Origin of the sequence: Paraburkholderia sp. CHISQ3 (assembly GCF_030464945.1) — a bacterium.
Lineage (GTDB): Bacteria > Pseudomonadota > Gammaproteobacteria > Burkholderiales > Burkholderiaceae > Paraburkholderia > Paraburkholderia megapolitana.
In genome coordinates this window covers 57,013-113,935 of sequence record NZ_JALPRG010000018.1, presented here as the reverse complement: position 1 = coordinate 113,935, position 56,923 = coordinate 57,013, and the positions used below count along the sequence as shown (strand labels likewise).

Sequence of the window (56,923 nt, the reverse complement as noted above, 5' to 3'; positions counted from 1 at the left end):
ATGGCGACGCCGATGTGATTCCGGCCGGGCTCGACGGCGAGTGGACCGATGAAGCCGATTGCACGATTCTGCGGATATGGATCGGCAGCGAGTTCGCGCGCACGACGTTCGAACAACTCGGTGTGTCCGCGTCGAGCGCACAGATCGAGCCGCGTTTCCAGATGCGCGATCCGCGCTTCCAGCATCTCGCGTGGGCGCTGCGCGCCGAGCTCGAAGCCGACGACAGATCCGACCCGCTGTACGCGGAAAGCCTTTGCACTGCGATGCTCGTGCGTTTGACGCACGGGGCACCGGCACTCGTCGAACGGCGTCGCACGTTGGCGCCACGCACGGCGGCGCGGCTGATCGACTACATCGAAAGCCATCTCGATCAGCGCCTTACGTTGACCGAACTGGCTGCGCTCGCCGAACTCAGCGTGCCGCATTTCAAGGTGCTGTTTCGCGAGACGCTCGGCATGCCGGTGCATCGCTATGTCGTGCAACGACGTGTCGAACGGGCCCGCATGCTGCTGTTGCAAGGCAAGCTGTCTGCAAGCCAGGTCGCGCTCGACACCGGCTTCGCGCATCAGAGCCACATGGCGCACTGGATGATGCGCCTGCTCAACGTGACACCGCGTGAGCTCGTCAAATCGACGAAACATGCGATGCGCATTGCAGAATCGTCGAACAACGGTGAGCGCGTCGCAACGACGTCTTTGCTGCAGTCGCGTTAAGCAGTTTGCGTGCGGGGCAGCGCGAACTGGCGTGGAGTTCGCACACTATTGCTCATGTGATCGCTTCGAGTGCTAAATACGCCGACTTCGCACCGGAGACCGTCATATGCCGAAATCAAAAGGTTCTCGTGTTGCCGCCTGGGCGCTTGCTGCCGCGCTGGGCAATGCGTCGCTCGCTGCGTTACTCACGCTCGGTGTCCCTGCGAGCATCGCTCCGGCCGTTGCCGCAACCTCGGCCGCAACCGACAGCTACGCTACCACCCGCTATCCGATCGTGCTCGTGCATGGTCTCGCCGGTACCGACAAATTCGCCGATGTGGTCGACTACTGGTACGGCATGCAGGCCGATCTCGAACAGCACGGCGCGACCGTGTATGTCGCGAATCTATCGGGCTTTCAAAGCGACGTCGGACCCAATGGCCGTGGCGAGCAGTTGCTGGCGTACGTGAAGCAGGTGCTGGCGGCTACCGGAGCAACCAAGGTCAATCTGATCGGCCATAGCCAGGGCGGTCTCACGTCACGCTACGTCGCAGCCGTCGCGCCCGAACTCGTTGCGTCGGTCACGACGATCGGCACGCCGCATCGCGGCTCCGAGTTCGCGGACTTCGTACAGCAGGCATTGCAGAGCGATCCAACCGGACTGTCTACGCCGATCATCGCAACCTTTGCGAACATTTTCGGCGCGCTCACGAGTAGCACGCACAACACGAACCAGGACGCGATCGCTGCGCTGAATGCGCTAACGACGACAAGCACCGCGAACTACAACACGCTTTATCCGAGCGCGGGACTTGGTGCACCGGGCTCGTGCCAGACAGGCGCTCCCAGCGAAACCGTGAACGGCAACACACACCTGTTGTACTCGTGGGCGGGCAGCGCGATCCAGCCCGTGACGGTACTCGGTGTGACCGGTGCGGTCGACACGAGCGTCGGGGTTGCCGACAGCGCGGAGGTGCTCGATATCTCGACGCCCGTGCTGTATGCGACCGGTACCGTGATGATCGGTCGTCAGTCCGGTCCGAACGACGGGGTCGTGTCGGTATGCAGCGCGCTTTACGGCCAGGTGATCAGCACGACCTACAAGTGGAACCATCTCGACGAGATCAATCAGTTGCTCGGGGTACTCGGTGCCAATGCTGCCGATCCGGTCGCTGTGCTGCGCACTCACGCCAATCGGCTGATGCAGCAAGGTGTCTGACCGATGGCGCTCGCGCATGAGCGACGCGTCCGCACGCGCAGGACATGGTTCGTTGTCGCCGCGCTCGCGGCGTCAGCGGCTGCGGCGTTCTGGCTCGATTCGACAACACATCGCGGGCATCGCGCGCGTGACGCGGCGCTTGCGGACCAGTCTCGTACGACGCAATTCGCCGCTGTCGATCCGGCTGTTGCGGCGGCGCAGTCGACGCTGAATGCGTTGCCGGATTCGCTGCAAGGATCGTCGCCGCCGCGTTTGCCGCTCGAAGCCGGTGGCCATCTGGCGCATAGCCGTGCGGTCCGCGACTTCTTCGATTACTTTCTGAGCGCGACCAGCGAGCGTTCGGCCCAGGCGCTCGATGCACTCGTACGCCGCTACATCAAGATCCAGCTGGAAGGCACACCCGCTGCCGACGAAGCCGTGGACGCGTGGCAGCGCTACTCGGCATACCGCACCGCACTCGATCAACTGCCACAACCGGCCGCAACGCCCGGCGGCAAGCTGGATCTCGACGCGATGCATCTCGTACTCGACGAACGTTCGTTGCTTGCCTCACGTGTAATGGGCGAATGGAGCGCGCCGTTCTTCGGTACCGAGTTACAGCAGCAGCGCAACGATCTTGCGCGGCTGCGGATCGCATCGGACCCGTCGCTGAGCGCTGCCGATAAAGCCGCGCGGCTTGCCGCGCTCGACGCCGTGCTTGATGCCGCGTTACCGCCGGCCGAACGCGCGATACGCGAGCGCGTGCAGCAACAACAGGCATCGATCGACGCGATCGCGCAGATGCAGAAGCAGGGCACCTCGCTCGATGCGATGCGCGCACAGGTCACGCAGACGCTCGGTCCGCAGGCGGCCGCACGCGTCGTGCAGATGGAGCAGGACGAGCAGGCATGGCAGGCGCGCTACGCCGACTATGCGGCGCAGCGGGCGCAGATCGATCAGCGGGGGCTTGCGCCGCAGGATCGCGATGCGCAGATCGCTCAACTACGGCAGCGGTTTTTCACACGGCCTAGCGATGCATTGCGCGCGGCGTCGCTGGATCGGGGCGCAGGCGGCTGAGCGCTAGCGGCTCGACTCTTCACTCAATTTCCCGCATTGACCATCGATTTTCGAGCCGTGTACTAGCCCGCTCGAGAGCCACCCATGGCTTAACACCTCAATCCATGCCCCACAACGGGCCATTCCCGGCGTTTTAACTTTGCTTAACATTTTAAAAGCCGAAATTTAACAATCCATGACAGTAGTTTTTCCGAGATATCTCGAAAATACATTCACACGCTGCGGTACTGAATGACGTGTGTGGTAATCGCCAGATTTAGCACACGGGCCAGGTTCGATTTAGCGGTACCAGCAACGGACAATCGCTACGGGGCGAAAGCTGACGCTCGCAAGAGAAGTCGGCGCTCGGGGAGAACAAGAGCGGATCGGAGTTCGCCAGGCTTTTGGGGAGGCGGGACGGCTGTGCAAAAGATCCCGATTGCGGCGACGGCGACAACGGCAGGTGCGTAGTCGGCGGGCATGAGCAACGTCCGGGCGGACGTCATAGTCGATGGGGTGCGCGTGATCTACGAGGGGAGATCATGCAGCGTCACCGTCCAGCTCAGCCACGATGGCAGCGCGCAGGCACGCGTTGGGTGCGACACCGGAAATCCGGATGCGACGCCCGATGCAGCGAAAGTGCCTGACAGGTTGTCGCCGTCGCATTTTTGCGAGGTTGCAGGAAGACGTCGGCAGGACACAAGAACATAGCAGTTGCGAGCAGCACCAGAATACTCGGACGAGGCGGCGGGGCCATCCGGCGAACAGACCGGCATGAAGCAAGGGAAGGGGCGCCCGCGCAACAGCGGGCGCACGATCAAAGCGGCGCGCTCCATCGCGCGCCCCGCGGCGGGACCGCGCGAAGAGACCAACCAGACGGTACCGGCACGACAGGAATCCGACGTAGCGACATCGAACGCGATGCCGCTACGTCGATACCTGCGCGCAGGTTTAATCCGTCATCTGACAATCCTTAAACGATTTAATCCAGGGCCCTTCTTATACTCGTCGATTGTTAAAAGTTTTCACGATTGCGCGCATATCGCTGTGACGACGGCACGTGAAACCTGCAAGCGAAGCAGGCAACGACAGGAAGAAGGGATGTTGTCCTTACGCAGGGAAAGGGATGCTTTTTAGACCTGGCACGACCCGTCTTCCGCTCAGGGCAAGCGAGCGGTCGCGCAAGACCGAACGCCGCCTGCAGCGCGTCGAACTGGATCCGTCGACCGATGCTCACGCGCGTGCCGCAATCGAGGCATACGCGGATTCGTGCGCGAACGACATGCCGTGGCTTGCGGAGCTGCTGCGTGCATCGGCGGTGCCTGAAGCGGGCGCGCTGACACACTGCGCCGCGACCACGCAGCGCGTTTTCGCGCTCGCGCAGCAATGGGCGGCGCAGCAACCCGACTACGCGCACGCCGCCTGGGAGCACGTACGCATCCACCTGGACGCGGCACTGCAGGTCAGGACGCCCGCCAGCGATGTATCGAATTCGACGGCCGCGTCGGGCGTCTCCGACCCGGCCCCGCGTCTGCAGCTTGAAAGAGAGAGCCCGGCTACGCCCGGGCCGGAACCTGAGAGAGAGTAGGCGGCTCGCCCGCGAGCCGGAAAGCCACAAAGCCGGATGCGAATACAGCGCATCCGTAAGGGGATGGCTGTTTTTCGATTATGATGAAAGCCCCGATCGCAAACGCAGGGCGACATGGCCGACATGTCGCCCTGCGTGCACGATGGACTGGATACCTCGCTGTACGGAATCATCTTGAGGTGTCCGGCGCTTTGTCGATGATCGATCAATAGCGTTGCTTCTGGTGCATATCGCATCGGCCGGCAACGAAGCTATCCAGATCCGACGAACATTGTTGCGCTGCGGGGTTTTATGAGAATTGCAGTTCTGGATGATGATCCGGCTCAGGCCGATTTTGTGTGTGCGACGTTGTCGGCGGCGGGGCACATTTGCCACGCGTTTGCCGAAGGGCGAGCGCTCGTGAAACAGTTGCGCCGCCAGACCTTCGACTTGCTGGTGCTCGACTGGAACGTGCCCGACATGTCCGGCGACGAAGTCCTGCGCTGGGTCCGGCAAAGTCTGTCGGAGCGCTTGCCGGTGCTGTTCATGACGAGTCGCAGCCGCGAAACCGACATTACGTCGATGCTCAACACGGGTGCCGACGACTACGTCGTGAAGCCGGTGCCGGCAGGTGTGCTGCTAGCGCGTGTCGGCTCGCTGCTGCGGCGCGCGTATCACCTGAACTCGGTGGCGGCCAAAGAGGTATTCGGCGAGTACGAATTCGATGCGAGCGCGAAACAGGTGCAGGTGAAAGGCACATCGGTCGCGCTGACGGCGAAGGAGTTCGATCTGGCGCTGCTGTTGTTCCAGCATCTGAGCCGGCCGCTGTCGCGTGCACATATTCTCGACGTGATCTGGAAGCAGGCTACCGAGATTCCGTCGCGCACGATGGACACGCACGTGTCGATGCTGCGCGCGAAGCTCGGGTTGCGTCCGGAGAATGGCTATCGGCTCACACCGATTTACGGTTATGGTTACCGCCTGGAGCGGATAGAGAAGGGGGATGCGTGACTAGTGCGTCAGCCGTGACTTCAATCACACCGGTAGTGCCGCCGTTGCGGCTGCGCCGGCGGGCGTTGCCGTTTGCGCTCGCGTGTTTGGTTGCCACGTCCGGGTTGCTGTCGGAACCCGCCGCCGCACAAAAGCCGAAGCCTTCCACGGCCCAGGCCACGACCCCTTACGTCACGAAAGCCGGCGATACGCTCTATGAAATCGCCGCGCGCTATCTACGCGATCCAGGCGACTGGAAAGCATTGACCCGCCTGAACCATGTACCCGCGCCGCGTCGTTTGCCGGCCGGGATGCAGTTGCGTCTGCCGGTTGCGTTGCTCAAGCAGGAGCGCATGTCGGCCCGCGTGATTGCGACGAGCGGTCCCGCCGAGCATGCGTCCGGCAACAGTCCCTACACGCCGCTTGCCACCGACATGACGCTCGGCGAGGGCGATCACCTGCGCACCGGCCCAAACGGCTTCGCCACGCTCGAACTGGCCGACGGCTCGCATCTGTCGGTGCCGCAGAACAGCCAGATCGATATCGGCTCGCTGCGTCAGACCGTGCTGACCGGCGTCAACGATCGCGTCATCGATCTGCGGCATGGCGAAGTCGACAGCGAGGTGACACACGCGGTCAAGAAAGACGATCGCTTCCAGATCCGCTCGCCTTCGGTGGTGGCCGGTGTGCGCGGGACGGTGTTTCGCGTGAGTTACGATCGCGCCGATCAATCGACGGCGGTCGAAGTGCTCGACGGCGCGGTTGGCGTCGATTCCGCGGCAACAGCACCGCGCGCGCCGGGCGTTCCACTCAACGCCTCCTCGCAACTCGTGCCCGCGCACTTCGGTAGCGTCACGCATGCGAGCGGTGCCGTAGGCGGTCCGGTCGAGTTGCTGCCACCGCCGGCTGTTGCCGATCCCGGCAAGATCCAGGATGCCAAAGACGTCGTGTTCGACGTCGTGCCGTCGGCCAGCGCCCGCGGCTACCGGGTACAGATCGCGCGCGATGCCGATCTGCTCGACATGATCCGCGACCAGCGCGTAGGCGAACCGAAGGCATCGTTTGGCGACGTGCCGGATGGCACGTACTTCGTACGCGTATCGAGTATCGACGTCAACGGTCTGCAGGGCCTGCCGCAGGTCTACGCGTTCGAGCGTCGTCAGCTCGGGCTGACCGCATCCGCCGCGCAACGCGCCGGCACACACGATTACGAATTCCGCTGGTTCGTCGGCCGCCAGGGTGTGCCGACCCGGTTCCGCTTCGTGCTCGCCGGTTCCGCCGATCTGCACGATCCGATCATCGACCGCCCCGACCTGACGAACGGCCAGATCGTGATCAGCGACCTGCCGAAGGGCGTCTACTACTGGACCGTGATCGCCGAGCAGTTCGAGAACGGCAAGTTCTATGCAAAGGGCAGCTCGGTCCGCTCGTTCACACTCGCCCGCTGATGCCGGCACGGGAGGCTCGCGCATGAGTCTCGATCCGCGGGCGCGCCTCGGGCGTCCAGTCGGGCGCCGGTTCCTTTTTGAGTGGGCGGGCATCGGCTGCTTCGGCCTCATCGTGATTCTGCTCGGCGCGTTGGGGCGCCTCACCACCGGCGTCGACCATCTGGTCTACGACCGCCTGCTGGCCTTTCATCCGGTACCGGTACTCGACAAGCTGGTCGTGGTCGAGATCGACAATGCGAGCATCGCGCAAATTGGCCGCTGGCCGTGGTCGCGTAACGTTCACGCGCAACTGCTGGCGCGGCTCGCGCAGGCGCAGCCGGCCGCGGTCATCTACGACGTGCTCTTCACCGAAACATCGTCTGACGATAGTTCGTTTGCCCGCGCAATCGCTGCTAACCGGACCTACCTGCCGGTGCTGCTGAGCCCGGAAGGCGCCGATGGCAACCGCGATATCGTCAAGCCGGTCGACCCGCTCGCGCAGGCTGCGGCGGGCCTCGGTCACATCAATCTCGAAGTGGACGGCGATGGAATCGTGCGTAGTGTCGCGCTGTTCGAAGGCGACGCGCGCTCGCACTGGCCGCAACTCACCGTGCCGTTGTGGCGCGCGATTGGCGCCGGCAAGGTGCCGCTCGCGTCGCCTTCGGGTGCCGCGTGGCATGTGCCCGGTCCGCAGTTCGACGGCAATAGCGAGTCGCGCTTCCTCATCCCGTTCAGTCCGCTAGCCGAAAGCTATCGCAAGGTGTCGTTTGCCAGCGTGCTGAACGGCGAGGTGCCGCCCGACGTCCTGCGCGGGCACATCGTGCTGATCGGTGCGACCGCGTCGGGCCTCTACGACCGGTTTGCCACGCCGGTGTCGGGCGAGCTCGGTCTGCTGCCGGGTGTCTACATTCACGCGAACGTGCTCGACGCGCTGCTTACCGGCCGCACGATCGAGCCGACTCAGGGCTGGCAGGTCTTCATCGTCTCGCTGCTACCGCTCGCAGTGTTGCTGGCCGGTTTCCTCGTGTTGTCGCCGTGGCGCTCGCTGCTGCTTACGGCGGGTTTGTGCGCGGCGATGGCCGCGGGCAGCGCTGCGCTGCTATACGGTGCGCGGATCTGGATGTCGCCGATGCCGGCGATCGTCGGATTGATCGCGGTCTATCCGATCTGGAACTGGCGCCGCCTCGAAATGACGATGTCGTATCTGCGCAAGGAACTGCAGCGTCTTGCCGACGAACCGTACCTGTTGCCAGGCGCGCCGCGCCAGCGTGCCGACTTCGGCGGCGATGCGCTCGAAAAACACATGGCGCTGATGGCGCAGGCGGCGCAGCGCGTGCAGGACATGAAGCGCTTCGTGTGGGACAGCCTCGACAGCGTACCTGAACCGATTCTCGTGAGCGATGTTCAGGGTGTGGTGCTGATTGCGAACCAGGCGGCGAAGGCGCACTTCGCGCGGCTCGGTGCGCCGACGCCGGAAGGCAAGCCGATCCGCGAGGTGTTCGGTGACCTGACGTACGTGAAGTCGATCGATGAGAACGCGGATGGCGACGGTTTTGCACGCACGCACTGGCCCGCGCTGCTCGACCCGGCGCGCTCCGAGTTCGCGGCGTTGATGGAGCGCGGCATCGAAGTGCAGGATCGCGACGCGCGCGATCATCTGCTGCGCTATGCAAAGTGCGCGAATGCACAGGGCGAGGCGACCGGGTGGATCGCGGGTCTCGTCGATGTGACCGCGTTGCATGAGGCCGAGCGGCATCGCGAAGATGCTTTGCGGCTGTTGTCGCACGACATGCGCTCGCCGCAGGCGTCGATTCTCGCGCTGGTCGAGATCGAGCGCTCGCGTATCGAATCGGGCCGCATGCAGGAACTGCTCGAACGGATCGAGCGTTATGCGCAGCGTGCGCTGACGCTGGCCGACGATTTCGTGCAACTGGCCCGCGCGGAATCGCAGACCTATGTGCTGGAGCCGGTTAATTTCGCCGAACTGCTGATCGATGCGAGCGACGAGGTCTGGCCGCAGGCCCATGCGAAGCAGATTCGCCTCGAAACACCGCTGCCTGACGCAGAAACAGACGCAAGCGATGCCGGCGACGCCGAAGCAACTGCCGTAGACGACACCTACTGGATCTGCGCGGACCGCTCGCTGATCACGCGTGCGCTCGTCAACATCCTGAACAACGCGGTCAAATATAGCCCGCCCGATACGCGCATCGTCTGTACGATTGAGCGCGTCGAGGGCACGCCGGCCCATGTGCAATGTACGATTCGGGACGAGGGCTACGGCATTCCAACCGAGCAGCAGGCGAAGCTGTTCGAACGTTTCCGGCGTTTTCACGAGTCGGAGCGGCCCGAAGTGGGCGGCGCCGGGCTCGGCATGGCGTTCGTCAAGACCGTGGTGACGCGGCATGGCGGCGACGTCCACGTCGACAGCGAGCCCGGTAAGGGCACGGCGTTCACCGTGTCGCTGCCGGCACTCGACGAGACCGACGCGCAGCCATTCGAGGTGGACTGATGAACACGGACACGGATACGGACACACACGCGGACCGCACTCTTATCGGAGCACGAACATGATGAAACTGAGGTCGATCCGCACCACGCTCGCTGCGGCAAGCTTCGCGGTGGCGCTCGCGGGATGCGCCGGCGTGAAGACCGACGTGCATGCGTCGGCGCCGGCTGCTCCGCTGCAAGGCAAGACCTATGCGGTGACGCGTCTGCCGTCGCAGGATTCGAATCCGGCCTATGCGCAGTACGAGGCACTCGTGCAGAGCGAGCTCGCAAAGTATGGCTTCAGCGCCGCAAACGATGCCCATACGCGCTATCTGCTTTCGCTGGCCTATGAGACGCGACCCGCAACGGTCGGTTTCGCAGCAGGCGACTGCGCGGCGGTGGCGAGCGCCGCCACCGCAAACTGCCGCAGCCCCGGCGAAACCTCCGTGTCCTTTTTCGGCCGTCGCGCGTATCGCCATACGCTGACGCTGCGCTTCCTTGAGCGTGCTTCCGGCGAGGAGGCTTACAAGGTCAGCGCGACGAGCCGCGATCACGACGCGGACCCGCTGCACGCAATTCCTTACCTGGTGAAGAGCGCACTCGCGCAGTTTCCGTACTCGGGGCATACGGACTGGCAGGTGAAGCTGCAAGCGAAGGACGAGGCTAGCGTACCGGACGTCGTCTCGGTTAAACCGGTCGAGCCCTGAAGCCTATTCGTGCGAGTGGTTTTCGTCGGGTGAGGACCACGCGCCGTCGCACCGTCGCGTCGCGATCGGCGCAAACCCATTATTGACGTGAGCGCGCCCTAGCTCGACGACGGTTCGCTTTCAGGCCAGCCGTTCTCGAACACACAGCCCGTGAGCGGCATGCGCGTCGCCCAGCCTTCTTTTTCGAGCATCGGTTCGTCGTAGAACTGCGCGACATGGCCGACGCACAGGATCGCCACCGGCCGCGCGCCGGCGGGCATATGCAGCAGCGCGGCGACTTCGTCGACGTCGAAGATCGACACCCAGCCCAGCCCCAGTCCTTCCGCGCGTGCGGCGAGCCACATGTTCTGGATCGCACATGCCACCGATGCGAGATCCATCTCCGGTAGCGTGCGTCGTCCGAACACATGCTTCTCGCGACCGTCCATCAAACCGACGACCAGCAGCTCGGCGCAATCGAGCATGCCCTCGACTTTCAGCTTCATGAACTCGTCGCGCCGCTTGCCGAGCGCATCGGCGGTTTTCAGGCGTTCGCGCTCGACGGTCGCATGCAGCGCGTGACGTAGTGCGCCATCGGTAATGCGCGTGATGCGCCAGGGCTGCATGTAGCCGACGCTCGGCGCGTGGTGTGCGGCGTCGAGCAGACGTTGCAGGGTGGGCGGATCGATCGGATCGCGCACGAAATGACGCATGTCGCGCCGTTCGTAGATCGCGCGATAGACCGCCGCGCGCTCGCTGTCGTCAAAGGGTTTCGCCATGGAACAGGGCGGCCGTGAAAGCCGGATTGGACGGCCAGTAGCCGTGCATATAGGTCGCGACGATCGAACCCCAGCGGTATACGGACTCGCCGCCCGCGGCCGGCCCCATGGCGTGCGGCCGGGTGGCGGTCAGTACGGGGTCGAGCGGGGTGGTCATCTGCGTGTAGTGAAACGTATGGCCTCTCAGTGTGCCGTGTCGCCCGTCCAGTTGTTGCATGCCGAGCGCCGCGAGCCGCGCCTGCATCGTTGCGCGGCCGGGTAGCAGTCCGAGCATCGGTGTCTGCGTGCCGTCGCTGTCCGTCAGGCTGTCGAGCAGGTACAGCATACCGCCACATTCCGCGACGATGGTTTTTTTCGCTGCTGCATGTGCGTGAAGCGAGGCTGCCGTGCGCGTGCTGCGCGCGAGCGTGGCGGCGTGTAGCTCCGGGTAACCACCTGGCAGATAGAGCGCGTGAGCATCGGTTGGCACGGCTTCGTCGGCGAGCGGCGAGAAGAACGCGAGCGTTGCGCCGAGCGTTTCGAGCAGCGCGAGATTCGCCGGATAGATGAAGGAGAACGCGGCATCGCGTGCGACGGCAATCCGCATTCCGTCGAGCAGGCGCGGCAGCGCAGTGCTTCCATGCGCAGCGGATGCGGGGGCGAACTCGACGGTGGGCGGCAGGGTGGCGAGCGCGGTTGCGGCGAGTGCATCTGCTACGCGGTCGAGTCGAGCATCGAGATCGTCGATTTCGTCGGCGTGCCGTAGGCCCAGGTGCCGGTCGGGGAGTTCGATGGCGGCTTCGCTTGCCATGTGACCGGTCCACGCGATGTCCCGCGGCAAGGCTTCCTGCAGCAACTGCGCATGGCGCGCCGAGCCCACGCGATTGGCGAACACGCCATGAAACGGGACTTGTGGCCGGAATTTCGCAAGCCCAAAGGCGATCGCGCCAAATGTCTGCGCCATCGCTTTCGCCGAAATGACCGCGACGACCGGCACGCCGAACGTTGCGGCGAGATCGGCGCTGCTCGGTGTGCCGTCGAAGAGACCCATCACCCCTTCGATCAGGATCAGATCCGCCTGCGCCGCAGCCTCGGCGAGCAGGCGGCGACATGCGTCCTCACCGACCATCCACAGGTCGAGCGATTCGACCGGTGCGCCGCTTGCACGCTCGAGGATGGTCGGGTCGAGAAAGTCGGGGCCGGTCTTGAAGACCCGCACGCGCCGTCCAAGCCGCCGATGGTAACGAGCGAGCCCTGCCGTGACCGTCGTCTTGCCCTGACCCGATGCAGGCGCACTGATGAACAACGCGGGACACGCCGGCATCGCTCAGAACTCCACGCCGCGTTGTGCCTTCACGTGCTGCTCGCGATACGGATGTTTGACGAGGCGCATTTCGGTGACGAGATCGGCGGCTTCGATCAGCGCATCGGGTGCGTGGCGGCCGGTCACGACGACGTGCAGCGCGGCGGGCCGGGCGTTTAACACCGCAAGTACTTCGTCGAGTGGCAGGTATTCGTATTTCAGCACCGTGTTGAGTTCGTCGAGGATCACCATCTGGTAGTCGCCACTGTCGATCATGCGGCGCGCCTCGTCCCAGCCTTTGCGCGCGGTGGCGATGTCGGCGTCGCGGTCCTGCGTGTTCCATGTATAACCGTCGCCCATCGTGACGAAATCGCAGTGCGCCTGGGCGCCGAGAAAATCGCGCTCCGACGTATGTAGTGCACCTTTGATGAACTGCACGACGCCAAGCCGCATGCCATGACCGAGTATGCGCACGGCCATGCCGAACGCTGCCGTACTCTTGCCCTTGCCGTTGCCTGTGTTGACGATCAGCAGGCCTTTTTCGACGGTGGCCGTAGCCTGCTTCTTTTCGTGTCCTTCGCGACGCCGTTGCGTCATGCGTTGATGCGATTCGGGATCGGTTTTCATCGGTCGAGGTCCTGTTCAGTGGAAGCGGAGAGAGTGGAGTGAACGAGTGGATCGGCAACGAGTGCGACGGTGACGCCGTCGTGCACCGTCTTGCCGACGATCAGATAACCGTGAGGTGCCGCGAGTCGCGCGCACGGTTCGCACACACCATCAATGCCCAGATGCACTCGCGCGGCCGCCGAACGTGCAGGCGGCGCGAGCAGTACAGCCGCGATCTGCGTGGATGTGAAAAGACGCAGTGGCAACGCATGACGGGCGCAGAACTCGAGCAGGCCGGGTTCGTTCGCTTTGGTATCGACAGTAGCGATTTCCCGGATCTCGGCGAGCGAGCGCGTACCGAGCGCGGCACGCAGCGCGGCATCGATCTGATCGGCCGACACATTGCGTCGACAGCCGATGCCGGCGATCAGGGTCTTCGTCATGGGTGGATTTCGGATGTGGCGATGCGTGTCGGCAGACCGACGTCGCAGTAGCGATCGCTTATTACCTGGGCGCCGTGTGTCTGTCCCCCGCAGACCCGGCGTTCGGCGTCGTCATCGTCGAGTTCGACGATGACGTTCGCCCCCTCGTCTGGCCGGTATCCGGGCTGGCGGCCTCATGTCGTTGCCTTCCCATCCGCACGCGGCGGACAGTGGCTTCGAACGACATGTGCGGCTCGAAGGCCGCGGGCCGTTTACCGTTGCGGGGACAGCACAGGTTGAGCGCAATGCGCGCTTTCTGTTTCCCGTTTAACTGCACACGCGAGCGCGCGTGCGGGCACCAAACGAGCGCATACGATATCACAGCGCAACACGGTGCCTTCCTTGACGCAGCAAGGCCGGCGGCCTACACTCGCACGCACTCTGGTGCTCGCGTGCGCGCCTCCCGCGCACGCAGTTAAACGGGAAACAGGGCGTCCTCCCACCGCGGAACGGACCAACCTGTGCTGCCCCCGCAACGGTAAGCGAAAGCAGCGCGCAAGCGCTGCAAGACCGGCTTCGCTGCATGCACATCAACCCCGCATGCAATCGACCACTGCGCGACATGAGCGTCGCGTGGGAAGGTGAAGCGGTTCATTCGTTAGCCCGGATACCGGCCAGACAAAATGGGTTCGCGCCGCGGGGATGCGGCGTGTCGTCCACGATTTCCTTGTGTTTCCATTCGCGCCGTACTCCGCGTCATCGTCCCCGCGTTTCGTCTTCTACTGGCCTGTCACGGCGGCGTTCTGTCGTATGGACGAGCAGTTGAACGACGTATCGCGAAGCACGTGGCGGAGCCCTCCGGTGGCGTGGACACACGCGGGTTGTCGGCGAATCCCTCACCGCCACCACGGAGCAGCGATGCAGACACAGATGCGCAAGATTCCCGCCACGATCGTCACGGGCTTTCTCGGCAGCGGCAAGACGACCTTGCTGCGACATATTCTTCAACATGCCGGCGGCCTGCGCATCGCGGTGATCGTCAACGAGTTCGGCGAACTCGGCATCGACGGCGAGATTCTCAAGGGCTGCGGTATCGGCTGCGATGAGGACGGCCGCGAAACGGCGGGACAGGTCTACGAACTCGCGAACGGATGTCTGTGCTGTACCGTGCAGGAAGAATTTTTCCCGGTCATGGAGCAGCTTCTCGAACGGCGCGAGCAGATCGATCATGTGCTGATCGAAACCTCGGGACTCGCGTTGCCGAAGCCACTCGTGCAGGCGTTCAACTGGCCGACGATCAAGAACAGCTTCACGGTAGACGCCGTCGTCACGGTGGTTGATGGACCCGCTGCCGCGAGCGGCCAGTTCGCAGACAATCCGGTCGCCGTCGATGCGCAGCGCAAGGCCGATCCGAATCTCGATCATGAATCGCCGCTGCACGAACTGTTCGAAGACCAGCTCGCTTCCGCCGATCTCGTGATCCTCAACAAGACCGACCTGCTCGACGACGCGCAGCAGGCCGCTGTCGAAGCGCTGGTCCGTGAGGAGATTCCGCCGCAGGTGAAGATCGTCCGCGCGCAGAACGGTCAGCTCGACCTGCACGCATTGCTCGGGCTCGAGGCGGCGTCGGAAACCACGATTCATTTACGGCACGATCACCACGGTTCTGCCGACGATCCCGATCATCATCACGACGACTTCGATTCGGTGGTGGTGGAATGTACAGCGCTATCGCGCGAGGCGACGATCGCCGCGTTGCAGCAGCTCGTCGAGACGCACACGATCTATCGTGTGAAGGGTTTCGCGGCATTGCCGGGCGCGCCGATGCGGCTCGTCGTGCAGGGTGTGGGACGGCGCTTCGACAGTTACTTCGATCGGCGCTGGAGAGCGGACGAACAAGCGGACGAGCCGCAGAAGAGCCGCTTCGTGCTGATCGGCGAAGATCTCGACCAGGCCGCGCTGCAACGCGCATTCGATGCCGCATTGAACCCCGCGGTACACGCCGAAGCACAGCGGGCCTGACGCGCTATGCATCTGCTGCGTACCACGCCGGGTGGCTTCGTCGACGACACGGCCGGTGTCGTCCGGATCGATCAGCAGCCTGCGGACATCGTGGTACTCAGCTCGGCCGATACCACGCTGTCGCTGCTCGCGAGCGTCGTCACGCGGCTCGGTCCAGACTTCCCGAGCGTGCGGCTCGCCAACGTGACTTATCTGCGCCAACCCGCGTCGGTCGACTTCTATGTCGACGACGTGCTGCAACATGCGCGCGTCATCGTGGTCGACCATCTGGGCGGTGAAGCCTACTGGCCGTACGGCATCGAACAGGTGGTCGCGCTTGCTGGGCGACGTGGGCAGTTGCTGGCGATGTTTTCAGGCGATCTCCAGGAAGACCCGAACCTCGTCGCCAAAAGTACCGCCGATGCCGCGCTGTGCGAGCGGCTATGGCGCTATCTGCGCGAAGGCGGTCCGCAGAATGCCGAGGCATTTCTGCGCTGCATAGCGTGGCAGGCGTTCGGTTGGGGAAGTGAGCCCGCGTTGCCGCGACCGCTACCCGCTGCCGCCCTGTATCACCCGCAGCACGACCAGCCGACTATCGAAGCGTGGCAAACGCGCTGGCAAACTCACGCTGTAGCAGATAAAGCGCCGGTCGTCGCGATCCTGTTCTATCGCGCGCATCTGCAGGCGGCCAACACGGCGGTTTTCGACGCATTGATCGAAGAGCTCGAAGCACGTCAAATGAATCCACTACCCATCGCGCTCACTTCGCTGAAAGATGCAGTGAGCCGCGACGTGGTCCAACAACTGTGCGAGCGCCACAACGTTGCGCTGGTGCTGAACACAACCGCGTTCGCCGCTAGCGCAATCGACGATCCCGAACCGCTCGCGCTAGCCGGCGACGCGCCGGTAATGCAGGTAATCCTGAGCGGCGGCAACCGCGACGACTGGGTGAAGGACAACCAGGGACTCAATTCGCGCGACATCGCAATGCACGTTGCGCTGCCTGAAGTGGATGGGCGGATCATTACGCGCGCGATCAGTTTCAAGGGGCTCGCGTATCGCTGTGCGCATACCGAAGTGGATGTGGTGCGTTATCAGCCGGATGCGGAGCGCGTTGCGTTCGTCGCCGAATTGAGTCGACGCTGGTGCCGGCTGCGTCAGTTGCGTAACGACGAGAAACGACTCGCGCTGATTCTCGCCAATTACCCGCAGAGCGAAGGACGCATCGGCAACGGTGTCGGTCTCGACACGCCGGCGTCGGTGGTCGGCATTCTCGCGATGCTTCGCGACGAAGGCTATCGCGTGAGCGACCTGCCAGTCGATGGCGCCGGGTTGATGCAACGGCTCACGCAGGGCGTTACCAACGATCCGGCCGTGCGCGATCTGCGACCCGCGTTGCAAAGTCTCGCGCTCGCCGACTATCTCGCCTATTTCACGCAATTGCCCGAGGAAGTGCGCCATGCGTTGAACGCTCGCTGGGGACCGCCGGAAAGCGACCCGACGTTACGTCGTGGGCGCTTCATGATCGCCGGCTGGCGCTGCGGGAATGTGTTCGTCGGTATCCAGCCGTCGCGCTCGCGCGGCGAAGGCGACTACGCGAGCTATCACGATGCGGACCTCGTACCGCCGCATGCGTATCTCGCGTTCTATGTCTGGCTGCGCGCACATTTCGGCATCGATGCGGTCGTGCACGTCGGCAAGCACGGCAACCTCGAATGGTTGCCGGGCAAGAGCGTCGCGCTGAGCGATACGTGCTGGCCCGACCTCGTGCTTGGGCCGTTGCCGCATCTGTATCCGTTCATCGTCAACGATCCGGGCGAGGGTAGCCAGGCGAAGCGGCGTGCGCAGGCGGTCATCATCGATCATCTGATGCCGCCGCTCACGCGCGCGGAAAACTATGGACCGCTGCAGGATCTCGAACGGCAGGTCGACGAGTACTACGATGCGCTGATGGTCGATGCGCGGCGCGCAAAGCTGCTGCGACGCACGATACTTGCGACCATCGTCGAGCATCGGTTGCACGGGGAACTGAGCCTCGCCGAGCCGGTCGGGCAGGATGCCGAAGACGCAGTGCTGACGCGCGTCGATGCGTGGCTGTGCGAGTTGAAGGAAGCGCAGATTCGCGATGGTCTGCATACGTTCGGGCAATCGCCGGAAGGTGTGCAACGCCGCGATACGCTGCTCGCGCTTGGGCGCTTTCCGGTCGGCGATGGGCAGGGTGCGAATGCTGGTTTGATCGATGCGCTTGCGCGCGACCTGCAGATCGATCATCTGTTCGATCCGCTGTCGGCGGACTGGTCCGCACCGTGGAGCGGGCCGCGTCCCGCGCTGCTTGAGCGGGTCAGCGATGCGCCGTGGCGGCATAACGGCGATGCGCGTGAGCGGCTTGAGGGGCTGGCGGCTGCGTTGTTAGCGGTGTTGTGCGACGGCGCGGGTGTTGGTGTAGACGCACACGCAGCCGTACCACCGTGGCTACCGGCACCGGCCGAATTACCCCATGCCGAGCGCGTCCTCACGCGCTTGCGCAACAGCGTGCTACCGAACCTCGACGCATGCGGCGAACAGGAAATGCGTCACCTGCGGCGCGGCCTTGAAGGCCGCTTCGTGCCACCCGGCCCGAGCGGTTCGCCGTCGCGCGGCCGCCCCGATGTGCTACCCACCGGCCGCAACTTCTACTCGGTCGACACGCGCGCAGTGCCGACCCAGGCCGCGTGGTCGCTCGGGCTCAAGTCCGCGCAGCAACTGATCGAACGACATCTGCAGGAACACGGCGACTATCCACGCGCAATCGGTCTCTCCGTATGGGGCACAGCGACGATGCGCACCGGCGGCGACGACATCGCCCAGGCCATGGCGCTGATCGGCGTGCGGCCGAAATGGGCAGCGGGCAGCCATCGCGTGACCGATTTCGAAATCATGCCGATCGAAGCGTTCGACCGGCCGCGCATCGACGTGACGCTGCGCGTGTCGGGATTTTTCCGCGATGCGTTCGCGAACGTGATGCATCTGTTCGACGCCGCGGTGCAGGCCGTGGCGGAACTGGACGAACCACCCGAACTGAACCCGATCCGCGCACGCGTGATGGCCGAGCGCGACGCATGGATTGCGCGCGGGCTCGATCCAGCAACGGCGCGTCAGCGCGCCGGCTGGCGTGTGTTCAGCTCGCGTCCTGGCGCATATGGTGCGGGCTTGCAGCAGATGATCGACTCGCGTCAATGGCAGACCGACGCGGATCTCGCGAACACATACCAGGCGTGGGGTGGCTACGCGTATGCGCAGAAGAGTGCCGGCGACGCAGCGCACGACGCCTTCGGCACGCGGCTCGCCACGCTCGACGTCGTGCTGCAGAACCAGGACAACCGCGAACACGACGTGCTCGATTCGAACGACTACTACCAGTTCCAGGGCGGCATGGCCGCGGCCGTGCGGCATCTGGCCGGCGCGCAGCCACATATCTACCACGCGGATCACAGCAATCCGGCGGCGCCGCGCGTGCGCACGCTGCATGAGGAAATTGCGCGTGTGATCCGCTCGCGCGTCGTGAACCCGAAGTGGCTGGACGGTGTAAAGCGGCACGGCTACAAGGGCGCGGCAGAAATCGCCGCGACCGTCGACTATCTGTACGGCTACGATGCGACTGCGCGCGTCGTCGCTGATCATCAGTACGCGCTCGTCGCCGATGCATACCTGAACGACGCCAACACGCGCGCGTTTCTTGAAAAGCACAATCCGCACGCACTGCATGCGATCTGCGAGCGGTTGCTCGAAGCGATGCAGCGCGGACTGTGGCAACAGCCCGGTGCGTATCGCGCGCAGCTTGAAGATCATCTGCTGGCGAGCGAGCAACATATCGAAGGAATACGGTCATGAATGGGTCACTGCCTGCCTTTCCGTTCACCGCGTTGATCGATCAACAGCCGCTGCAACAGGCGCTGCTGATCGCAGCCGTCGACCCCGGCATCGGCGGCGTGCTGGTCAGCGGGCCGCGCGGCACGGCGAAGTCGACCGCTGCGCGCGCGCTTGCCGAACTGCTGCCCGAAGGCCAGTTCGTGACACTGCCGCTCGGCGCGAGCGAAGAGCGTTTGATCGGCACACTCGATCTCGACGCGGTGTTGCGCGATGGTGCCGTGAAATTTTCACCGGGGTTGCTCGGCCAGGCGCATCGAGGCGTGCTGTATGTCGACGAAATCAACCTGTTGCCCGATACGCTCGTCGACGCGCTACTCGATGCCGCTGCGAGCGGTGTGAACACCGTCGAACGCGATGGCGTATCGCACAGCCACGATGCGCGTTTCGTGCTGGTGGGCACGATGAATCCGGAAGAGGGCGAGTTGCGACCACAACTGCTCGATCGTTTCGGCCTGATGGTGGAGCTGGAGAACTGTTTCGATCCGGCCGTGCGGCAGCGCATCGTCAAGGCGAGACTCGCCTTCGATCTCGATCCGCAGGGTTTTCGCCGTGCTTACGCAACGCAGCAGTTAGATGTCGTGCAACGGATTCGCGCGGCGCGTGCCGCGTTATCCGCACTGTCCTTCGACGATGCCGTACATGCGCTGGTAAGCCGACTCTGTATCGAGGCGGCCGTCGATGGTTTGCGCGCCGATCTCGTGATGCTGCGCGCTGCGCGCGCGCTGGCAGCGCTCGACGGTGCCGATGCGGTGACCGTGGCGCATGTCGAGCGGGTCGCAGCCTCGGTGTTGTTGCATCGACGGCATGCGGACGATGCGTCGGCAGAGGCCGGCACGTCAGAGCAAGAAGCGCAAGAAACAACGAACGCAAGCGCTGATCAGCAGACGGAAAGCGATCAACGCAATCGATCGCAGGCAAAACCCGATGGATCGGCTAGCGACTGGGGCTATCTGCCGCCGCAGCCGGCCGGCATTGCGAACGTCAAAACCGTCGTTCCGCTCGCCGCAAAAAAACGCTAAGCCACCGGAACGGTGCCGCCGCTGATCAGCCCAGCGGTTTCCGGTGGTTGCAAGGCACCCGCAGCCGCACGCGTACCCGTACTGTCGACGGCGCACCCGGCACACGCATCGCATGGCCCGCCACGCTCGCGGCGAAACGTCACGCGCCGCTGCGCGCCGACCATCTGCGCTTCGTGCGCGAAGCATCGCGAAGCGGCGAACTGCATTGCTTCGCGCTCGATTGCTCCGCTTCGATGCTTGCCGGTGCGCAACTTGCGCTTGCGAAGGGTCTACTGGTCGCGCTATTCAACCGCGCCGCACGCGAACGTGCGGAAGCGGCGCTGATCTGTTTCGGTGGCACACGTGCAGATTTACGGTTCGGGCCCGCGGTGCCGCGCTGGTGGAACGAGCGCTGGCTGATGCCGATCGGCGGCGCGGGAGGCACACCGCTCGCACTCGGTGTGCGGCGCGCGGCGCATCTGCTCGAACGCGCGGCGCGCCGCAAGCCTGCGCAGCAGCGCTGGCTGTGGGTGTTGTCCGATGGCCGCAGTCGCGACTGGCCGGTGCGGCCCGCCGCCGCAGACCGGATCGTGTTCGTCGATTTCGAACACGCGGGAGTGAAGCTCGGGCGATGCGCGCAGCTCGCGCATGCCTGGGGTGCGCTACATTGCGTGCCCGAAGATTTGATAGAGCGCTGAGGTTTCGGCCCGGCTTATTCAGGGCTCGAGTCCCAGGGCGGTTCATCGCCGAACGCTTCGGTAAGGTAATCGACGAACCGGCGCACTTTAAGCGGTATGCGTCGCGCGCCCGGATAAACCGCCTGGATCACTAACTCGGTGGCGCGGTACGCCGGCAGTAGCGCCACAAGCTCGCCGCGCCGAAGATGCTCGCCAAAGACGAAGGTCGGACCGTACACGATGCCGGTGCCGGCTAGCGCGACGGACAGAAGCATCTGCGTGTTGTTAGCGGCGATCCGGGCAGGTCCGTCGACGACATGCGCGCGGTTCTTCGAATCGAACAACGTCCAGTCTCCGGCGGACACGGCCTCGCTGAAGGCGAGCCGTGGCGCATCGCGCAGGTCACGCGGTGTGCGCGGCGTTCCATGTCGCTCGAGATAGGCAGGTGCCGCACATACGACCATTCGACACGGCGCAATCCGGCGTGTAACGAGTGCTGGATCGCGTAGCCGCCCAATCCGGATCGCCACGTCGATACCGGCATCGAGCAGGTCGACATAGCGGTCGCCGAGCACCACCTCCATGTTCACCTGCGGATGGTCCTCGAGATAGCGCGCCGTCACTTTGCCTAAATGCATCGAGCCGAACGTGACCGGTGCGGCGACGCGCAGAACGCCGCGCGCCGTACTTTGCGAATCGCTCGCTTCCCGGTTGGCGTCGTCGAACGCTTCGAGAATCTGCTTGCTGCGTTCGTAGTACGTCTGGCCCGCATCGGTCAGACTCAGGCGCCGCGTGGTTCGTTGGAGCAGCCGCGCATTCAGTTGAGCTTCGATTGCGTCCACATGTTTGCCGGCCATCGCCGGCGATAGCCCGAAACGCCGCGCGGCCGCAGCAAGGCTGCCTTCCTCCACCGCGGCGACGAACACGCCAAGACTGGTCAGTCGGTCCATTGCCCCTCCTATTCGATAACTGGATTGTCGACTGTCGCTATCAAGCTGGCAATTATCAAACACGAGACTCGAATCTACGATAGCGGCACTTAACCGGGATGGAGGACTCAAGTGGACATCGAAACGAACGGCACACGGATTCATGTGGCGCAGCAAGGCAGCGAGGTGGCGGGGGAGGTAGCGCTGGTGTTTCTGCATTATTACGGCGGCTCATCGCGCACGTGGGATGCAGTAGCCGGTGAGTTGTCGGACCGATATCGGATCGTTGCCACCGATCATCGGGGCTGGGGCGATTCCGGCGCACCCGCCGACGGTTACCGTATCGCCGATCTCGCCGCCGACACCGAAGGCGTCATTGAGACGTTGGGCTTACAGCGCTATGTACTCGTCGGTCATTCGATGGGTGGCAAGGTCGCGCAGCTCATCGCATCCCGCCGGCCAGGTGGGCTCGAAGGCCTCGTGCTGGTTGCACCGTCGCCACCATCACCGATGCTTCTCTCCGAAGAGCAACGCGCGACGTTAGCCGGCGCGTATGGATCACGCGAGTCGATCGAATTCGTCATCGATCACGTTCTCACCGCAAAGAAACTTGATGCCGCGTATCGCGAGCAGATCATCGAGGACAGTCTCAAAGGCGCGCCGCAGGCGAAGGCGGCGTGGCCGAACGTGGCCATGCGCGAAGACATTACCGCAGCGGTGGCGTCAATCGATATACCGACCATTGTCGTTTCCGGCGAACTCGATCAGGTGGATCGCATCGCTACGCTGGAGACAGAACTGCTGCCCCGCATTCCGCAAGCGGTCATGCATATCGTGCCGGGGGCCGGACACCTGTTGCCACTCGAGGCACCGGCGGAGCTTGCGCAGATCGTCGGGCGATTCGTCGCGGCGCTTGAGGCACGGTGATTACTGGCTGATGCGATCGAGCCGCTACGGTTGGCCGTACCAGCGCGGCGTGTAGACCCACTCGCGTTCGCCATCGCGAGCAAAACCACGTGTCGTCGACGATCCGACAATCACCATCGTGCGCATATCCACGTCCGATGCACGCAATTTCCCGAGCGTGGTGGTAGTGAGCGCACCGCCCGGTCTGCCGATATCGCGCCCAAGCACCACACGTGTAGTGGGCGCGCGATAGGCACGCACGATATCGAGCGCGCGGTCGAGTTGCCAGGGGCGCGCATGCGAGATCGGGTTATAGAACGCCATCACGAGGTCGGCCTCGGCCGCGTGCCGCAGACGTGCCTCGATGATCGACCACGGCTTCAGGTTGTCCGATAGCGACAGCATGCAGAAGTCGTGACCGAGCGGCGCACCCGCCTGCGCGGCGGTCGCCATCGCTGCCGATACGCCGGGCACGATGTCGAGTTCGACCGCTGCCCAGCGTGGGTTACCGGAAGTTTCGAGCGCTTCGAGGACCGCGGCGGCCATTGCAAACACGCCCGGGTCGCCGGACGAAACGACGACGGCTGCGCGGCCCGCGCTCGCCAGTTCGAACGCGTGGCGTGCGCGCTGCAGTTCCTCGCGATTGTCGCTGCGATGCACCTGCTGATCGTCGCGGAACGGGCCGGCCATTTTCACGTAGGTTGCGTAACCGAGGATGTCGGTCGCTTCGGCGAGTGCATCGCGGGCCGCGGGCACCATCAGTTCGGCACAACCTGGACCAATGCCGATGACAGTGAGCCGGCCGCGTGCCTGACCGATGCGGGCGGTGTCGACCGGTGCGGCGGCGACCGCCAGCGCGATCGGCGAACCGGAGCGGTGCAGCACGTCGTGCGGAACCGGCAGCGCTGTGGCGAGCAGGCGATGATGTATTTCTTCGCTTTCGTCAGTTGATCCGCTAGTACCGGGTTCAGCGAATCGCAGCGGCACATCGAGCGTGCGCGCAGCATCGGCAAACGCAGCATCGCCGATTCGATCGAGCGGTGCGAGCAGCATGGCGAGCGACGAGCGGGCAAGCTTGTGTGCCTCAAGCGCACTAACGATGTGTTCCGCAATCGTGGCGCCGGCTGCAACATCGCTCGCTGTACCGACTGCGGCAACGACGCTGCGCGGATGAATCAACAGATCGTCAGGCCCGCCGACAGTGATAAAAGGTGTCACGCGGATCGCAAGACGCGCCGACTGCGCGAGCGGCAACGACGCATCGTCGAGCCACGAAGCATCGCCTTCGATACGCGTCGACTCGCCCGCCAGCAGGTCCGAGATGAAGCGCTTGCCCTGAGCAAGATCTGCAAGCGCGTAGCCAGGCGGCGGATTCAACACGCAGGTGCCGAAGCGCAATTCGCCGCTGGTCGTGATCGCCGGGGCGATGTCGAGCATCGTCGCTATTTCGCGCGCCACTGCATTGACGCCAGCGAGACCGCCGAGCAACGGCACGACGGCACTCCCGTCTTCCGCCAACGCGAGCACCGGCGGTTCGACGCCCTTGTTCGCGAGCAGCGGCGCCACACAGCGGATCACGATACCGGCTGCGCACAGCGCAACGATCGGCGTACCGCGTGCATACAGTTCGCGCAGATGCACACCGAGCTCGGTGTAGCGGACGTCGGCGTCAACACGCTCCGCGAGGCCATGCACCTGCGAGCCTGGATAACGAGCCTGCACGCGCCGCGCAAGCGCAAGGGCGCTCGCACCGAGTATCACGATAGCCGGCGATGTCATGCTTGCCATTTCTTCCCCGGCACGACGAGCAGCGAGAAATACGGCGATGCCATCGGGTCGACCTCGGCGAGCGGCACGATCCGCTGATTCGCCATCGTCGCGCGTTCGACGTACAGCGCGCGCTGCGCGAGCCCGAGTTCGTCGAGAATGCGCCGCACCTTGTCGAAATTACGACCGAGCTTCATGACGACAGCCGCGTCCGCATCCGCGAGTCGTCGCCGCAACTCGTGTTCGGGCAACACACCGGACAGCACTGCCAGCGACTGGTTGCGATAGACGAGCGGCGCGCCGAGCACCGCCGCGCCGCCGAGCATCGAGCAGACGCCGGGCACGACTTCGGTATCGAAGCGCGCGGCGAGCCGGTCGTGCAGATACATATACGAGCCATAAAAGAACGGATCGCCTTCGCAGATCACCGCCACGTCGCGCCCCGACTGCAGATGCGCGGCGATCACACCGGCCGCCGTGTCGTAGAAGTCCGCAATGATCGCTTCGTACGACAGTGGCGGCTCGAGCGCTTCGGTCGTGACCGGATAGACGAGCGGCAGATGCAGTTGCGTGTCGTCGAGATGCGCTTCGACGATTCCGTATGCGTTGCCTTTCTTGCCCTTGGCAACGAAGTACGCGACCACCGGTGCGGCCTTCAGCAGACGCAGTGCTTTCAGCGTCAATAGTTCGGGGTCGCCGGGACCGACGCCGATGCCGAAGAGACGTCCTGACTGCGCCATTTATTCGTCCTCCGAGGCGAGCGCGTTGACCGCGGCAGCGGCCATCGCGCTGCCGCCACGGCGACCCGCGACGATCACCCATGGCACATCGTTGCCGCGCGCGGCGAGTGCCGCCTTCGATTCGGCGGCGCCGACAAAGCCGACTGGAAAGCCGAGAATCAGCGCGGGCCGCGGAGCACCAGCGTCGAGCATATCGAGCAGGTGAAACAGCGCGGTCGGCGCGTTGCCGATCACGACGATGCTGCCTGCCAGATGCGGTCGCCACAATTCGAGTGCGGCCGCCGAACGGGTATTGCCGAGTTGTCGCGCCAGTTCAGGCACCGCAGGTTCGCCCAACGTGCAAAGCACGGGGTTACGCGCGGGCAACCGTGCGCGCGTAATGCCTTCTGCAACCATGCGTGCATCGCAGAGTATCGGGGCGCCGGCGGCGAGCGCCGTACGTCCGGCGTGACCCGCGCTCGCCGAGAAACGCAGGTCGTCGACGATGTCGGTCATCCCGCATGCGTGGATCACACGCACGGTGAGTTTTTCGAGGTCCGCGGGGATGTGCGACAGGTTGGCTTCCGCACGGATCGTCGCGAACGACTGACGGTAGATCTGTTGACCGTCGCGAAGGTAGTCATGCATCGGGTGGGTTCCGGGCTGGGCGGTTCAGTTGCGCGGCGGCTTGTTCGATAGTCAGGTGGCGCGCGATGCGCACACCGAAGCGGCCTTCACTGAACGTGTCCGTGAGCTGGTAAAGGTCGTAGCGACCGGCTGCGACTGCGAGCAGCGTATGCGGCGCGCAGTGGGCGGCCGCGCAGGAGCGCGTGCAACCGGTGAAATGAACGGCAGTATCGTGGGTTAGTAGGGCAGCGAGTCGTTGAGCATCCGCTTTGGTATCGGCGGCGCTCTTCGCACAACCGGTCGAACCGGCGCACGCGACGATTGCCGCATACGGATGCGCTGGATCGCACGCGAAGCCAAGCGCATGCAGGCCCGATAACGCGGCTTCGACAGAGTTCGCAGTGAGATTCGGTAGCAGTACGCTTTGCCACGGCGTCACGCGCAGCGAGCCGTCGCCATGTCGCGCGGACAGTGCGCCGAGTTCGCGCAGTGTCGCGGCATCGATCCGTCCGGCGAGCGGCTGACCGCCCGCGTACCATCGTTGTGGATCGAGTTGCGGGTGTGCGCCGAGCCGCAGCATTGGATCGACAGGCGCGCGGTGCCACGCGTCGATCTGCGCGCCGCGTTGCAGGGCGATGCCGGCACGATCGGCGGAACGTTGCAGCAACACGTGTGCATCGTGGGCGACGAGCAGGTCGCGCATGCGCGTGTCGTCGGCGCCGGCGAGATCGATAAAGGTGTGCAGCAACGCATCGAGCAACGCCGGCACGTCCGCTTGCGCAACCGCAGCGAGCGCGCTGCCTGCTTCGAGCGACGGGCATCCTGCGAAACCGATCGCGAAGCGCGGCTCGTCGTAATCGGCTGGCATCACAGCGAGCCAGATGTCGTGCGGATGATCGATCGCCATCAGCTGTTCGCCGCCGTCGAGCAGCAGCGCGAATTTCGGCGACAGCGCCGCGAAACGCGGCTCGCTTTGCAGCAGCGCGAGAATCTGCGCGGCCAGCGTGCGGGTGTCGCAAAGCGCCTGCGGATCGTGGCCGGCGAGCGGGCTGATCATCAGATTGCGGATGCCGTCGATTGCCTCGATGGTGTGCGGGGTGTCGGCCGGCATCTGCGGCCCGAGGCCCGCTTGCAGAAGCCGTGCGGTCAGTGTGGCTTCGTGTCCCGCTCGCACGCCGCGAAGCTGCAGATTCGCGCGATTGGTCAACTCGATCACACCCGACGCATGCAGCGTTGCGGCCTCGGCGATGGCCGCTGCTTCGTGCGCGTGCAGCACGCCGCCGGGCAATCTGATCCGGCACAGCCCGCCATCGCGCGCGGCGACGATGCGCGTGAGCGCCGGACACGCCGACGCGCGGCGGTGTGCCGACGACGCAGGCGACGCGCCAGACGAAGCGATAGATAAAGCAGCGGACGGAACGTGGTTCAAGCGATTACCGGGTTGGCGTCGCGCGACGGCCCGGTTTGTACCTCAAGGAGGCAAACGCGGCATCGGTACACCCCGCCCGATGATGGCTGGCGCGAACAGTCTGGCCGGCAGGTCTCCTGGCTAGCAGGTCGTCGTCCGCACCGGCCTTCCCGGTTAAACCAGTGGCGTGTGGAGCGCGGACTCGCTGCATACAGTTGCGGGGGCAGCCACAGTGTCGCTGTGTTCCCTGTTCGGCCCCGAAGGGCACCGGCGAGGCTGTATTATGCCTTCTTTCCATAGCGCCACGATGGGCAGTCCTTATGCGGCGTGCCATGGCGAGCAAGCGAGAGAACGACGATGAGGATGGCGGGATGCCTGCGTGGTTGACGGTGGTGGGCATCGGTGAAGAGGGTTTCGCCGGTCTGGGGCGCGCGGCGCGGCGCGCGCTGCTCGATGCTTCGGTGGTGGTGGGCGGCGAGCGCCATCTCGCGATGTTGCCCGCGCGTTTGCGCGCACGTCGCGAGTCCTGGCCGCGACCCTTCGATCTCGCGCCGTTGCTTGCACATCGCCATACGCCGGTATGCGTGCTGGCAAGCGGCGATCCGATGCTGTTCGGTGTCGGCGCGACGCTCGCACGCGAGCTTCCCGCCGACGAACTGCGTGTGCTGCCCGCACCGTCTTCGCTGTCGCTGGCCGCGGCGCGGGTCGGCTGGCCGTTGCAGGATGTGACGGTGCTGTCGCTGGTCGGCCGGCCGCTTGCCGCGGTGCATGCGCATCTGCACGACGGCGCGCGTCTGCTGGTGCTGAGCAGCGACGGCGCATCCCCGGCGGCGCTTGCGGCGCTACTCGACGCACGCGGTTTCGGTGCCACGCGGATGATCGTGCTCGAACGGCTGGGCGGTCCGCTCGAGCGCCGTATCGATGCACGAGCCGATGCCTGGCAGGCCGGCGAGGTCGCGGCGCTGAATCTCGTCGCACTCGAATGCCGCGCAAGCGTCGGTGCAACCACATGGCCGCTCACGCCAGGTCTGCCCGACGACGCCTATCTCAACGACGGTCAACTGACAAAGCGCGACATCCGTGCGCTGGCGCTTGCGCATCTTGCGCCCGTGCCTGGCGAACTGCTGTGGGATGTCGGTGCGGGCGCGGGTTCGATCGGGATCGAATGGATGCGCGCGCATCCATCGTGCCGCGCGATCGCCATCGAGGCCGATTCGCAGCGGCAAAATTTCATCGCGCACAATCGCAATGCGCTCGGCGTGCCTGGCCTTCAACTCGTCGCGGGTAGCGCGCCAGCCGCACTAGAGGGGCTGCCTGCGCCGGACGCGATTTTTATCGGCGGCGGGGTGACGACGGCGGGTGTGCTCGATGCGTGCTGGGCTCGCCTGCGGCCCGGTGGCCGGCTGGTCGCGAATGCAGTGACGGTGCAGGGCGAGGCGAGGCTCGTCGAGTGGCGCGACACGCATGGCGGCACGCTGACGCGTATCGCGCTCGCGCATGTGCAGCCGCTTGGCGGTTTCGATGCGTGGCGGCCGGCGTTGCCGGTCACGCTGCTCGATAGCCGCAAGCCGCTCGATGAACCACCCGCGTCGACTATCGCGGCGGTTGTCGGCACCGCGCCGCCTCGATGACACGCCTCCTGCTACTCGGCGGTACCGGCGACGCGCTGCGTATTGCGCGTGCGTTGCCTTCGACCGGCACATCCGATGGCCCGCACGTCTACAGCCTCGCCGGCCTCGGCAAGGTACCCGACGATCTCGCGTGTGCGGTGCGCACCGGCGGCTTCGGCGGCGCGGTCGGGCTTACGCGCTATCTGCTGGACGAACGGATCGGGCTGGTGGTCGATGCAACCCATCCGTACGCCTCGCAGATCAGCGCCAATGCAGCGGCAGCGAGCCGTTCGGCGAACCTGCCTTACTGGGCCCTGCGACGCGCGGCCTGGCAGCTGCGGGCCGGCGACGACTGGCGTTGGTGTGACGACTGGGACGGCATCGTGAGCCTGCTGGCGCCGTTTGCGCGCCCGCTCTTCACGCTGGGACGCGAACCGCTTGCCCATCTCGACGCGATCCCCGCGCATCAGCAGTGGACCATCCGCTGTCTCGACGCGCATCCGGGCAATGCCCGCGCCCGTGTGCTCGATGCGCGCGGACCGTTTTCGCACGAAGGCGAGCGCACATTGTTCGACAGACATGCATTCGACGTCGTAATCAGCAAGAATAGCGGGGGCAGTGCGACCTCGGCAAAACTCGACGTTGCACGCGAACGGAGCGTGCCGGTGATCATCCTGCGGCGCCCCACGTTGCCCGCGGCCGATCGCGAGTTCGACGATCCGGCCGACCTGCTGCACGCGCTGCGGAACGTACCCTGATACGACGTGCGTGCGACATCGAGCAGCGCTCGACGAGCGCTGCCTCATCGCGGCTTCCCATTCATTCATTCTTTCTGATCACGGAGTGTGGCATGACGGTGTTTTTTATCGGCGCAGGGCCGGGCGATCCCGAACTGATCACCGTAAAGGGGCAGCGTCTCGTGCGCACCTGCCCGGTGATTCTGTATGCAGGCTCGCTGGTGCCGTCTGCCGTGCTCGACGGGCACGCCGCGGAGCGCGTCGTGAACACCGCGGATCTCGATCTCGACACGATCGTCGCGCTGCTGGTCGAGGCACACCGCAAAGGCCAGGACGTTGCGCGCGTACATTCCGGCGACCCGTCGCTGTACGGCGCGATCGGCGAGCAGATCCGGCGTCTGCGTGAACAGGGCGTGCCTTACGAGATCGTGCCAGGTGTCACCGCAGTCGCGGCGGTGGCTGCGACGCTCGGTTGCGAACTGACGCTGCCGGACGTCTCGCAGACCGTGATTCTGACGCGCTTCGCGCGCAAGACGAACATGCCGCCCGGCGAACAACTGGGCGACCTCGCGCGGCATCGCGCGACGATGGCGATCCATCTCGGCGTGCGGCATCTGGCGCACATCGTCGACGAACTGATGCCGCACTACGGTGCGACGTGTCCGGTGGCCGTGGTCTATCGCGCGAGCTGGCCCGATGAAGAGCGCGTGTCAGGCACGCTCGCCGATATCGTCGCGAAGGTGAAAGCAACCGATATCGAGCGGACGGCGCTGATCCTGGTCGGCCGGGTGCTGACGGCGGAGAAGTTTTCGGACTCGACGCTGTATGCGAAGGATGCGGGACGGTCGGCGAGTTGAGTGTGGGCGTGAATTCCGGGTGCGATGCGCAATGAGCCGCACGCCGTGTTCACGGCATGCGGCTCATTGCACTAACAGCGCTCAGTTACCAACGACTCACGACGAACGGCTCACTACGCCCGCGTCTGCGCAGCGGTTTCCCCAGACTGCACGCGCGGCTGCGTCAGCGCGCTCACCACGACGAACACGATGATGTTCAACGCGAGCGCGATGAAGCCGATGTTCATGTCCTTCAGCGGCTCCGGCAGGAACGGCAGCAACTGGCCGACGCTCAGGTGCATTAGCGTCGTCACCGCCACCACGGCGACACCGACCAGGATCCCGCAGAACGCACCTTGCTTCGTCGCGCGGTTGCGCGGCGCGAGGCTGCAGATCAGCGCCGGGAACAGTTGCGTGACGAAGCTGTAACCCATTAGCAGCAGGGCGACGATCGTTTCGCCGCCGTGCAGCGTGAACGCCACCGCGACCAGTGCAACGACCGGCACGAGCACGCGCGCAATCTTCGTGACGGTCGCGTCGGACGCACTGCGCTGCAGACCGCCGCGATACACGTCGTTGGCGAGCAGCGTCGACGCGGTCGTCAGGATCATCGAACCCGGCACCAGCGCGGTCAGCACGCCGGCCGCGCCGACCACGCCGACGAACCACGGGTCGAAGGTCTGGATCGTCAAGCGGAACAGCGACAGATCGATGTCGCCGCCTTTCAGGCCCGGTATTTTCAACGTCGCCGCGAAACCGACGAAGAACACGAACAGCAGGATCAACTGGTACAGCGGCAGGACGGCTGCGTTGCGGCGGAAGATGCGCTCGTCTTTCGCGGTGAAGACCGAGCCGAACGTATGCGGCCACATGAAGAAGCCGAGTGCCGTGAGCAGCACGGTCGACTGGAACCAGATCACGCTCGAGCCTTTGGCAGGGAAGCTCAGGAAGCCGGGCCGCGCGGTATCGATCGCATGGAACATGTCGCCGAGGCCGCCGTAGTAGTGGATCGGCAGATAGATGCCGAGAAACAGCACGATCGCGAGGATCAGTGTGTCCTTGACCACCGAATTCCATGCGGAGCCGCGTACGCCCGAGACGATCACGTAGGCGGTGACGACGACCGCGCCGATCCATACCGCGGCGCTCGACGAAATCGCGCCATACGATGTAATCGCAACGATGATGCCGAGCCCTTTTAGCTGGAGCACCAGGTACGGAATCAGCGCAGCGACCCCGACGAGCGCCACCAGCACGCCGAGCGCCGGGCTCGCGTATTTGCGCGTGAAGAAATGCGGCTGCGACACGAGCCGGTTTGCTTTTGCGTAGCGCCAGACGGGCGGCAGCATCCAGTACGACAGGATGTACGCGAGCGTGGCATACGCGAGGATGTAGTAAACCGGCGCGCCTTTGCCGTAGGCGAAACCACTGCCGCCGAGGAACGTGAAGGTCGTGTAGATCTCGCCGGCCATCAGCAGGAACACGAAGGCCGTGCCGAAGCTGCGCCCGCCCACGGTCCACTGTTCGAGGTTCATGTCGTGCCCGCGCCGGGCGCGTACGCCGAGATACAGCGCGAACAGCGTGACCGCCGCGATGATGACGAGAGCGCTGCTCATGAGCGGACCTCGGCGGCTGCGTCGGCGGCTTGCCGGTTGACGGGATCGAAACGGTAGACGATGGCCATGATGACCGCGCTCAGCACGACCCAGAGCACGATCCAGGCGAGCACGAGCGGCATGCCGAACACCAGCGGCTCGACGCGGTTGACGAACGGAACGCCGAGCAGGATGCCGATAAACGGCAGCGCGGCGAGCAGGCGAAGGAACATAGGGACCACTCCTGGAACCGGGTTGAGCGTCGCATGGACGGGCGGGGCTTCGGCCCCGACTGTATGCCGGATGGTTCTGCGCCGTAAAGGTTGTCAAAAATGTGAAGGGCGGGTGAAAGATGTCGTGCGGTCGGCCGTGACCATCCATAGCGAGCGTTGCGGCATGCTGCGGACGATTCGTTGCGGTTACACTGAGCGGCGCGTCGCATCGGGCAGCAGCATGTTGCGACGCAAGAAAAAACGGCTGGCCGGCATCCCGACGATAGCGACGATGCAGGCCAGCGGTCAGCCGATGTGGACTCGACACCGACATGATCAACAGCCTGATTCCAGACATTCTGTTCGGCTTCACCGGACTGATCAGCATCATCAACCCGGTGGGCGTTGCCTTTGTTTTTCTCGACCGCGCCGAATCGCTGAGCAGCGTAGAGCGGACCGCTCTCGCACGGCGCGTGGCGATCAACTCGTTCTTCGTGCTGCTGGTGGCGTTCTTCGTCGGCACACCGATCCTGCATTTCTTCGGTATTTCGATGGAGGCGCTGCGTATCGGCGGCGGTCTGGCGGTGGCGGTGAGCGGCTGGAAAATGCTCAACGCTCCCGACCGGCGTCCCGACGAAGCAGCGGTCCAGCAACTGAGCGCGGACGACGTGAAATCGAAAGCGTTCTTCCCGCTGACGATGCCGCTTACCACCGGCCCCGGCACCATCGCCACCGCGATCGCGCTGAACGCGAACCGCACGCACAAGCTCTCGGAGTTCGTCATGTCGGCGGTTGCGTCGGTGTCGATCAGCGTGCTGGTCATGTTCGCGATCTATCTGACCTACAGCCGCGCGGAGGTGTTTGCGCGCTACCTGGGTGTGGACGGCACGAAGGTCGCGCTGCGCGTGTCGGCGTTTCTGCTGCTGTGCATTGGCGTGCAGATCATTCTGACCGGGGTTTCGGAATTTCTCGCGCCGCTTGCCGGCGTGCGCGGAGCCAACTGAAGGGAGACCGACCATGTGCCGCTGGCTTGCCTACACGGGGAATCCGATCCAGCTCGAGACCGTGCTGTTCAGGGCGCAACATTCGCTGATCGACCAGAGCCTGCATGCGCGCCTCGGCGCGACGACCACCAACGGCGACGGCTTCGGCGTCGGCTGGTACGGACATCCAACCGACATTCCGTTTCGTTATCGTTGCGTGCAACCGGCGTGGAGCGATCGCAACCTGCGCGAGGCTGCGCGTGCGGTGCGTGCGGGACGGTTCGTCGCGCATATCCGCGCGGCAACCGACACACCGGTGCAGGAAACCAATTGCCATCCGTTCCGTCACGGGCGCTGGCTCTTCGTGCACAACGGCTCGATCCGCAATTTCCCGGCGGTGCGGCGCGACCTGATACTCGCCGTCGCGCCCGAGTTGTTCATGGGCATGGAAGGCTCGACCGATTCGGAACTGATGTTCTTTCTCGCGCTGACGTTCGGGCTCGAGCAGGAACCGGTCCGTGCGCTCGAACGGATGGTGGGCTTCGTCGAGGAAACCGGCAGGCGGCACGGTGTCGAGCATCCGATCACCATGACCGTGTGCGCGATGGACGGCGAGCGGATCATCGCGGTCCGCTATTCGAGCGAGACCGATTCCAGGTCGCTGTTTCATAGCACGTCGTTCAGGCATCTGCACGAGCTTTATCCGGAGGATCCGCGTATCAAGGCGGTGGGCGACGATGCGTACCTCGTGTTGTCCGAACCGCTCGTCGATCTGCCGGGCGTGTGGGAAGAGGTGCCGGAGGCGACGGCGATCGTTGCGCGCGGCGAGGATATCCAGCAACGCGTATTTCGGCCAGAGGCGGGTTAGGCGAGCGGACGCGGGGGCAACGATTCGCGTCGATCGATGTATCCGTGAATGGGTGAACTCATGACGCAAGACTTTGCAAAGACACTCCAGACGGAGCCACCCGGACACCGATCCATCTTTGTCAGCGCGGCGATCGTCGTACTGATACTCGCGGGCGTGCTCGGCTTAGAGGTCTACACATGGCACGCGGCCTGGAGCGACCCAGGGAGGACGACCCGCACTATCGGCGCTCACCTCTACGGAGAGTTACAGGCCGTGGAATTCGATGTTCTCTCGGGCAAAATCAAGGACGCGAATGATCCACGACTCGCCGCTATCGGGGACGAAATTTCAACGTACGAAAATACCCGTCAGAACCGGAGTTTCGACGACACGATGTTGTTCGAAGGACTGCATGAATACGCGGTGGAGTTAGGCGCGATCGCGGGGGACGATGTTGCCCGTTTGCAGCCGCTGGTTCGTGAAGACGATCTGATGCCGCTCAGGCAGCGCAAGGCGGAGATCGAGAAATACCTGAACCAGACTAAAGCCCCTTGAACGCAGGAGCGTCATGAAAATACGCGCGGGTCTCGTTGTCGAACTGGTGTGTAATCTATTGCTGCCGTGGGTCGCGTACCGCGCGGCGCTACCGGTTTGGGGGCCTGTTGGAGCACTCTATGCGTCGGCTGTTCCGCCCATTGTGTGGAGTGTCATTCAGTTCGCGAGATCGCGCCGGGTCGATGCGTTGAGTGCGCTGGTTCTGCTCGGTATCGTGCTGTCGCTGCTGATGATGGCGTTGGGTGGGAGTCCACGCCTGCTGCTGATACGCGAGTCGTTGGTGACCGGAGCGATAGGCGCGGTGTTCCTGTTGTCGCTGATGTTCACCAAGCCGGCGATCTTCTATCTTGCACGCGCCACGGTGGCGAGGGAGCGCGAAAACGGCGACGCGGATTTCGAGGCTGGATGGCATAAATGGCCGAAGATGCGCGCGTCGATCCGCCTGATGACCTGGATATGGGGTATTGGACTTGTCGGAGAATGCGCGTTGCGTTGCTGGCTCGTCTGGCAATGGTCGGTCGAGCGATATCTGGTTGTGTCGCCGGTTATCGGCTATGGCATCTTCGGCGGCTTGACGTTGTGGACGATGTGGTACGCACGACAGATGCGGCAGCGAGCGAGACTGGCCGCGGCCGGCGAGGCGCCCTCGGCCAACTGAAACAAGACAGGCGATGCTAAACGGCAAACGGGTTTCGATGGTGGCGGCAATGGGCCGCAACCGGGTGATCGGAATGGGCAACGACATTCCGTGGAAGATTCCCGGCGAGCAGCGGCACTTTCGTCAATTGACCGAAGGGCAGCTCGTCGTGATGGGGCGACGCACCTATGAATCGATCGGACGACCGCTGCCGGATCGCGACTTGCTCGTCATCGGCTCGGTGCCTGTCATCGCACCGCGCACGATGACGTGTACCTCCATGGAACAGGTGACGAATGCAATTGCCCGTGACGCTCGCGGCGAAGTGTTCATCGCGGGCGGCGAGCAGATCTACCGCTTGTTTCTTCCGTATGCCGACACGGTCTATCTGACCGAAGTAGACCTCGCGCCTGCTGGAGACGCACGGTTTCCAGAGCTGCCGGCTTCATTTGTGTGCGTCGACGAAGAGATCATGGAGGGTCCGGTCGGCTATGTGCGCCGGACTCTCACCAACGGTTTTTCCGGCGGCACGTAGTCGAAAGCGAAACCAAAGCACGACCCATCACGGCGTCCAGCGATGAACGATGATGCTGGAGTTGTTGTAGTTATCCTTCGTGATCAAATACTGCCCGGTCGACTGCAGGTAGGCCCTGAGGCCATACATCGAATCGACATCGTTACCGACGCTCACGGTGCTCGTGTCGGCGTTGATCAGCGTGGTGTCCAGGTTGCCGGTGGTGAGATTGAACACGTCGATGTTGGGTACGGTGTGGACGTATCCGGCGAACAGATAGTTACCGGCCGCTGTGATCGACTTGGGGTTGCTGACGGTGAACACCGGATTGGGGTGAGTCATGTTGCCCGCAGCCCAGCCGTGATACACCTCGATCCGCGTGCCAATCGACGTCCAGTCAACGCTGCCGATAATGCCTTGCGCGAGGATCATCGTATCGCTGTCCGCGAGGTAGAGAATGCGTGTGAGCGGTTGAACGCTGGCCGGAATGGGCAGGGCAATCGCGGGGCCCCATGACGGCTTGCCGCTCGCATCGAAGCCCGTCAACGGATAGTGATAGATCTGGTTCGTCTGATCGAGACCGGCCCAGACATCTCCTTTGCTATCGAGAGAAAATCCTGCCGTGACTGGTGCGGTCGTATTGAACGCCGTACCCGGAAGCGACGCATCAGGTATCGCGATGTAGCCGTTCGCGGCGTTGAAGTGGAACAGGTAGAAGATCGCCGGGTTCTGTCCTGATGCGACCAGAATTCGATTGCCGCCTACCGAGACGAGCTGGCCGAAGTGTTCGTCGCGCTGCGTGTCGTTGATGTTGATGCGTGGATCGGATGGATAGTCGATCGGGTTGACGGTGTTCGCGACGAAGGTTCCGCCCGCGGTGCCGCTATAGATGTTGGTGCCGCTATAGAACAAGGCGCCGTCCGTACCCGGATCAGGCGCGGCGACGCCCTCGAAGTTCAGTGACTGCAGTTTCCACTGCAGGGTGCCCTGATTGTTATAGGCGTGAATGTCGGTGCCACCGTTGCGGCCGAGATCCCAGCCTCCGCCCCATGGGTTGTTCAGCACATAGAGGTTGCCCGCGGCGTCTTTGCCGATGCCCGCAACGCGCGTGAAGCGCTTGTCGCCGACCTGACCTTTGGTCCCAGACGTGTTGTCGAGATATCCGCCCTGAATGCCAAATGTGCTTGCCAGCGATGGCGTGCCCGCTATGGAGTAGAGCTTGATGTTCATGTCAGGCCCTTCATCGCCGACCATCAGCAGCCCCGTCGACGCATCGAAGTACAACGCCGATGGCTGCGAGCCAGTGGGCATCTGGATGGTATTGCGCTGCGCGCCGGTCGAACTGAATTCGGCAATCGTGCCCGCGCTTTTCTGGGCGACCCAGAGATTGCCGGAGCCGTCGATAGCGAGGGCGCCTGGGCCCGTCACGTTGATGTCCTGCTGCCAGACGCCGGCCGTTGTATAGACGCGAACCCGGTTGCCAGGAAGGTCGCTCGCGTAAAGCAGCGAGCCCGACGTGGCGAGCCCGGTGATCACATCGGCACGTTTCTCGGTCGTATCGGCGCTGACGTTGATGAGCAGATCGCGTGTTTGCGTGCTGCGGTTGTAGCGTCCCACCGCGCCGCTTCCGTACACCCGGCTGGACTGCAAGGCGACGAAGATCGATGTGGCATTGCCGGTAATGGCGCTACCCTGGAACTCGTTGTGCAGGCCAAACGAACCGATGCTCTTGCCGCTCTGGTAGAGCGCAACGCCGCCTTCGTTTTCGTCCCAGAACGAAGCCGTGTAAATGACACCTTCGGGCGCGACCCAGATGGAACGCGCGGCACTACCTACATAAGTGGTGCTGGTCCCAAACGTGTTCGCGATCCACTCGGTGGTGTATTGCTGAGCCTGAGACGCCGGCGAAATCGTAGCGATCAGCATTGCGACAAGAAATGCGCAATGGATGCGTGGCTTGATCATGATCGATGATCTCCTGACTGTAGCGCCTCGATAACATCGATCGCAGGGTGCGATCACGTTGGGGCTTCGCGACCGGGAAGAGCCGAGATGAAAATCTCACACGGTGCTCAAGATGGGCGGCAGCGCGTACTGAGTATCGGAGAAAAAAATATTCGTCTGACAATAAAAAAATTCGCGCCCACGACAAACCGGGACACGGAGGCGAATTCGAAAAACTGCCGCTACAGGAACGCGGATTGCTACCTGGCGGCGGCAGGTAGCGGGGTCAACTTCGGCATCAACTTCGGGGTCAACTCGTGGGTGCGGCGCCTTGCGCGCTGCGTCTCGTCAGCGCTTTGCCGAGAATCATCGATGGGCGTTCTATCAGATGGTACGTGACAGCCGCCACTGGAATGACCAGCGCAGCAGCGAGACCGAGCGCGACCCATGCCGTATCGGCGGAGGGCATCAAATGGATGATCGACAGCAGCACGACCGTATGCGTGAGATAGAGGCTATATGAGAGCGAGCCTAGATACATGACAGGCCTAAGCTCGAGCAACGATGTGATGCGGCTCGATGCGATCGAGGTGCACATGATTCCCGCAGCGCCTGCGGCGCATCCCCAGTCAAAGAGAAAATCTCCGACTCCATCGGGCGCGATGCCGGGTAGCGCCCTCGACATAAAGTAAAGCGCGAGCGATACAACGAGGACCGCCGTCTTGCGGGCGCGACTCGACAGCCATGCTTGCCAGCGCGCGCGGTGAATGGCCAGCACGGCGCCGACGATGAAGATGCTCGCGTAATGAGCTGTCAAGGTCCAGGCGACTCTTAAGTTCGCATTTGACGGTTCGGCGCTCCGCGCGACCAGGAGCACGTACGCACCGGCGGATATCAGCATGGCCGTTGCAAGCGACCCACGCGGCTGCGCGCGTGCGGCTACATACACCACGAGCGGAAAGAACAGCGAGATCCGCATTTCGTAAATCAACGTCCAGATCACCGGGATGACATGATCGGCGTGGTATTTGCCGATGAAGGTGACATGGCTCAGGACATCGTCTTTCGAAAACGAACCGTCCCACGCACTGTTGGCCCACCCGCCTGCCCACGGAACGGGGCCGTGAAACACCACGCTGATCACACCGTATGTAAAAACCAGCACGACGATATAGGGCAGGTAAATCCGACAGATGCGTTTGATCAGGTATTGGCCGAAGGTCGGCCCTCGCCGCGAAGTCAGCTGCAGGGTCAGCACGAACCCGCTGATGATAAAGAACAGAATGACAGCGTCATGACCTGTCAGAAGAAAACGCAACGGTGTGTTCCAGACCCAATGCAGCGGAGTAAGGATTGAGAGGTGATTGAATACGATGGTCAGCGCGGCGATGCCGCGTAACGCGTCGAGTTGCTTGAAGTACGAGCTTCTGGGCCGGGCACCGTCGTTCATCAAAGGATCAACCTCTCGAACAACGCGCGTAACGTGTTTGCCTGGCGGGTAGGGTCGAACGGAAGAAAAGCGCCAAAAGAATTTTTACCGGAACGAGGAGAGGCCCGTGAGGGACGACACGGGCGGAGGTGAGCAAACCTCGTTCCTCGAACGGATCGTCACGCGGAGTCGGCGTGACACACCGTTGCTTCAACGTCTTTCAGCGCAGGCCGATGCGCGAGACCTCACCGATCCACGTGTCTTTCGTTCATGCCGATGTAGATTTTGCTGGCCGCGAGCGCGCGTTTTACATGGAGTCGTCGCCCGTCGGCGGCACGCGATAGCGCATGCTGTCGGCGGGCGATGGGTTTTATTGCGCGTGTGGCGTCGCGATCGTTGCAGCGGTTGAATCCGATGCGCCCGACGCCGCAGCAGCCGCCCGCGGCGGTGCATTTTTCACATAGCGGTCGAACCAGCGCTCCATCTCGTACACAAGCTGCTCATTCGATTCGAGTGCCGAGTACCAGTGCGGCTCGTGCGGCAGCATCACGAGCCGTGTCGTCCCGCCGTTGCCGCGCAGTGCTTCGTACAGCAGCGTCGACTGAAGCGGCGTGGTGCCTGGATTCGCATCGTCCATACCGTGCACGATCAGCAAGGGCGTCTTCAACTGATCGGCGTAGAAGAACGGCGACACCTTCAGATAAACGTCCTGCGCCTGCCACACCGAGCGCCGCTCGTTCTGGAAGCCGAACGGCGTGAGCGTCTTGTTGTATGAACCGCTCGTTGCCACACCGGCACGGAACAGACTGGAGTGCGCCAGCAGATTGGCGGTCATCAGCGCGCCGTGACTATGACCGGTCACACCGATGCGGTCCGGGTCGACAACCCCCAGCCGTACTGCTTCGTCGACCGCGGCCTGCGCATCGGCGACGAGCTGCTCGTTGTAAGTGTCGTAGGCATGCTTCGGGTCGCCGATCACCGGGAACGACACGTTGTCGATGATTGCGTAGCCGGCCAGCAGCATCAGCCGGTAATTCTTCAGGCGTGTGAACGTCTGCTCGGAACCGCTCACCTGGCCGGCCGTCGCCGCATCGGCATAGTCGAGCGGATAGGCGTACAGGATCGCGGGAACGCGCGTGCCTTCCCGATAGCCCGGCGGCGTGTACAGCGTGAACGACAGGTCGAGCCCATCGGCGCGCTTGTACTTGACCAGACGCTTCTTGATCTGACGTACCACCGGCGTCGGATCGACGAGATGGGTGACGGCAGTCTCGCTCGACGCGTAGCGCGCTTCACCGGCCGGCGCGTCGACCGGGGTGCCGAGCGTGCGCTGGAACAGGTTCGGCGGATCGAGCGGCGTCTGACGCCAGGTCAGGAACGACTGGGTACCGGAGCCCGTGAACGCAACGAAGGACTCGAGGGCCGTCTTGTCGCTGCGGAACAGGCGCTCGGTCTTGAGCGTGGCGAGATCGAGCCGGTCGAGGAAGGGCCGGTTGCCGGCGGGTGATGCGCCTTGCCCGTTGAGGAACATCGCACCGTCGTCGATGCGGATCACGCGAAAACCGTTCGGCTGAATTCGCGTGACCGGTGCGCCGGGGTCCGCATATTGTTCGTCGCTCGACAGATCCCACAGCACGCGTTGCGTGACCTGCGGAGCGTCGACGTCGACCATGAAGGTGCGCTGCCAGTGACGGTTGTTGTCGTACTCGGAGAGCAGCGCGAGATCCGCTTGCGAGGTCCAGCCGAAGCCTGCGTAACGTTGGTGCAGACGCGTCAGTTCGCGCGGCGCTTCGTTAAACGGAGCCTTCAGCATCATGACCTTGTCGCGCTCGGGCACATCGACGTTCCAGTCGCCGCCGTCGAGCGCCTCGGCCCACACGAGCGTAGCCGGTTCGGTTGCCCGCCACGAGAAGTCGCGCGGCCCGAGCGGCACGCCGGAGACCGGCACGCGGTCGGCGAGCGGACGCGACGCGATCAGGTGTGTCGCGATCTGCGTGCGGTTCGCAATGTCCCATACGGTGTAATCGTGCGGGAAGCGCTCGGCGGTCGTCACGTAGGAATACGGCCGCTGGATCGTGGACACCAGCACGTGCCGCCCATCCGGCGCCGGTGCAATGCCGTCGAACAACGCGGGTGCACCGAGCGGCGTGACGGCGAGCGTGCGTGTGTCGATCCGCGCGAGCTGCGAGGTGCCGTAATAGTCGAATAGCGCTTCGTCGTGGACGTTCCTGAGCGTGTCGCGCGCTTCGTACGTGCTGCTCTGGCCGCGCCGGCCGTCGGACTCCTGGATGCCTGGGCCGACTGACTCGTCGGTGGCAACTGGCGGTGGGCCCTGGTGCGTCGGAATCATTTTCACGAGCAGCGAGGTCTGATCGGGCATCCACGTCAGATCGTCGCCGAACATCGGATTCAATTGCACACCCGAAATACGACGCACCGCGCCTGTTTCGCCGTCGCCGATCCACAGGTCGACTGAATGGGCGGTCACGTTTTCGAATGCGAAGCGCTTGCCGTCGGCACTCCAGCGAGGACGCGTCGCGCAGACGCCGGGCGGCAGCGCTATCGGCCGCGTTGCACCAGTCGCGTCGGTCGCGAACGGCACCAGTTCGAAACGGGTCGCGCATGCCGGGATGCCGTAACCGCCCGGCGTGTCGTGCCGGCTGCGATTGGCGGGTTCGACGCGCACGCCTGCAAGGCGCAGGAACGGCGTCGCCACGCGTGCGATGGACGGATATTCCTGCGCGCTGACGAGCAGCGCCCGGTCGGCACCCGGGCTGATGACCGGAACTGGCAGCGGCGCCGCGAGCATCACATCCAGAATCGCTTTGGACGGCTGGTTATAGGCTGAGGCGGTGGCTTTGGTCGAGGCCGGCGTCGGTGTTGACGATGCTGTGTCGGGTTGCTGGGCGAATGCGCTTTGGGCAGCAATCGACACAGCGAACGCGGCAACGGCAAGAGAGGATGTAACGAAGCGAGAGGTCATCGTATGCGTGGCAGGTTTTGCGGAGATCAGGTCTTCGGGCGATGTAACAACGCGCAGTATTGCATGTAGCCGGCGCGACGCCGTGAGCAGATTTGTCACATCCGGGCTTGCCGGGAAAACCAGACCTCGTGATGCTACGCGACTAACCCGATACCCCCGCGGATCTCTTTGTCACTTTCGGGCTGTCGGTGCGCGCCTCGATCGCCGTCAGCACGGCCGCCATGTCAGCGCCCCCATGCCCGAGCGCCAGCGTTTCGCTGTACAGCGCGTGACACACATCGAGCAACGGCGAAGCGATGCCGGCATCGCGCGCGGCTTCGGCAATCAGCCGATTGTTTTCCAGCACGTTCGAGATCGCAGCCTGAACCGCGAAGTCGCGACCGATGAGCTTCGGTCCCTTCACACGCGATACGTCGCTCGCCATCGGACCGGCGTCGAGGATGGCGACGAGCTGCGCCGTATCGAGCCCGTGACGATCGGCAAAATGCACGGCCTCGGCAAGACCCGTCACCATCGAGATCAAATACAGATTGACCGCCAGCTTCATCAGAAGCGCGTTTGGCACGCTGCCACAGAGCATCGTTTCGCGGCACATCGGTGCGAGCACCGGACGCACACGCGCGGTCGTGTCGGCGTCGCCGGCGAGCATCGCGACGAGTTGGCCCGCTTCGGCGGGTTTGCGCGAGCCCGACACGGGTGCTTCGGCATAATGCCCGCCCGCCGCGCGAATATCGGCTTCGAGCCCGCGCGAATAACTGGGCGAAGTCGTGCCCATGTGAACGACGATCCGGCCTTCGACGCGCGAGGCGAAGTCCGGACCATGGCGGTCGAGTACCGCATCGACGGCAGCGCCGTCGACCAGCATCAGGAACACGATGTCCGCACGCGCGAATACGTCGGCGGCACTGTCGGCGATTTGCGCGCCGGCAGGGGCAAGCGGCGCCGTCTTTTGCGGCGAACGGTTCCATACCAGCAGCGGCGTGCCGGCTTTCACAAGATTCAACGCCATGGGCTCGCCCATGGCGCCAAGCCCGATAAAGCCGATCGGTCGTGCGGCGTCGCTCATCTGTTTGCTCCGGGTCGTTCAGGTTGAATCGAGGAGGCGCGTGGCAGGTAGCGCATCGTTGAGAATCGCCGCGCGGTTCATGCGCGAGCCGGCGTAACCGGCAGACGCGGCGCATGCGAGGTGGTGTCGTCGATAGGGAAGTGCAGCAACGCGGCGAACAGGCCGGCCAGTGCGGTGGCGCCCCACACCAGCGAATAGGAACCGGTCGTATCGAACACGAAGCCACCCGACCACGCACCGAGAAACGAGCCGACCTGATGGCTCAGGAAACACACACCGAACAACGTGCCGAGATGGCGTGTGCCGAACACCTTCGCCACGAGGCCGCTCGTCAGCGGTACGGTGCCGAGCCACGTGAGGCCCATCACGGCGGCGAAGATCACGACCGACAGTGACGTCTTTGGCAGCAGGAAGAACGCACCGATCGTGACGCCGCGAATCAGATACAGCCACCCCAGCACGTACTGCTGACGAAAGCGCCCGCCGAGCCATCCGCACGCCCAGCTACCGAGCATGTTGAAGAGGCCGATCAGCATCAACGCAGTCGCGCCGAGGCCGACTGGCATGTGGCAGAGAAACAGATAACCGGGCAGATAAGTCGCGATGAATGCGAGCTGGAAGCCGCATGTGAAGAAGCCAAGCGTCAGCAGACGAAAACCGCGATGCCGGCATGCTTGCCCGAGTACCTGGCGCAATGGGGCAGCAGGCGGCTCGACGCGCGTTGCATCGGCCGCAGAACGACGGTCGAGTACGATGCCGAGCGGCGCCGCGGCGAGCATCAACAGCGCGAGCACGAGCAGCGATATGGCGATGCCCGAACTTTGCCGGACGTTTTGCGCGAGTGGAATCATCAGGACCTGGCCGAGCGATCCGCCGGCGCTTGCGAGACCCATTGCCAGGCTGCGTTTTTCCGCGGACGCGGCACGGCCCACCGCGGTCAACACGATACCGAAGCTCGTGCAACTGATGCCGATGCCGACCAGCAGACCGATACCGACCACCAGCATCGCACCCGACGGTACGAGTGCCGCGAGCGTGAGACCGGCTGCGAAGACCACTGCGCCGAACGCGACGACGCGCGCGCAGCCATAACGGTCGGCGGCTGCACCGGCGAACGGTTGCGCGAAGCCCCAGACCAGGTTGTGCAGGGCGATTGCCAGCGCAATTTGCGTGACGGGAATGCCGCGGTCATAGGAGAACGGGCCGACGAACAACCCGAAGGTCTGCCGGATACCCATCGCGGCGCTGAGAACGAGCGCCGCCGAAATGACCACGAGTGCAACCTGATACTTCGCGGGTATTGCCGGGATAAGGTGTCCTTTCCTCACTGTCGCCATCGCGCCTTCCTCCTCGGGCCATAGTGGCAGCGGGCAAGCGGGGCGACAAAGGAAAAGATTTTGATGACAGGTGAGGGATATTCACCTGTTCATCTGTGAATCGCGCGGGAGCGGACGTTGGTCGCTCTAAAGAAGATGACTGAGCCCGGCGAGCACCTGAATACTCCCAAACATCGCGATTACGACAGCCGACAGACGAGCGATACCGTGCATGAACGAGGCCGGCATCTTCCTGCGCAGTACCGTCGTCACACTGCTCAGACATAGCCACCAGGCCGCGGATCCGACAAAGACTCCCGCAACCATCGGCCAGACCGTGAACCACTGCGCGCCCACTGGTGCCGCTTGCCCGACCGGCAGCGGCCCGAGCGCGGCAAAAACGCCGATGAACGAAAGAATGGTCATCGGGTTGGAGAGCGTTAGACCGAACGTCGTGAGGAAGTCGCGTGCGATCGTGGTGTTCGGCGTTTCTGCCAGAACTGACGGCGCACGCGATGCCTCACGTGCGATCGTCCATGCGAGCCACACGAGAAACACGCCGCCACCGATCTTAAGGGCGGTGGTCAGCGCCGGCAGCGTCGTCGCAATGCCTGCAATACCGAGTGCGCCGAGTAGTCCATAAACCGTATCCGCAGCTGCCGCGCCGATACCCGTAGCAAAGCCGGAGCGGAAACCACGGCTCAGGGTTCGCTGGATGCACAGCATGCCAATGGGGCCGACCGGAGCTGCGATGGAGAAACCGATCGCCATAGACCTGACAAACAACATTTTCCTGCTCCTGCGATATGCGTTGATATGGAGAGGCATCGTAGGCAAAACTCGCGTGCTCTAGAAGATGGTTTTTAAGGGAAAATGGCCTTTTCACCTTAAAAAATCTCCACCATGGACGATCTCGACTGGAAGGTGCTTTCGCTTCTGCAGCAGAATGCGCGCATAACCTATACGGCACTTGCCCGTCAGGTTCATCTGTCGGTGCCGGCAGTGACCGAGCGTGTGAAGCGTCTCGAAGAGGACGGCGTCATCGATGGTTATGTGGCTCGCGTCAATCCAGCCATGGCGGGTTACGCGGTGAGTGCACTGGTCGGCATCACGGTCCCTCAACCTGCAAAAGCGAAGTTTCTTGATTTTCTCGAGACGATTTCCGAGGTGCTCGAATGTCACCACGTGACCGGAGCTGATTCTTACGTCATGCGACTGGTTGCCACGAATATGGCCGACCTGGAACGGTTGATCGAGAGAATCAATCTGTACGGCGAAACCCGCACGTCGCTCGTCATGTCGACACCGCTCGCTACTCGTGCCTTGCAACGACCCTCGGTCGTGTCGCGCAGATCGAAGGATGCACGCTGAACGAAGCGACTAACGTATCGTCGCGCGCGAAGCGGCTGCCGTATCGGACCCGAGCGGGTCGTTTTCGAAGCCCTCGGCTTCTGTCAGCAACCATTGACGGAAATCGAGCAGGTCGGGCCGCCGGTCCGCATGCTCGGCGCTGACGAGCCAGTAGACGGTGCCTGCGGCGATCATCAGTGAGCTGGCTTCGACCAGCGCACCGGCCGCGAGATCGCGATCGACGAGTGGTCGCCTGCCTAGCGCGACACCTAGACCCATCGTCGCTGCCTCGGTGGCCAGCTGGATCGTGTCGAAACGCAGGCCGCCGGTCGACTCGACGCCCTCGGTGGCGGTCCGCTCGAGCCACGCCTGCCAGTCCTCGCTTGCGGTACTCACATGTATCAGCGTCGCGCGGCGCAGGTCGATCTTGCCGTGTGCGTCGACCAGGCTGTCGCGATAGGCGGGGCTGCACACCGGCACCAGCCGCTCGCCGAACAACCGGGTCCACGCAGCGCCCGCAACGGGCACGCGACTCAGGCGGATGGCGAAATCGAAACCGTCCACAGGGAAGCCGACCTGGCGATGGGACGTGTCGACCGTGACGTCGATATCGGGCCAGCGGCTGCGAAAACCCGGCAACCGCGGCAGCAGCCAGCGAGACGCAAGAGTCGGCGCACAGCTGACCGCGATCGCGCGATGCGTCCCGCGCGTGGGCAACCGCTGCGTGCCTGCCGCGATCAACGAGAACGCTTCCGACACATAAGACAGGTAGTCGGCGCCCGCCGGCGTCAACGACAACCCGCGTGCTTCCCGCACGAACAGCTCGACGCCGAGCGCCTCTTCCAGTCCAACGATGCCATGGCTCACCGCGCTCGGCGTCACGTTCAGCTCGGCTGCGGCGAGCTTGAAACTCTGATGTCGTCCGGCCGCTTCGAAGAAACGCAGCGACGACAGGGGGGGAAGACGAAGCGGCATCACACATCTCCGGCAGCTTGCGCGGTTGCGGTTGCCGCGCAGTTGCCTTGCGGATCAAAAAACGGCGCCGTTGGCGGGCGCCTCATATGAGCGAACGGCCGGCCAGGGTCGGCCGGCGCACGGCTGGAGCATACCCGATCGTCTGTCCGTCATCTCATGTATCATTTGGAGTTATATGAATCGCGACAGCCGACTTTCCTCGATCCTCCACGTTCTGCTCCACATGGCGCACAGCGATGTCCCGCTGACGTCGGACGAACTGGCCGCCTTTCTCGGCACCCATTCCGCGTTCGTGCGCCGCGAGCTGGCGGGGCTGCGCGAGCTCGGCTATGTGCGCTCGGAGAAGGGGCACGGCGGCGGCTGGACAGTGTCGTGCGACCTGTCGCAGGTGTCGCTGCGCGACATCTTCGATGCGCTCGGCACTCCGCAGATCTTCGCCATCGGCGATCGCAACGACGCGCCTACATGCCTCGTCGAGCAGGCGGTCAACAGTGTGCTCGGCGATGCATTGCGCGACGCCGAAGCGTTGCTGATGGAGCGTCTCGGCCAGGTGATGGTGGCCGATCTCGCCGCCGAATTCACCCGACGCATGAACACGATCCCTCATTGCTCGAACAGGAATCTCCACGATGAACACTGAAACCTACGACGCGGTAATCGTGGGCGGTAGTTATGCGGGTATGTCCGCGGCGCTGCCGCTTGCGCGGGCGCGCCGACGCATCCTGGTGATCGACGGCGGCAAGCGCCGCAATCGCTTCGTCGAAGCGTCGCATGGGTTTCTCGGCCAGGACGGCCGGCATCCCGCCGATATCGCCGCAGACGCGCGCAAGCAACTGCTGCGTTATGCGACCGTGCAGTGGATCGAGGGCGATGCCGTGCACGCGTCTGGCGAGTTCGACGCGTTTCAGGTCGCACTCGAAGACGGCACATCGTATGCGGCGCGCCGGTTGATTCTCGCCACCGGTGTTACCGACGAACTGCCCGATATCGCCGGGTTGGCCGAGCGCTGGGGCAAGAGCGTTTTCATCTGCCCGTACTGCGATGGGTACGAGTTGAACGAAGGGCGCATCGGCGTCATCGCGACGGGTCCGATGGGTGTGCATCAGGCGCTGCTGTTACCGGACTGGGGCACGACGACACTGTTCATGAACGGTCATGCAATGCCGGAGCAGGCAGAAATCGATCATCTGACGGAGCGAGGCGTGCGCATCGAAACTGGTGTCGTGTGCCAGATCGACGGACGCGCGACGATCGTGCTCGGAGACGGACGCCGCTTCGAACAGGACGGCATTTTTACGGGGCCGCGTATGCGTCTTTCGAGTCCACTCGCGGCCCAGCTTGGCTGCGATATCGATGACAGTGCGTTTGGCGAAATGATTCGCACCGATGGGATGAAGACGACCAGCGTCAGAGGCGTCTACGCGTGCGGCGACGCTACGCAGGGCGCAAAAAGCGTGGCGATTGCGGTGGGTGATGGTTATATGACCGGCGCGGTGGCGCACCGGTCGTTGATCTTTGATTGATCGCTCAGGGCGGCGTGGTTTGCCGTGCTCCGGTCAGACCTTCTGCTCGGTCAATTCGACGCGGTCCGGATAGAACGCGAGATGCCCTTCGATTGCTGCGACGGCTTCGTACGGTGTTTCGTAGGTCCACACCGCATTGACGCCGCGCTCGCCGATAGCGGCGAGGCTGTAATACGAGCAGTCACCCTTGTACGGACAGTAGGTGAGGTGCTCGGTGCGCACGAGCTGCGACATGTCGACGTCCTTGCGCGGAATGTATTGCACCCCCGGGTAGCTCGCCTCGCGCAGCGTCAGCGCATTCTGCGTATCGGCGATGACGCGGCCGGCCACGGAGACCACGACGCGAGCCGGATTGGGCTCGATCGTAATCGGGTGATCGGGGCCGGGCTGCTTGACTGGCTTGTTCATAGTCGAACTCCTTCGTGTAGCGATCGTGTTGCGGAGGGCGGTGGGTGGGCCGGTGCATTCCTGACTGGCATCGCGTGCCGTTCGACGTCGTGCGGCAGGCATGCGCGGGTCTGCGCAAAGTTTGACAGGTCTGCTGGGATCTTGCTGGGAGTAGCTCATCGGGACGGCGCGAAGCTTGATCGTGCGATGTGCCAACGAGACTAACCGCTTCACGGAATTCGAAGTTCATCGAGACGTGAGCCTCGCTAATTCCACTAGACTGCACATATCCGCCGCATCCCGTACGCCCCAGCCCCCCATGACCAACACCCTCAACCGCTCCCGCTTCAATGCCGCCCTGACAGCGCTCACCGCCGCGGCCCTGTTCGGTGCCGCAACCCCGCTAGCCAAAATCCTCCTGGGCTCCGTCTCCCCATTCATGGTAGCGGGCCTGTTCTACCTCGGCAGCGGCATAGGTCTAGCCATCTGCATCCTGATCCGCCGAACAAGACGCACCGCAGACGAGCGCGACAACGTCAACCGCATCGCACCGGCAGAAATCCCCTGGCTACTCGGCGCGATCATCGCCGGCGGCATAGCCGGCCCCGCACTGCTCATGCTGGGACTGACAACAACCCCAGCTTCGACGAGTTCGTTACTACTGAACCTGGAAGGCGTATTCACAGCAGTAATCGCATGGGTAGCCTTCCGCGAAAACGTCGACCTTCAGGTGTTCCTGGGCATGGTGGTTATCGTCGCCGGCGGCCTGTTGCTGTCGTGGCAACCAGGCTCCGCAAGCATTCCGCTCGGCGCATTGCTGATTGTCGGCGCATGCCTGTGCTGGGCCATCGATAACAACCTCACCCGCAAGGTATCCGCAAACGATGCAATGGTGCTTGCATGCATCAAAGGTCTGGTGGCGGGCTCAGCGAACCTGTCGATCGCACTGCTATTCGGCGCATCCATGCCGTCGGCGATGAAGGCGTTTGCCGCGATGGCAACCGGTTTCGCCGGCTATGGCGTCAGTCTCGTGATGTTCGTCGTCGCGCTGCGTAACCTCGGCACTGCGCGAACCGGCGCCTATTTCTCGGTGGCGCCATTATTCGGCGTGGCGCTTTCGCTCGCAATCTGGCCGGGCATGCCGTCGGCACTGTTCTGGATCGCGGCCGCGTTGATGGCGTTGGGCATCTGGCTTCATGTCCGCGAGCGTCACGAGCATCCGCACACGCATGAGGCGCTCGAACACAATCACGCGCACCGGCACGATGAACATCATCAGCATGAGCACGCCTTTTCTTACGACGGGCAAGAACCGCACACGCATGCGCACCGTCACGCGCCAGTCACGCACGCGCATGCGCATTACCCGGATATCCATCATCGTCACAAGCACTGATTACACAACGCAGTAGCCCCGGTCGGCACGACCATACCAGGCTGCCCACGCGATCGGTGCGTCACGAGCCGTTATCTGTCCTAGAATGCATCGACAATGCTTCTGACCACGCATCCCGGCAGGCACATGTTTTTCGTTTGGAGAAGAGAACATGATCACGGATCGTCGCGAAATGAATCAGCGTCTTGTGAAGTTTGCAAGCGGCCCTGCGACACGTCGCCTCTGGGGCGTCGATTACATCGAACTGTCGCGGCCGGAGCAGGTCTTTCTGTGTATCTGGGAGCTTGAATCCGAAGTCAACAACGGCGGCTTCCATCAATATTTTTACAATGACTCGGGAAAGCTGGCGCCGTATGCCGTAGAAGCACTGCATACCCTCGGCGCGCAGCAGGCCGCGACCATCGTCGAGCAGGCAATCGAACTACTCGGCGCAGACATGCCGTGGAACGACGAGAGCGCACGCACCGAACGTCTCGAAGCGATCAGCCCTGAAGTATTCGAGTCGCTGGACGAGGCGTTCTATCAATACCCCGACGACCTTACTACGATGCTCTATCGCTACACCGATGAGCATCGAACGGAACTAGGCACAGGCGACGATTTCTAGAACGCTCGACCGGCGAGCCGATTTCACGACCATCGCGTGCGCATCGAGTTCATAATGACTCCCGATGCGCGTAGCGCGTCGACATAGATATCGCTGCCAATAGAATCTGTCACAGACCTCGCTGTCCCAATGCGCATGCCGCACACCGCATGCACACCGGCCAGCTTCAACCGGCAACGGATGCGGGGACCGCCGTTGCGCTGACTGCCGCCAGCCCGCGAGACACATGTTCCCGGGCACACGTGGCTGTGGAGACGACAATGCATGTCGATGCACTGTTGCTGTCGAGGTTCCAGTTCGCGTGGGTCATCGCGCTGCACATTCTCCTGCCGGCTTTCACGGTCGGTCTGTCCTGCTTCATCGCGACGCTCGAGATTCTCTGGTGGGCCACGAAGAAGGACGTCTACGGCCGGCTCTCCACGTTTTGGATCAAGATCTTCGCGGTGTCGTTCGGCATGGGCGTCGTGTCGGGGATCGTGATGCCGTTCCAGTTCGGCACCAACTGGAGCCGCTTTGCTTCGGCAACGTCGAACGTGATCGGCGGGTTGATGACTTACGAGGTGCTGACCGCTTTCTTCCTCGAGTCGGCGTTTCTCGGTGTGCTGCTGTTCGGGCGCAAGCGGGTACCGCAGTGGGCGCATGCGTTGTCTGCGGTATTCGTCGCGCTCGGCACGTTGATGTCGTCGTTCTGGATACTTGCAGTCAATAGCTGGATGCAGACGCCGGTCGGCTACACGATCGTCGACGGCCGCTTTTATCCGGCGAGCATGTCATCGATCATCTTCAATCCTTCATTTCCTTACCGGCTCGCGCATACGGTCACCGCGTTCGTCGTGACGACCGCGTTCGTGATTCTCGGTACCGGTGCGTACTATCTGCTCAACGGGCGAGCCCGCGAAGAAAGTCAGGTGATGGTGCGCATGTCGCTGTTCTTCCTGACGATCATGGTGCCGGTGCAGATGGTGATCGGCGACGCGCACGGTCTGAATACGCTCAAGTACCAGCCGCTCAAGGTCGCTGCGATGGAAGGGTTGTGGGAAACCGGCACGCGGGTGCCCGCCAATCTCTTTTCGATCCCCGACGACGAGGCCGAAACCAATCATTTCGAAATCTCGGTGCCGGTGCTTGGCAGTCTCTATCTGACGCACGATCCAAACGGTCTCGTGCACGGTATCAAGGACTGGCCGAAGCACGACCGGCCCGTGGTGCCGCTCGTGTTTTTCGCCTTTCACATCATGGTCGGCGTTGCGCTGCTGATGCTGTTGATCATCGTCTGGGGGCTCGTACTGTGGCGCGGCCGCAGGCTCTATGACAGCCGCACGTGGCTGCGTGTCTGCCTGTGTGCGATGCCGGTCGGTTTCATCGCCGTGCTGGCCGGCTGGACCACCACGGAAACTGGACGGCAGCCGTGGACGGTCTACGGTCTGATGCGTACCGCCGATTCCGTCACGCCGTCGCTGACGACGTTCGACGTCGCGCTGTCGCTGGCGATGTACGTCGTGAGCTATGTGGTGATCTTCGGTTCGGGCTTCGTGCTGCTGCGCCGGCTGGTTCGTGTCGGGCCGGCGGAGGTCGTTCAGGCCGTTGCCGCCACCGGACCCGGTGGACGGGCGGCACGGCCGTTATCCGCGGTGAGCTCGGCTCGCACGTCAACGCACAGCAGCACAAGCACCAACCCAGACAACGGAGGCAATCATGGCGCTTGACCTCGTCCCTGTCTGGGCCGGCCTGCTCGCGCTTGCCGTGCTGATGTACGTGCTGCTCGACGGCTTCGATCTTGGCGTCGGCATCATCTTTCTGCAGCGCACCGACGACCGTGAGCGCGACCTGATGGTCAGTTCGGTCGCACCGGTATGGGACTTCAACGAGACGTGGCTCGTATTCGGCGGCACCGCGCTGATGGGGGTCTTTCCGGTTGCCTTCGCGGTGATCATCCCCGCGGTCTACTTCCCCATCCTGCTGATGCTGCTGGGCCTGCTGTTTCGCGGTGTCGCATTCGAGTTTCGCGAAGTGGTCGGCGCGCGCAAGCAACTATGGAACCGGGCATTCTGCGGCGGTTCGCTGCTCGCGACGTTTGCGCAGGGCATCGTGCTCGGCAGTTTTATTCATGGTTTTCCTGTCAAGGACGGGCAGTTTGTCGGAACGAGTTGGGACTGGTTTGCACCGTTTCCGCTCATGACCGGTGTCGGGCTCGTATTCGGCTACACGCTGCAGGGCTCGACGTGGCTGATCATGAAAACCGAGGGCGAACTGCAACGCTGGGCCCGTATGATCGCGCGCCGCACGCTGGCGGGCGTCGTGCTGTTTATCGTGGCCGTCAGCATCTGGACGCCGTCGGTCGATCCGCGCATCGCGGCCCGCTGGTTCAGCCTGCCCAACCTGATTTTCTTCTCGCCGGTGCCGATCCTGACCGCGTTGCTGGCGTGGCAACTGCTGCGCAGCCTGCAGCGCGACCACGAAGTCGTGCCGTTTTTGTGCTCGATTGGCCTGTTTCTGCTGGCGTTCAGCGGGCTGATCATCAGCCTCTGGCCTTATGTCGCGCCACCCACCCTTACATTGCGTGCGGCCGCTGCCTCACCACTGTCACATGAATTTCTCATGATCGGGACGGCCTTTATCCTGCCTGTGCTGTTGATGTACGTGTTCTGGTCTTACTGGGTCTTTCGCGGCAAGGTCAGGCACGATACCGGCTACCATTGACCGGCGCCGTGTCGCCTGCGGCGTTGCCGTTGTGCCCTGACCAAGCTGTTCTCATGGACACCACATGACCGCTGATTCCGCACGCGACAACCCCACCTCCATCTCCTGCATCATCTGTGCATATAACGAAGCGCCGCGCATCGGCGCGGTACTGGCTGTAGCGTCCTGCCACCCGTTGCTGGGTGAAGTCATCGTCGTCGACGACGGTTCCACCGACGGCACCGCCGACGTCGTCAGGCAATTTCCCTCCGTCCGTCTGATCGTCCGCGAAGCCAACGGCGGCAAAAGTGCGGCGGTGGCGACCGGCATCGCGGCCGCGCAGGGCGACTTGCTGATGCTGCTCGACGCCGACCTGAAGGGCCTCGCCGCCGAGAACATCACCAAGCTCGCCGCGCCCGTGCTGCGGGGCAGCGCGCAGGTCAGTCTGAGCTTGCGGCAGAACAGTCTGCCGATCTTCCGCCTGATCGGCCTCGATTTCGTGTCCGGCGAACGCGTGGTCAGAAAGGCGCTGCTCGGCGAGGTGCTCAAGGAAATCCACGGTTTGCCGCGCTTCGGGATCGAGGTGTTCATGAATCGCCGGATCATCGAGCGGCGCCTGCCGCTGGCGGTGACGCGCTGGCCCCACGTGACGCAGGCGCGCAAGACCGAAAAACTCGGCTACTGGCGGGGCATGCGCGCCGAGTGGCGGATGATTGCCGATCTGCTGAAAGTCGTCTATCCGCTCGCACTCGTCACGCAGACGCTGCAGATGTCGCTGCTGCGCGTCGGTCACGCACGGGCATCGTTCGCGCTGTGGATGAGAAGGGCGCGCAACAACCTGCGTTAATGCGTGGGGCGTCTACTGCGCCGTCATCCGCACACACAGACGCCGCGAAGCGAGCGCGACAAAGCTGGCCGCTCCCAGTGCAAGCGGGCAAAGCAGCGTAGCGAAGCGCCACAGGATTAACGCGGTGGCGATCGCCGCGCGCGGTACCCACTCGCCGAACGCCGCGGCGAGCCCAAGGTCGCCACCACCGCCGCCCGCGGGAATACCTGTCCACAGCGCCGCATGCAGTACCAGCACCTGTACGGCCACCACGAACCCGGCGGGCAACCGGTAGCCCAACTCGCGCAAGATGAACCACAGCGCGCCGTAACGCAACAGCCACTGCGTCGTAGTGAGCAGCAGGAGCGCGGCGACCTGCCAGCGCGGGCCGGTCATCAGTTGCAGCCATTGTCTGCGGACGTTGCCGAAGAATCCGCTAAGACGCGCCCGCCGCTCGCTGCGACCACGAAAACGGTGTGCCGCGACTTCGAAGGCGGCGGCGATGCGGCGCCGGCTACTCCACACCCCGCATACGATGAGCGCCACGCCAACCAGTACCGCGGCGAGCACAGGCAGGCTGACAGCCGGCACCAGTTGAGCGAGCGGGCCGAGACCCGAAAGCAGGGCGATCGGCAACGCCACGGCAAAAAACGTCATGTCGAGCGCCTGATCGGAACCGACGATCGTGGTCGCCTGCGCCCACGATGCGCCCGCACGTTGCAACAGCCCGATATTGACGCCGTAGCCTGCCGCACCGAAAGGCGAGACGAGAAAGGCGGAGTCGGTGGCGAGCGTGATCGCTAGCGTGCGTCTGAAGCGCATGCGCACGCCTAGCGCGGTCTGCATCAGATGCAGCTTGCCCGCTTTGGCCACGGCACTTGCGGCGGCGCTCGCGGCGAGCGCCGCGATCAGTTGCCAGGAGACGGTGCGCAGCCCCGCCAATGCCGAGTGAAAACTCACCACGAACGGCGCACCGATCGCCAGACCGATACCGAGAATCGACAGCAGGATCGCCAAGCTGAGTGCGAGAGGTTTAGCCAAGACTGATGTTCCGATGGTCGGTGTGGAGTGTCTGCGTTCAGCTTTGCTGTCGGCGCATCAACGCACGCGCTGCGACGGCTGCCTGCGGTCGGCCCATGTCGGCGGCGACGAAATGCGCGATCTGGCGATCGGCAAGGCCTACCGTGACGTAGTCGTTGGGTGCCTTGCTGGTAGGGCCATCGGATGCCGAGTGATATTCGATGCGAAGCTGTGTCGCGGTGACGACGAGCCGTAGATAGCCGTAGTTGGTGTCGTCGTAATTCTCGAGTACCACCAGATCGGTCGTCGCGGACTTCGCCTGCAACACCTGCGGCGCGCGGATCGCAGCCGCACCGCGCGCGGCGAGCTTGATCAGACCATGTCCGCCGTTGCCGCAGATGATGTACGGAATCTGCGTGCCGTCGGCGTTACGCGTGCGCGTGAAGCGTTGATAGTTGTGTGCGTGGCCCGACAGGAACGCATGGGGCCATACGCCGTTGGCGCTGCACACCTGGTCGATCTGCGCGAGCATCGCGGAACTCGAACCATGACCGCCTGCGCAATACGGCGGGTGATGATCGGCGATCAGCAATGCGCCGGTAAATTTCTCGGCCTTCACGCGCTTTAACGCCGCGTCGAGAAACGCGAGCTGGCTATCGCCGATGTGCGGGTCCGAAATGACACCGGGGTCTTCGAGCGTATTGCTATAGATCACCAGCACGCGCACGAACGGCGCTTCGAACGTGAAGAACACGCCGGGCTGGATCTGCGCGGTGCGCGACAGTCCGCCGGCTTCAGGCGTCACGGTGAAAGTCTGCGCGCAGAAGTTGCGCAGATATGCCGCGAGACTGGTGGCGTGCGCTTCGGGCGACACCATGCCATCGTGGTTGCCCGCGCAGGCGAGGATCGGCGCCGGATAGTCGCGATACGGTTCGTAAAACTGGTCGTAGTAGTACTTGCCTTCGCCGAAGCTATACACGACATCGCCCAGCATCAACGCGAACTGCGGGACTTCGGCGGGATTGGACTCGTTGAAGTCGGCGGTCAGCTTGTCGGCGACTTCGTTCTGGGTTGCCGGGCCTGTGGTATTGCCGCAATCACCGAGCGCATGAAACACGAGCTGCCCGGCCGCCGTAATCCTGTCGATCGCAGCCGTGTTGTCGCCCAGCACGCTCGCGAGCGACAACTGCGGCTCGACGCCGCCGCGCGGCGCGGGGAACGGCAGCGGAAACAGCTTGTGCTCGGCGTTGAGCTTGTCGATTTCCTTGTACGCGGCATCGTCGGAGGGATGGACCACGCGAAACACGGTGGGGTCGGCGGTCGGCTGCGGTTGAGCGAATACCGGCTGGTCGAGTACGCGTGCGGTGGGGGTGGCGGTGGCGGCGTGATCGGCGGGGCGTACGAACGCCGGTGCCGGTTTGCGCGCTGCGGCCTTGGTGCTGGGGGCTGTTTTTTTACGGTCTACTTTCTTGCTGCTTTCTTTCGGCTTGACCTTCGGGTTCCGCGGTTTCGATTCGGACTTTGCCGGCATCAGCGTCTCCTTGGGGAATCGGTCGGGCAGAGGGCCAACCCGCGCCCTGTCGTCGTTGTTTCTTCGCAATCGACGAACGTTACGACAATCGCGTGGCGAAAAAGTGTCGCTGCGACCGAGGGTGCCTGCTAATCGATGCGATCTTATGCGCGATGAAGGTGGTCGCCCGATTCGCAGGCGGCACGACGAGGCGCGCTACCTTTCCTCGTGTAAACGAGGCCGCGTC

At 63.7% G+C, this 56,923-nt stretch carries 51 protein-coding genes and 3 riboswitches (2 of these 54 running past the window's edge); of the genes, 29 read left to right on the top strand and 22 right to left on the bottom strand.

The genetic code is table 11. From position 1 onward, the window contains the following. From M0D65_RS31755 to M0D65_RS31720, 8 genes are all read left to right on the top strand, one after another. Window positions 1-713 carry the 3' portion of an AraC family transcriptional regulator gene (locus M0D65_RS31755; RefSeq protein ID WP_266256006.1) on the top strand. It extends 226 nt beyond the left edge of the window, so only the last 713 of its 939 coding nucleotides appear in the window; its start codon lies off the left edge, out of view; the stop codon is at window positions 711-713. Between the two features lie 106 nt (window positions 714-819). After that, window positions 820-1,911, top strand: coding sequence for a triacylglycerol lipase (locus M0D65_RS31750; RefSeq protein WP_266256005.1), 1,092 nt, complete (start codon window positions 820-822; stop codon window positions 1,909-1,911). 3 nt (window positions 1,912-1,914) lie between these two features. Further along, the gene (locus tag M0D65_RS31745; RefSeq protein WP_266256004.1) at window positions 1,915-2,967 is read left to right on the top strand and encodes a lipase secretion chaperone; all 1,053 of its coding nucleotides are present in this window, start codon (window positions 1,915-1,917) and stop codon (window positions 2,965-2,967) included. A gap of 1,105 nt (window positions 2,968-4,072) precedes the next feature. Further along, entirely contained in the window at window positions 4,073-4,534 is a 462-nt protein-coding gene (locus M0D65_RS31740; protein WP_266256003.1) for a hypothetical protein, read from the top strand. Window positions 4,535-4,825: 291 nt separating this feature from the next. Continuing rightward, the gene (locus tag M0D65_RS31735; RefSeq protein ID WP_091006084.1) at window positions 4,826-5,524 is read left to right on the top strand and encodes a response regulator transcription factor; all 699 of its coding nucleotides are present in this window, start codon (window positions 4,826-4,828) and stop codon (window positions 5,522-5,524) included. A gap of 107 nt (window positions 5,525-5,631) precedes the next feature. Continuing rightward, a complete protein-coding gene (locus M0D65_RS31730; protein ID WP_266256028.1) occupies window positions 5,632-6,951 on the top strand; it encodes a FecR domain-containing protein in 1,320 nt (439 codons plus the stop codon). A gap of 22 nt (window positions 6,952-6,973) precedes the next feature. After that, window positions 6,974-9,442 carry a CHASE2 domain-containing protein gene (locus tag M0D65_RS31725; RefSeq protein WP_266256002.1) on the top strand — a complete coding sequence of 823 codons (2,469 nt, stop codon included), beginning with the start codon at window positions 6,974-6,976 and terminating at the stop codon, window positions 9,440-9,442. A 58-nt stretch (window positions 9,443-9,500) separates the two neighbouring features. After that, on the top strand, window positions 9,501-10,127 hold the full coding sequence (locus M0D65_RS31720) for a DUF4136 domain-containing protein (protein ID WP_266256001.1): 627 nt from the start codon (window positions 9,501-9,503) through the stop codon (window positions 10,125-10,127). 98 nt (window positions 10,128-10,225) lie between these two features. Here M0D65_RS31720 and bluB read toward each other — a convergent pair whose 3' ends face one another. Genes bluB through M0D65_RS31700 form a run of 4 tightly spaced genes read right to left on the bottom strand, consistent with a single transcriptional unit; the run spans window position 10,226 to window position 13,216 of the window. Further along, window positions 10,226-10,885 (bottom strand): 5,6-dimethylbenzimidazole synthase, encoded by a 660-nt coding sequence (gene bluB / locus M0D65_RS31715; RefSeq protein WP_266256000.1) that lies wholly within the window; start codon window positions 10,883-10,885, stop codon window positions 10,226-10,228. Beyond that, window positions 10,869-12,188: a cobyrinate a,c-diamide synthase gene (locus tag M0D65_RS31710; protein WP_266255999.1), complete on the bottom strand. Its 1,320-nt coding sequence runs from the start codon at window positions 12,186-12,188 to the stop codon at window positions 10,869-10,871. The genes bluB and M0D65_RS31710 overlap by 17 nt, the downstream gene beginning before the upstream one ends. Window positions 12,189-12,191: 3 nt before the next feature. Beyond that, the gene (gene cobO, locus M0D65_RS31705; protein WP_266255998.1) at window positions 12,192-12,794 is read right to left on the bottom strand and encodes a cob(I)yrinic acid a,c-diamide adenosyltransferase; all 603 of its coding nucleotides are present in this window, start codon (window positions 12,792-12,794) and stop codon (window positions 12,192-12,194) included. After that, window positions 12,791-13,216: a cobalamin biosynthesis protein gene (locus tag M0D65_RS31700; RefSeq protein ID WP_266255997.1), complete on the bottom strand. Its 426-nt coding sequence runs from the start codon at window positions 13,214-13,216 to the stop codon at window positions 12,791-12,793. The genes cobO and M0D65_RS31700 overlap by 4 nt, the downstream gene beginning before the upstream one ends. A 132-nt stretch (window positions 13,217-13,348) precedes the next feature. Next, window positions 13,349-13,573: riboswitch (cobalamin riboswitch) on the bottom strand. 47 nt (window positions 13,574-13,620) lie between these two features. After that, window positions 13,621-13,889: riboswitch (cobalamin riboswitch) on the top strand. A 224-nt stretch (window positions 13,890-14,113) separates the two neighbouring features. Here M0D65_RS31700 and cobW point away from each other — a divergent pair. Genes cobW through M0D65_RS31680 form a run of 4 tightly spaced genes read left to right on the top strand, consistent with a single transcriptional unit; the run spans window position 14,114 to window position 20,801 of the window. Beyond that, complete coding sequence (gene cobW / locus M0D65_RS31695; protein ID WP_266255996.1) at window positions 14,114-15,217, top strand: cobalamin biosynthesis protein CobW; 1,104 nt, start codon at window positions 14,114-14,116, stop codon at window positions 15,215-15,217. A 6-nt stretch (window positions 15,218-15,223) separates the two neighbouring features. Continuing rightward, window positions 15,224-19,066, top strand: a complete 3,843-nt coding sequence (cobN, locus tag M0D65_RS31690) for a cobaltochelatase subunit CobN (protein WP_266255995.1) — start codon at window positions 15,224-15,226, stop codon at window positions 19,064-19,066. Beyond that, window positions 19,063-20,124, top strand: coding sequence for an ATP-binding protein (locus M0D65_RS31685; RefSeq protein WP_266255994.1), 1,062 nt, complete (start codon window positions 19,063-19,065; stop codon window positions 20,122-20,124). The genes cobN and M0D65_RS31685 overlap by 4 nt, the downstream gene beginning before the upstream one ends. A 47-nt stretch (window positions 20,125-20,171) precedes the next feature. Further along, the gene (locus tag M0D65_RS31680; protein WP_266255993.1) at window positions 20,172-20,801 is read left to right on the top strand and encodes a magnesium chelatase; all 630 of its coding nucleotides are present in this window, start codon (window positions 20,172-20,174) and stop codon (window positions 20,799-20,801) included. A 14-nt stretch (window positions 20,802-20,815) separates the two neighbouring features. Here M0D65_RS31680 and M0D65_RS31675 read toward each other — a convergent pair whose 3' ends face one another. Further along, window positions 20,816-21,730 carry a LysR family transcriptional regulator gene (locus M0D65_RS31675; protein WP_266255992.1) on the bottom strand — a complete coding sequence of 305 codons (915 nt, stop codon included), beginning with the start codon at window positions 21,728-21,730 and terminating at the stop codon, window positions 20,816-20,818. A 111-nt stretch (window positions 21,731-21,841) separates the two neighbouring features. Between M0D65_RS31675 and M0D65_RS31670 the strand changes: the two genes are divergently transcribed. Next, complete coding sequence (locus M0D65_RS31670; RefSeq protein WP_266255991.1) at window positions 21,842-22,636, top strand: alpha/beta fold hydrolase; 795 nt, start codon at window positions 21,842-21,844, stop codon at window positions 22,634-22,636. A 24-nt stretch (window positions 22,637-22,660) separates the two neighbouring features. On the opposite strand, the gene cobJ is transcribed toward M0D65_RS31670, so the two are convergent. From cobJ to cobG, 4 genes are read right to left on the bottom strand one after another with little or no spacing between them, the layout of a single operon-like run. Next, entirely contained in the window at window positions 22,661-24,394 is a 1,734-nt protein-coding gene (gene cobJ, locus M0D65_RS31665; protein ID WP_266255990.1) for a precorrin-3B C(17)-methyltransferase, read from the bottom strand. Then, on the bottom strand, window positions 24,391-25,122 hold the full coding sequence (locus M0D65_RS31660; RefSeq protein ID WP_266255989.1) for a precorrin-2 C(20)-methyltransferase: 732 nt from the start codon (window positions 25,120-25,122) through the stop codon (window positions 24,391-24,393). The genes cobJ and M0D65_RS31660 overlap by 4 nt, the downstream gene beginning before the upstream one ends. Next, complete coding sequence (locus tag M0D65_RS31655) at window positions 25,123-25,749, bottom strand: precorrin-8X methylmutase (RefSeq protein ID WP_266255988.1); 627 nt, start codon at window positions 25,747-25,749, stop codon at window positions 25,123-25,125. It abuts the gene before it with no gap. Next, window positions 25,742-27,157: a precorrin-3B synthase gene (gene cobG, locus M0D65_RS31650; RefSeq protein ID WP_266255987.1), complete on the bottom strand. Its 1,416-nt coding sequence runs from the start codon at window positions 27,155-27,157 to the stop codon at window positions 25,742-25,744. The genes M0D65_RS31655 and cobG overlap by 8 nt, the downstream gene beginning before the upstream one ends. Before the next feature lie 88 nt (window positions 27,158-27,245). Further along, window positions 27,246-27,423, bottom strand: a riboswitch (cobalamin riboswitch). An 84-nt stretch (window positions 27,424-27,507) separates the two neighbouring features. On the opposite strand from cobG, the gene cbiE reads away from it, so the two are divergent. The 3 genes from cbiE to cobM all read left to right on the top strand — a co-directional run bounded on the left by cbiE (window position 27,508) and on the right by cobM (window position 30,340). Beyond that, the gene (gene cbiE, locus M0D65_RS31645; RefSeq protein ID WP_266256027.1) at window positions 27,508-28,767 is read left to right on the top strand and encodes a precorrin-6y C5,15-methyltransferase (decarboxylating) subunit CbiE; all 1,260 of its coding nucleotides are present in this window, start codon (window positions 27,508-27,510) and stop codon (window positions 28,765-28,767) included. After that, a complete protein-coding gene (locus M0D65_RS31640) occupies window positions 28,764-29,504 on the top strand; it encodes a cobalt-precorrin-6A reductase (RefSeq protein ID WP_266255986.1) in 741 nt (246 codons plus the stop codon). The genes cbiE and M0D65_RS31640 overlap by 4 nt, the downstream gene beginning before the upstream one ends. 92 nt (window positions 29,505-29,596) lie before the next feature. Further along, entirely contained in the window at window positions 29,597-30,340 is a 744-nt protein-coding gene (cobM, locus tag M0D65_RS31635; protein WP_266255985.1) for a precorrin-4 C(11)-methyltransferase, read from the top strand. A 113-nt stretch (window positions 30,341-30,453) separates the two neighbouring features. Here the strand turns inward: cobM and M0D65_RS31630 are convergent, their stop codons facing one another. Continuing rightward, the gene (locus tag M0D65_RS31630) at window positions 30,454-31,935 is read right to left on the bottom strand and encodes a sodium:solute symporter (protein ID WP_266255984.1); all 1,482 of its coding nucleotides are present in this window, start codon (window positions 31,933-31,935) and stop codon (window positions 30,454-30,456) included. Further along, entirely contained in the window at window positions 31,932-32,147 is a 216-nt protein-coding gene (locus tag M0D65_RS31625; protein ID WP_091006135.1) for a DUF3311 domain-containing protein, read from the bottom strand. Before M0D65_RS31625 ends, M0D65_RS31630 begins: the two co-directional genes overlap by 4 nt. A 311-nt stretch (window positions 32,148-32,458) precedes the next feature. On the opposite strand from M0D65_RS31625, the gene M0D65_RS31620 reads away from it, so the two are divergent. The 5 genes from M0D65_RS31620 to M0D65_RS31600 are packed head-to-tail and all read left to right on the top strand — an operon-like array spanning window position 32,459 to window position 35,686. Next, window positions 32,459-33,130 (top strand): MarC family protein, encoded by a 672-nt coding sequence (locus M0D65_RS31620; protein WP_091006138.1) that lies wholly within the window; start codon window positions 32,459-32,461, stop codon window positions 33,128-33,130. Window positions 33,131-33,143: 13 nt separating this feature from the next. Then, window positions 33,144-33,977: a class II glutamine amidotransferase gene (locus M0D65_RS31615; RefSeq protein WP_266255983.1), complete on the top strand. Its 834-nt coding sequence runs from the start codon at window positions 33,144-33,146 to the stop codon at window positions 33,975-33,977. A 48-nt stretch (window positions 33,978-34,025) separates the two neighbouring features. Beyond that, window positions 34,026-34,514 carry a hypothetical protein gene (locus tag M0D65_RS31610; protein WP_266255982.1) on the top strand — a complete coding sequence of 163 codons (489 nt, stop codon included), beginning with the start codon at window positions 34,026-34,028 and terminating at the stop codon, window positions 34,512-34,514. Window positions 34,515-34,527: 13 nt separating this feature from the next. Beyond that, window positions 34,528-35,172, top strand: coding sequence for a VC0807 family protein (locus M0D65_RS31605; RefSeq protein ID WP_266255981.1), 645 nt, complete (start codon window positions 34,528-34,530; stop codon window positions 35,170-35,172). A gap of 13 nt (window positions 35,173-35,185) precedes the next feature. Beyond that, a complete protein-coding gene (locus tag M0D65_RS31600; RefSeq protein ID WP_266255980.1) occupies window positions 35,186-35,686 on the top strand; it encodes a dihydrofolate reductase in 501 nt (166 codons plus the stop codon). Between the two features lie 27 nt (window positions 35,687-35,713). Here the strand turns inward: M0D65_RS31600 and M0D65_RS31595 are convergent, their stop codons facing one another. The 6 genes from M0D65_RS31595 to M0D65_RS31570 form a co-directional block, all read right to left on the bottom strand. Next, a complete protein-coding gene (locus M0D65_RS31595; protein WP_266255979.1) occupies window positions 35,714-37,630 on the bottom strand; it encodes an SMP-30/gluconolaconase/LRE-like region family protein in 1,917 nt (638 codons plus the stop codon). Window positions 37,631-37,919: 289 nt separating this feature from the next. Next, the gene (locus M0D65_RS31590; protein WP_091006157.1) at window positions 37,920-39,059 is read right to left on the bottom strand and encodes an acyltransferase; all 1,140 of its coding nucleotides are present in this window, start codon (window positions 39,057-39,059) and stop codon (window positions 37,920-37,922) included. Between the two features lie 349 nt (window positions 39,060-39,408). Further along, on the bottom strand, window positions 39,409-42,021 hold the full coding sequence (locus M0D65_RS31585) for a prolyl oligopeptidase family serine peptidase (protein WP_266255978.1): 2,613 nt from the start codon (window positions 42,019-42,021) through the stop codon (window positions 39,409-39,411). A 142-nt stretch (window positions 42,022-42,163) separates the two neighbouring features. After that, window positions 42,164-43,087, bottom strand: coding sequence for an NAD(P)-dependent oxidoreductase (locus tag M0D65_RS31580; protein WP_266255977.1), 924 nt, complete (start codon window positions 43,085-43,087; stop codon window positions 42,164-42,166). A gap of 77 nt (window positions 43,088-43,164) precedes the next feature. Then, the gene (locus tag M0D65_RS31575; RefSeq protein WP_266255976.1) at window positions 43,165-44,424 is read right to left on the bottom strand and encodes an MFS transporter; all 1,260 of its coding nucleotides are present in this window, start codon (window positions 44,422-44,424) and stop codon (window positions 43,165-43,167) included. A gap of 126 nt (window positions 44,425-44,550) precedes the next feature. After that, the gene (locus tag M0D65_RS31570; protein WP_266255975.1) at window positions 44,551-45,192 is read right to left on the bottom strand and encodes a LysE/ArgO family amino acid transporter; all 642 of its coding nucleotides are present in this window, start codon (window positions 45,190-45,192) and stop codon (window positions 44,551-44,553) included. A gap of 114 nt (window positions 45,193-45,306) precedes the next feature. Between M0D65_RS31570 and M0D65_RS31565 the strand changes: the two genes are divergently transcribed. After that, entirely contained in the window at window positions 45,307-45,774 is a 468-nt protein-coding gene (locus M0D65_RS31565; protein ID WP_266255974.1) for an Lrp/AsnC family transcriptional regulator, read from the top strand. Between the two features lie 9 nt (window positions 45,775-45,783). On the opposite strand, the gene M0D65_RS31560 is transcribed toward M0D65_RS31565, so the two are convergent. Further along, window positions 45,784-46,728, bottom strand: a complete 945-nt coding sequence (locus tag M0D65_RS31560; RefSeq protein ID WP_266255973.1) for a LysR substrate-binding domain-containing protein — start codon at window positions 46,726-46,728, stop codon at window positions 45,784-45,786. 175 nt (window positions 46,729-46,903) lie between these two features. Here M0D65_RS31560 and M0D65_RS31555 point away from each other — a divergent pair, with 175 nt between their 5' ends. Together M0D65_RS31555 and M0D65_RS31550 are read left to right on the top strand one after the other, a co-directional pair. Then, window positions 46,904-47,368 (top strand): Rrf2 family transcriptional regulator, encoded by a 465-nt coding sequence (locus M0D65_RS31555; protein WP_266255972.1) that lies wholly within the window; start codon window positions 46,904-46,906, stop codon window positions 47,366-47,368. Then, complete coding sequence (locus tag M0D65_RS31550) at window positions 47,358-48,251, top strand: NAD(P)/FAD-dependent oxidoreductase (RefSeq protein ID WP_266255971.1); 894 nt, start codon at window positions 47,358-47,360, stop codon at window positions 48,249-48,251. Before M0D65_RS31555 ends, M0D65_RS31550 begins: the two co-directional genes overlap by 11 nt. A gap of 33 nt (window positions 48,252-48,284) precedes the next feature. On the opposite strand, the gene M0D65_RS31545 is transcribed toward M0D65_RS31550, so the two are convergent. Beyond that, window positions 48,285-48,659 (bottom strand): DUF427 domain-containing protein, encoded by a 375-nt coding sequence (locus tag M0D65_RS31545; protein WP_091006181.1) that lies wholly within the window; start codon window positions 48,657-48,659, stop codon window positions 48,285-48,287. A 298-nt stretch (window positions 48,660-48,957) separates the two neighbouring features. On the opposite strand from M0D65_RS31545, the gene M0D65_RS31540 reads away from it, so the two are divergent. From M0D65_RS31540 to M0D65_RS31520, 5 genes are all read left to right on the top strand, one after another. Beyond that, entirely contained in the window at window positions 48,958-50,034 is a 1,077-nt protein-coding gene (locus M0D65_RS31540; RefSeq protein WP_266256026.1) for a DMT family transporter, read from the top strand. Window positions 50,035-50,206: 172 nt separating this feature from the next. Further along, window positions 50,207-50,641 carry a DMP19 family protein gene (locus M0D65_RS31535; RefSeq protein WP_266255970.1) on the top strand — a complete coding sequence of 145 codons (435 nt, stop codon included), beginning with the start codon at window positions 50,207-50,209 and terminating at the stop codon, window positions 50,639-50,641. Window positions 50,642-50,901: 260 nt separating this feature from the next. Beyond that, a complete protein-coding gene (locus M0D65_RS31530; RefSeq protein WP_266255969.1) occupies window positions 50,902-52,347 on the top strand; it encodes a cytochrome ubiquinol oxidase subunit I in 1,446 nt (481 codons plus the stop codon). Beyond that, window positions 52,337-53,341 carry a cytochrome d ubiquinol oxidase subunit II gene (gene cydB, locus M0D65_RS31525; RefSeq protein ID WP_266255968.1) on the top strand — a complete coding sequence of 335 codons (1,005 nt, stop codon included), beginning with the start codon at window positions 52,337-52,339 and terminating at the stop codon, window positions 53,339-53,341. Before M0D65_RS31530 ends, cydB begins: the two co-directional genes overlap by 11 nt. A gap of 64 nt (window positions 53,342-53,405) precedes the next feature. Beyond that, window positions 53,406-54,167 (top strand): glycosyltransferase family 2 protein, encoded by a 762-nt coding sequence (locus M0D65_RS31520; RefSeq protein ID WP_266255967.1) that lies wholly within the window; start codon window positions 53,406-53,408, stop codon window positions 54,165-54,167. 12 nt (window positions 54,168-54,179) lie between these two features. Here M0D65_RS31520 and M0D65_RS31515 read toward each other — a convergent pair whose 3' ends face one another. From M0D65_RS31515 to M0D65_RS31505, 3 genes are all read right to left on the bottom strand, one after another. After that, window positions 54,180-55,187, bottom strand: a complete 1,008-nt coding sequence (locus tag M0D65_RS31515) for a lysylphosphatidylglycerol synthase transmembrane domain-containing protein (protein WP_266255966.1) — start codon at window positions 55,185-55,187, stop codon at window positions 54,180-54,182. A 37-nt stretch (window positions 55,188-55,224) separates the two neighbouring features. Then, window positions 55,225-56,697 (bottom strand): metallophosphoesterase, encoded by a 1,473-nt coding sequence (locus tag M0D65_RS31510; protein ID WP_266255965.1) that lies wholly within the window; start codon window positions 56,695-56,697, stop codon window positions 55,225-55,227. A 195-nt stretch (window positions 56,698-56,892) separates the two neighbouring features. Next, window positions 56,893-56,923: the end of an FAD/NAD(P)-binding protein gene (locus tag M0D65_RS31505; RefSeq protein WP_266255964.1), read on the bottom strand. The gene runs 1,364 nt beyond the window's last position; the window shows 31 of its 1,395 coding nt (coding positions 1,365-1,395); its start codon lies beyond the right edge, outside the window; the stop codon is at window positions 56,893-56,895.

What these genes read in the sequence shown, in the direction of transcription:
- M0D65_RS31585 (WP_266255978.1), bottom strand. Translation starts at nt 42,021, where the DNA reads ATGACCTCTCGCTTCGTTACATCCTCTCTTGCCGTTGCCGCGTTCGCT.
- M0D65_RS31740 (WP_266256003.1), top strand. Translation starts at nt 4,073, where the DNA reads ATGCTTTTTAGACCTGGCACGACCCGTCTTCCGCTCAGGGCAAGCGAG.
- M0D65_RS31725 (WP_266256002.1), top strand. Translation starts at nt 6,974, where the DNA reads ATGAGTCTCGATCCGCGGGCGCGCCTCGGGCGTCCAGTCGGGCGCCGG.
- M0D65_RS31745 (WP_266256004.1), top strand. Translation starts at nt 1,915, where the DNA reads ATGGCGCTCGCGCATGAGCGACGCGTCCGCACGCGCAGGACATGGTTC.
- M0D65_RS31565 (WP_266255974.1), top strand. Translation starts at nt 45,307, where the DNA reads ATGGACGATCTCGACTGGAAGGTGCTTTCGCTTCTGCAGCAGAATGCG.
- M0D65_RS31625 (WP_091006135.1), bottom strand. Translation starts at nt 32,147, where the DNA reads ATGTTCCTTCGCCTGCTCGCCGCGCTGCCGTTTATCGGCATCCTGCTC.
- bluB (WP_266256000.1), bottom strand. Translation starts at nt 10,885, where the DNA reads ATGGCGAAACCCTTTGACGACAGCGAGCGCGCGGCGGTCTATCGCGCG.
- M0D65_RS31590 (WP_091006157.1), bottom strand. Translation starts at nt 39,059, where the DNA reads ATGAACGACGGTGCCCGGCCCAGAAGCTCGTACTTCAAGCAACTCGAC.
- M0D65_RS31545 (WP_091006181.1), bottom strand. Translation starts at nt 48,659, where the DNA reads ATGAACAAGCCAGTCAAGCAGCCCGGCCCCGATCACCCGATTACGATC.
- cobW (WP_266255996.1), top strand. Translation starts at nt 14,114, where the DNA reads ATGCAGACACAGATGCGCAAGATTCCCGCCACGATCGTCACGGGCTTT.
- cydB (WP_266255968.1), top strand. Translation starts at nt 52,337, where the DNA reads ATGGCGCTTGACCTCGTCCCTGTCTGGGCCGGCCTGCTCGCGCTTGCC.
- M0D65_RS31530 (WP_266255969.1), top strand. Translation starts at nt 50,902, where the DNA reads ATGCATGTCGATGCACTGTTGCTGTCGAGGTTCCAGTTCGCGTGGGTC.
- cobJ (WP_266255990.1), bottom strand. Translation starts at nt 24,394, where the DNA reads ATGACATCGCCGGCTATCGTGATACTCGGTGCGAGCGCCCTTGCGCTT.
- M0D65_RS31620 (WP_091006138.1), top strand. Translation starts at nt 32,459, where the DNA reads ATGATCAACAGCCTGATTCCAGACATTCTGTTCGGCTTCACCGGACTG.
- M0D65_RS31720 (WP_266256001.1), top strand. Translation starts at nt 9,501, where the DNA reads ATGATGAAACTGAGGTCGATCCGCACCACGCTCGCTGCGGCAAGCTTC.
- M0D65_RS31750 (WP_266256005.1), top strand. Translation starts at nt 820, where the DNA reads ATGCCGAAATCAAAAGGTTCTCGTGTTGCCGCCTGGGCGCTTGCTGCC.
- M0D65_RS31575 (WP_266255976.1), bottom strand. Translation starts at nt 44,424, where the DNA reads ATGGCGACAGTGAGGAAAGGACACCTTATCCCGGCAATACCCGCGAAG.
- M0D65_RS31510 (WP_266255965.1), bottom strand. Translation starts at nt 56,697, where the DNA reads ATGCCGGCAAAGTCCGAATCGAAACCGCGGAACCCGAAGGTCAAGCCG.
- M0D65_RS31520 (WP_266255967.1), top strand. Translation starts at nt 53,406, where the DNA reads ATGACCGCTGATTCCGCACGCGACAACCCCACCTCCATCTCCTGCATC.
- M0D65_RS31605 (WP_266255981.1), top strand. Translation starts at nt 34,528, where the DNA reads ATGAAAATACGCGCGGGTCTCGTTGTCGAACTGGTGTGTAATCTATTG.
- M0D65_RS31540 (WP_266256026.1), top strand. Translation starts at nt 48,958, where the DNA reads ATGACCAACACCCTCAACCGCTCCCGCTTCAATGCCGCCCTGACAGCG.
- cobM (WP_266255985.1), top strand. Translation starts at nt 29,597, where the DNA reads ATGACGGTGTTTTTTATCGGCGCAGGGCCGGGCGATCCCGAACTGATC.
- M0D65_RS31630 (WP_266255984.1), bottom strand. Translation starts at nt 31,935, where the DNA reads ATGAGCAGCGCTCTCGTCATCATCGCGGCGGTCACGCTGTTCGCGCTG.
- M0D65_RS31610 (WP_266255982.1), top strand. Translation starts at nt 34,026, where the DNA reads ATGGGTGAACTCATGACGCAAGACTTTGCAAAGACACTCCAGACGGAG.
- M0D65_RS31595 (WP_266255979.1), bottom strand. Translation starts at nt 37,630, where the DNA reads ATGATCAAGCCACGCATCCATTGCGCATTTCTTGTCGCAATGCTGATC.
- M0D65_RS31685 (WP_266255994.1), top strand. Translation starts at nt 19,063, where the DNA reads ATGAATGGGTCACTGCCTGCCTTTCCGTTCACCGCGTTGATCGATCAA.
- M0D65_RS31640 (WP_266255986.1), top strand. Translation starts at nt 28,764, where the DNA reads ATGACACGCCTCCTGCTACTCGGCGGTACCGGCGACGCGCTGCGTATT.
- cobO (WP_266255998.1), bottom strand. Translation starts at nt 12,794, where the DNA reads ATGAAAACCGATCCCGAATCGCATCAACGCATGACGCAACGGCGTCGC.
- M0D65_RS31600 (WP_266255980.1), top strand. Translation starts at nt 35,186, where the DNA reads ATGCTAAACGGCAAACGGGTTTCGATGGTGGCGGCAATGGGCCGCAAC.
- M0D65_RS31580 (WP_266255977.1), bottom strand. Translation starts at nt 43,087, where the DNA reads ATGAGCGACGCCGCACGACCGATCGGCTTTATCGGGCTTGGCGCCATG.
- M0D65_RS31550 (WP_266255971.1), top strand. Translation starts at nt 47,358, where the DNA reads ATGAACACTGAAACCTACGACGCGGTAATCGTGGGCGGTAGTTATGCG.
- M0D65_RS31735 (WP_091006084.1), top strand. Translation starts at nt 4,826, where the DNA reads ATGAGAATTGCAGTTCTGGATGATGATCCGGCTCAGGCCGATTTTGTG.
- M0D65_RS31535 (WP_266255970.1), top strand. Translation starts at nt 50,207, where the DNA reads ATGAATCAGCGTCTTGTGAAGTTTGCAAGCGGCCCTGCGACACGTCGC.
- M0D65_RS31660 (WP_266255989.1), bottom strand. Translation starts at nt 25,122, where the DNA reads ATGGCGCAGTCAGGACGTCTCTTCGGCATCGGCGTCGGTCCCGGCGAC.
- cobN (WP_266255995.1), top strand. Translation starts at nt 15,224, where the DNA reads ATGCATCTGCTGCGTACCACGCCGGGTGGCTTCGTCGACGACACGGCC.
- M0D65_RS31560 (WP_266255973.1), bottom strand. Translation starts at nt 46,728, where the DNA reads ATGCCGCTTCGTCTTCCCCCCCTGTCGTCGCTGCGTTTCTTCGAAGCG.
- M0D65_RS31700 (WP_266255997.1), bottom strand. Translation starts at nt 13,216, where the DNA reads ATGACGAAGACCCTGATCGCCGGCATCGGCTGTCGACGCAATGTGTCG.
- M0D65_RS31555 (WP_266255972.1), top strand. Translation starts at nt 46,904, where the DNA reads ATGAATCGCGACAGCCGACTTTCCTCGATCCTCCACGTTCTGCTCCAC.
- M0D65_RS31675 (WP_266255992.1), bottom strand. Translation starts at nt 21,730, where the DNA reads ATGGACCGACTGACCAGTCTTGGCGTGTTCGTCGCCGCGGTGGAGGAA.
- M0D65_RS31655 (WP_266255988.1), bottom strand. Translation starts at nt 25,749, where the DNA reads ATGCATGACTACCTTCGCGACGGTCAACAGATCTACCGTCAGTCGTTC.
- M0D65_RS31615 (WP_266255983.1), top strand. Translation starts at nt 33,144, where the DNA reads ATGTGCCGCTGGCTTGCCTACACGGGGAATCCGATCCAGCTCGAGACC.
- M0D65_RS31710 (WP_266255999.1), bottom strand. Translation starts at nt 12,188, where the DNA reads ATGCCGGCGTGTCCCGCGTTGTTCATCAGTGCGCCTGCATCGGGTCAG.
- cbiE (WP_266256027.1), top strand. Translation starts at nt 27,508, where the DNA reads ATGCCTGCGTGGTTGACGGTGGTGGGCATCGGTGAAGAGGGTTTCGCC.
- M0D65_RS31570 (WP_266255975.1), bottom strand. Translation starts at nt 45,192, where the DNA reads ATGTTGTTTGTCAGGTCTATGGCGATCGGTTTCTCCATCGCAGCTCCG.